60 protein-coding genes and 1 CRISPR repeat array (1 of these 61 running past the window's edge) are annotated in these 57,671 nt (G+C 44.6%); of the genes, 57 read left to right on the plus strand and 3 right to left on the minus strand.

The genetic code is table 11. From position 1 onward, the window contains the following. The 29 genes from BKD12_RS00650 to BKD12_RS00780 form a co-directional block, all read left to right on the plus strand. Positions 1-544 (plus strand): IS66 family transposase (locus tag BKD12_RS00650; RefSeq protein WP_141736918.1); only part of this gene is annotated, 544 nt, incomplete at its 5' end. A 64-nt stretch (positions 545-608) separates the two neighbouring features. After that, positions 609-1,028, plus strand: a complete 420-nt coding sequence (locus BKD12_RS00655; RefSeq protein ID WP_070087471.1) for a DUF6075 family protein — start codon at positions 609-611, stop codon at positions 1,026-1,028. Between the two features lie 533 nt (positions 1,029-1,561). Then, positions 1,562-2,857 carry a hypothetical protein gene (locus BKD12_RS00660; RefSeq protein ID WP_070087472.1) on the plus strand — a complete coding sequence of 432 codons (1,296 nt, stop codon included), beginning with the start codon at positions 1,562-1,564 and terminating at the stop codon, positions 2,855-2,857. 18 nt (positions 2,858-2,875) lie between these two features. Beyond that, positions 2,876-4,024 (plus strand): DUF5104 domain-containing protein, encoded by a 1,149-nt coding sequence (locus BKD12_RS00665; RefSeq protein ID WP_070087473.1) that lies wholly within the window; start codon positions 2,876-2,878, stop codon positions 4,022-4,024. A 33-nt stretch (positions 4,025-4,057) separates the two neighbouring features. Then, positions 4,058-4,474, plus strand: coding sequence for a hypothetical protein (locus BKD12_RS00670; protein ID WP_070087474.1), 417 nt, complete (start codon positions 4,058-4,060; stop codon positions 4,472-4,474). Between the two features lie 44 nt (positions 4,475-4,518). After that, a complete protein-coding gene (locus BKD12_RS00675) occupies positions 4,519-4,914 on the plus strand; it encodes a DUF3592 domain-containing protein (protein ID WP_070087475.1) in 396 nt (131 codons plus the stop codon). A gap of 358 nt (positions 4,915-5,272) precedes the next feature. Continuing rightward, complete coding sequence (locus tag BKD12_RS16680; RefSeq protein ID WP_141736919.1) at positions 5,273-5,569, plus strand: hypothetical protein; 297 nt, start codon at positions 5,273-5,275, stop codon at positions 5,567-5,569. A 155-nt stretch (positions 5,570-5,724) separates the two neighbouring features. Further along, positions 5,725-6,318, plus strand: coding sequence for a hypothetical protein (locus BKD12_RS16795; RefSeq protein ID WP_176730897.1), 594 nt, complete (start codon positions 5,725-5,727; stop codon positions 6,316-6,318). A gap of 242 nt (positions 6,319-6,560) precedes the next feature. Next, on the plus strand, positions 6,561-6,833 hold the full coding sequence (locus BKD12_RS00690; RefSeq protein ID WP_176730898.1) for a hypothetical protein: 273 nt from the start codon (positions 6,561-6,563) through the stop codon (positions 6,831-6,833). 21 nt (positions 6,834-6,854) lie between these two features. After that, positions 6,855-7,112, plus strand: a complete 258-nt coding sequence (locus BKD12_RS00695) for a hypothetical protein (RefSeq protein ID WP_070087479.1) — start codon at positions 6,855-6,857, stop codon at positions 7,110-7,112. Then, positions 7,112-7,789, plus strand: a complete 678-nt coding sequence (locus tag BKD12_RS00700) for a DUF443 domain-containing protein (RefSeq protein WP_070087480.1) — start codon at positions 7,112-7,114, stop codon at positions 7,787-7,789. The genes BKD12_RS00695 and BKD12_RS00700 overlap by 1 nt, the downstream gene beginning before the upstream one ends. A gap of 20 nt (positions 7,790-7,809) precedes the next feature. Further along, positions 7,810-8,625 carry a hypothetical protein gene (locus tag BKD12_RS00705; protein WP_070087481.1) on the plus strand — a complete coding sequence of 272 codons (816 nt, stop codon included), beginning with the start codon at positions 7,810-7,812 and terminating at the stop codon, positions 8,623-8,625. Then, complete coding sequence (locus BKD12_RS00710; RefSeq protein WP_070087482.1) at positions 8,622-8,951, plus strand: hypothetical protein; 330 nt, start codon at positions 8,622-8,624, stop codon at positions 8,949-8,951. Before BKD12_RS00705 ends, BKD12_RS00710 begins: the two co-directional genes overlap by 4 nt. A gap of 21 nt (positions 8,952-8,972) precedes the next feature. Continuing rightward, positions 8,973-9,506, plus strand: a complete 534-nt coding sequence (locus tag BKD12_RS00715) for a hypothetical protein (protein ID WP_070087483.1) — start codon at positions 8,973-8,975, stop codon at positions 9,504-9,506. After that, entirely contained in the window at positions 9,503-10,015 is a 513-nt protein-coding gene (locus tag BKD12_RS00720; RefSeq protein WP_070087484.1) for a hypothetical protein, read from the plus strand. The genes BKD12_RS00715 and BKD12_RS00720 overlap by 4 nt, the downstream gene beginning before the upstream one ends. 385 nt (positions 10,016-10,400) lie before the next feature. After that, complete coding sequence (locus tag BKD12_RS00725; RefSeq protein WP_083262771.1) at positions 10,401-11,192, plus strand: ATP-binding protein; 792 nt, start codon at positions 10,401-10,403, stop codon at positions 11,190-11,192. Continuing rightward, positions 11,171-11,329, plus strand: a complete 159-nt coding sequence (locus BKD12_RS16800) for a hypothetical protein (protein ID WP_176730896.1) — start codon at positions 11,171-11,173, stop codon at positions 11,327-11,329. Before BKD12_RS00725 ends, BKD12_RS16800 begins: the two co-directional genes overlap by 22 nt. A 706-nt stretch (positions 11,330-12,035) precedes the next feature. Further along, positions 12,036-12,773 (plus strand): CRISPR-associated endoribonuclease Cas6, encoded by a 738-nt coding sequence (gene cas6, locus BKD12_RS00730; RefSeq protein ID WP_070087485.1) that lies wholly within the window; start codon positions 12,036-12,038, stop codon positions 12,771-12,773. A 19-nt stretch (positions 12,774-12,792) separates the two neighbouring features. Beyond that, positions 12,793-14,166, plus strand: a complete 1,374-nt coding sequence (gene cas8a1, locus BKD12_RS00735) for a type I CRISPR-associated protein Cas8a1/Csx8 (RefSeq protein WP_070087486.1) — start codon at positions 12,793-12,795, stop codon at positions 14,164-14,166. 4 nt (positions 14,167-14,170) lie between these two features. Next, positions 14,171-15,052 carry a type I-B CRISPR-associated protein Cas7/Cst2/DevR gene (gene cas7i, locus BKD12_RS00740; RefSeq protein ID WP_070087487.1) on the plus strand — a complete coding sequence of 294 codons (882 nt, stop codon included), beginning with the start codon at positions 14,171-14,173 and terminating at the stop codon, positions 15,050-15,052. A gap of 17 nt (positions 15,053-15,069) precedes the next feature. Next, the gene (gene cas5, locus BKD12_RS00745) at positions 15,070-16,152 is read left to right on the plus strand and encodes a CRISPR-associated protein Cas5 (RefSeq protein ID WP_330385506.1); all 1,083 of its coding nucleotides are present in this window, start codon (positions 15,070-15,072) and stop codon (positions 16,150-16,152) included. A gap of 73 nt (positions 16,153-16,225) precedes the next feature. Further along, positions 16,226-18,469, plus strand: a complete 2,244-nt coding sequence (gene cas3, locus BKD12_RS00750) for a CRISPR-associated helicase Cas3' (RefSeq protein WP_242872681.1) — start codon at positions 16,226-16,228, stop codon at positions 18,467-18,469. Positions 18,470-18,493: 24 nt separating this feature from the next. Next, complete coding sequence (locus BKD12_RS00755; RefSeq protein WP_070087488.1) at positions 18,494-18,988, plus strand: CRISPR-associated protein Cas4; 495 nt, start codon at positions 18,494-18,496, stop codon at positions 18,986-18,988. Between the two features lie 45 nt (positions 18,989-19,033). After that, positions 19,034-20,026: a type I-B CRISPR-associated endonuclease Cas1b gene (cas1b, locus tag BKD12_RS00760; RefSeq protein ID WP_070087489.1), complete on the plus strand. Its 993-nt coding sequence runs from the start codon at positions 19,034-19,036 to the stop codon at positions 20,024-20,026. A 12-nt stretch (positions 20,027-20,038) separates the two neighbouring features. Further along, a complete protein-coding gene (gene cas2 / locus BKD12_RS00765; RefSeq protein WP_070087490.1) occupies positions 20,039-20,317 on the plus strand; it encodes a CRISPR-associated endonuclease Cas2 in 279 nt (92 codons plus the stop codon). A gap of 177 nt (positions 20,318-20,494) precedes the next feature. Continuing rightward, positions 20,495-24,581: a CRISPR direct-repeat array (repeat unit 30 nt; unit sequence GATAAAGTAGAAGCATAATGGAATGTAAAT). A 48-nt stretch (positions 24,582-24,629) separates the two neighbouring features. Beyond that, complete coding sequence (locus BKD12_RS17450; protein ID WP_330385507.1) at positions 24,630-24,827, plus strand: Fic family protein; 198 nt, start codon at positions 24,630-24,632, stop codon at positions 24,825-24,827. A gap of 97 nt (positions 24,828-24,924) precedes the next feature. After that, a complete protein-coding gene (locus BKD12_RS17455; RefSeq protein ID WP_330385508.1) occupies positions 24,925-25,083 on the plus strand; it encodes a hypothetical protein in 159 nt (52 codons plus the stop codon). Positions 25,084-25,141: 58 nt separating this feature from the next. Beyond that, positions 25,142-26,209 carry an alpha/beta hydrolase gene (locus tag BKD12_RS00775; RefSeq protein WP_070087491.1) on the plus strand — a complete coding sequence of 356 codons (1,068 nt, stop codon included), beginning with the start codon at positions 25,142-25,144 and terminating at the stop codon, positions 26,207-26,209. Positions 26,210-26,554: 345 nt separating this feature from the next. Next, positions 26,555-27,319, plus strand: a complete 765-nt coding sequence (locus BKD12_RS00780) for an alpha/beta fold hydrolase (protein ID WP_070087492.1) — start codon at positions 26,555-26,557, stop codon at positions 27,317-27,319. A 26-nt stretch (positions 27,320-27,345) separates the two neighbouring features. Here the strand turns inward: BKD12_RS00780 and BKD12_RS00785 are convergent, their stop codons facing one another. After that, entirely contained in the window at positions 27,346-27,882 is a 537-nt protein-coding gene (locus tag BKD12_RS00785) for a TetR/AcrR family transcriptional regulator C-terminal domain-containing protein (RefSeq protein WP_070087493.1), read from the minus strand. Between the two features lie 199 nt (positions 27,883-28,081). On the opposite strand from BKD12_RS00785, the gene BKD12_RS00790 reads away from it, so the two are divergent. The 5 genes from BKD12_RS00790 (at position 28,082) to BKD12_RS00810 (ending at position 34,166) form a co-directional block, all read left to right on the plus strand. After that, a complete protein-coding gene (locus tag BKD12_RS00790; RefSeq protein WP_070087494.1) occupies positions 28,082-28,360 on the plus strand; it encodes a hypothetical protein in 279 nt (92 codons plus the stop codon). 58 nt (positions 28,361-28,418) lie between these two features. Beyond that, positions 28,419-30,236, plus strand: coding sequence for an ATP-dependent zinc metalloprotease FtsH (gene ftsH, locus BKD12_RS00795; RefSeq protein WP_070087495.1), 1,818 nt, complete (start codon positions 28,419-28,421; stop codon positions 30,234-30,236). Between the two features lie 181 nt (positions 30,237-30,417). Continuing rightward, on the plus strand, positions 30,418-31,806 hold the full coding sequence (locus BKD12_RS00800; RefSeq protein ID WP_070087496.1) for an MATE family efflux transporter: 1,389 nt from the start codon (positions 30,418-30,420) through the stop codon (positions 31,804-31,806). A gap of 39 nt (positions 31,807-31,845) precedes the next feature. After that, on the plus strand, positions 31,846-32,658 hold the full coding sequence (locus tag BKD12_RS00805; RefSeq protein WP_176730899.1) for a biotin--[acetyl-CoA-carboxylase] ligase: 813 nt from the start codon (positions 31,846-31,848) through the stop codon (positions 32,656-32,658). Positions 32,659-32,768: 110 nt separating this feature from the next. Beyond that, positions 32,769-34,166: a S1C family serine protease gene (locus tag BKD12_RS00810; protein ID WP_070087498.1), complete on the plus strand. Its 1,398-nt coding sequence runs from the start codon at positions 32,769-32,771 to the stop codon at positions 34,164-34,166. 25 nt (positions 34,167-34,191) lie between these two features. Here BKD12_RS00810 and BKD12_RS00815 read toward each other — a convergent pair whose 3' ends face one another. Beyond that, positions 34,192-34,884 (minus strand): J domain-containing protein, encoded by a 693-nt coding sequence (locus tag BKD12_RS00815; protein WP_083262774.1) that lies wholly within the window; start codon positions 34,882-34,884, stop codon positions 34,192-34,194. A gap of 196 nt (positions 34,885-35,080) precedes the next feature. On the opposite strand from BKD12_RS00815, the gene BKD12_RS00825 reads away from it, so the two are divergent. The 7 genes from BKD12_RS00825 (at position 35,081) to BKD12_RS00855 (ending at position 41,621) form a co-directional block, all read left to right on the plus strand. Further along, positions 35,081-35,470 carry a zinc ribbon domain-containing protein gene (locus tag BKD12_RS00825; RefSeq protein ID WP_070087501.1) on the plus strand — a complete coding sequence of 130 codons (390 nt, stop codon included), beginning with the start codon at positions 35,081-35,083 and terminating at the stop codon, positions 35,468-35,470. Positions 35,471-35,496: 26 nt separating this feature from the next. Further along, entirely contained in the window at positions 35,497-36,183 is a 687-nt protein-coding gene (locus BKD12_RS00830; protein ID WP_070087502.1) for a response regulator transcription factor, read from the plus strand. Positions 36,184-36,216: 33 nt separating this feature from the next. Beyond that, positions 36,217-36,624, plus strand: coding sequence for a CidA/LrgA family protein (locus BKD12_RS00835; protein ID WP_070087560.1), 408 nt, complete (start codon positions 36,217-36,219; stop codon positions 36,622-36,624). Continuing rightward, positions 36,605-37,297: an LrgB family protein gene (locus BKD12_RS00840; protein ID WP_070087503.1), complete on the plus strand. Its 693-nt coding sequence runs from the start codon at positions 36,605-36,607 to the stop codon at positions 37,295-37,297. Before BKD12_RS00835 ends, BKD12_RS00840 begins: the two co-directional genes overlap by 20 nt. 27 nt (positions 37,298-37,324) lie before the next feature. Further along, positions 37,325-38,203 carry a sensor histidine kinase gene (locus BKD12_RS00845; protein WP_330385510.1) on the plus strand — a complete coding sequence of 293 codons (879 nt, stop codon included), beginning with the start codon at positions 37,325-37,327 and terminating at the stop codon, positions 38,201-38,203. Between the two features lie 141 nt (positions 38,204-38,344). After that, a complete protein-coding gene (locus BKD12_RS00850; protein WP_070087505.1) occupies positions 38,345-39,028 on the plus strand; it encodes an ABC transporter ATP-binding protein in 684 nt (227 codons plus the stop codon). Next, positions 39,021-41,621 carry an ABC transporter permease gene (locus BKD12_RS00855; RefSeq protein WP_070087506.1) on the plus strand — a complete coding sequence of 867 codons (2,601 nt, stop codon included), beginning with the start codon at positions 39,021-39,023 and terminating at the stop codon, positions 41,619-41,621. Before BKD12_RS00850 ends, BKD12_RS00855 begins: the two co-directional genes overlap by 8 nt. Before the next feature lie 26 nt (positions 41,622-41,647). On the opposite strand, the gene BKD12_RS00860 is transcribed toward BKD12_RS00855, so the two are convergent. Beyond that, positions 41,648-41,911 carry a helix-turn-helix domain-containing protein gene (locus tag BKD12_RS00860; protein WP_070087507.1) on the minus strand — a complete coding sequence of 88 codons (264 nt, stop codon included), beginning with the start codon at positions 41,909-41,911 and terminating at the stop codon, positions 41,648-41,650. Positions 41,912-42,032: 121 nt separating this feature from the next. On the opposite strand from BKD12_RS00860, the gene BKD12_RS00865 reads away from it, so the two are divergent. From BKD12_RS00865 to BKD12_RS00935, 16 genes are all read left to right on the plus strand, one after another. Further along, positions 42,033-42,380, plus strand: a complete 348-nt coding sequence (locus BKD12_RS00865; protein ID WP_070087508.1) for a hypothetical protein — start codon at positions 42,033-42,035, stop codon at positions 42,378-42,380. Positions 42,381-42,474: 94 nt separating this feature from the next. Continuing rightward, on the plus strand, positions 42,475-43,032 hold the full coding sequence (locus BKD12_RS00870; protein ID WP_070087509.1) for a 5-formyltetrahydrofolate cyclo-ligase: 558 nt from the start codon (positions 42,475-42,477) through the stop codon (positions 43,030-43,032). Positions 43,033-43,089: 57 nt separating this feature from the next. Beyond that, positions 43,090-44,610 (plus strand): arabinosylfuranosidase ArfA, encoded by a 1,521-nt coding sequence (gene arfA, locus BKD12_RS00875; RefSeq protein ID WP_070087510.1) that lies wholly within the window; start codon positions 43,090-43,092, stop codon positions 44,608-44,610. Between the two features lie 131 nt (positions 44,611-44,741). Then, positions 44,742-46,463, plus strand: a complete 1,722-nt coding sequence (locus BKD12_RS00880; protein WP_094078719.1) for a PEP/pyruvate-binding domain-containing protein — start codon at positions 44,742-44,744, stop codon at positions 46,461-46,463. 11 nt (positions 46,464-46,474) lie between these two features. Next, positions 46,475-47,353, plus strand: coding sequence for a PEP/pyruvate-binding domain-containing protein (locus BKD12_RS16620; protein WP_094078720.1), 879 nt, complete (start codon positions 46,475-46,477; stop codon positions 47,351-47,353). A gap of 89 nt (positions 47,354-47,442) precedes the next feature. Further along, positions 47,443-48,387, plus strand: a complete 945-nt coding sequence (locus tag BKD12_RS00885) for an L-lactate dehydrogenase (RefSeq protein WP_070087511.1) — start codon at positions 47,443-47,445, stop codon at positions 48,385-48,387. Between the two features lie 26 nt (positions 48,388-48,413). Then, complete coding sequence (locus BKD12_RS00890) at positions 48,414-49,211, plus strand: CoB--CoM heterodisulfide reductase iron-sulfur subunit B family protein (RefSeq protein WP_070087512.1); 798 nt, start codon at positions 48,414-48,416, stop codon at positions 49,209-49,211. After that, a complete protein-coding gene (locus tag BKD12_RS00895) occupies positions 49,208-49,597 on the plus strand; it encodes a 4Fe-4S dicluster domain-containing protein (protein ID WP_070087513.1) in 390 nt (129 codons plus the stop codon). Before BKD12_RS00890 ends, BKD12_RS00895 begins: the two co-directional genes overlap by 4 nt. A 6-nt stretch (positions 49,598-49,603) precedes the next feature. Next, positions 49,604-51,592 (plus strand): CoB--CoM heterodisulfide reductase iron-sulfur subunit A family protein, encoded by a 1,989-nt coding sequence (locus BKD12_RS00900; RefSeq protein ID WP_070087514.1) that lies wholly within the window; start codon positions 49,604-49,606, stop codon positions 51,590-51,592. Continuing rightward, complete coding sequence (locus tag BKD12_RS00905; RefSeq protein WP_070087515.1) at positions 51,583-52,026, plus strand: hydrogenase iron-sulfur subunit; 444 nt, start codon at positions 51,583-51,585, stop codon at positions 52,024-52,026. Before BKD12_RS00900 ends, BKD12_RS00905 begins: the two co-directional genes overlap by 10 nt. Beyond that, on the plus strand, positions 52,014-52,988 hold the full coding sequence (locus BKD12_RS00910) for a 4Fe-4S dicluster domain-containing protein (RefSeq protein ID WP_070087516.1): 975 nt from the start codon (positions 52,014-52,016) through the stop codon (positions 52,986-52,988). The genes BKD12_RS00905 and BKD12_RS00910 overlap by 13 nt, the downstream gene beginning before the upstream one ends. A 3-nt stretch (positions 52,989-52,991) precedes the next feature. Next, positions 52,992-54,029, plus strand: a complete 1,038-nt coding sequence (locus tag BKD12_RS00915; protein ID WP_070087517.1) for a 4Fe-4S dicluster domain-containing protein — start codon at positions 52,992-52,994, stop codon at positions 54,027-54,029. A 6-nt stretch (positions 54,030-54,035) separates the two neighbouring features. Then, complete coding sequence (locus BKD12_RS00920; protein ID WP_070087518.1) at positions 54,036-54,890, plus strand: FAD/NAD(P)-binding protein; 855 nt, start codon at positions 54,036-54,038, stop codon at positions 54,888-54,890. 18 nt (positions 54,891-54,908) lie between these two features. Then, positions 54,909-55,583, plus strand: a complete 675-nt coding sequence (locus BKD12_RS00925) for a 2Fe-2S iron-sulfur cluster-binding protein (RefSeq protein WP_070087519.1) — start codon at positions 54,909-54,911, stop codon at positions 55,581-55,583. A gap of 14 nt (positions 55,584-55,597) precedes the next feature. Continuing rightward, entirely contained in the window at positions 55,598-57,199 is a 1,602-nt protein-coding gene (locus BKD12_RS00930; protein ID WP_070087520.1) for an FAD-dependent oxidoreductase, read from the plus strand. Between the two features lie 15 nt (positions 57,200-57,214). Then, on the plus strand, positions 57,215-57,671 hold the 5' portion of the coding sequence (locus tag BKD12_RS00935) for an aspartate-alanine antiporter-like transporter (protein WP_083262775.1). It continues 701 nt past the right edge of the window; the window shows 457 of its 1,158 coding nt (coding positions 1-457); the start codon lies at positions 57,215-57,217; the stop codon falls past the right edge of the window.

A 57,671-nucleotide genomic window follows, 5' to 3' on the forward strand; every position in this document is an offset into this window, starting at 1 on the left:
CAAAGGAAAACAGTATGACTATAGCCAGCCGGCAGTGCAGGGAGTCCAGTACTGCAACCGGTTATTCGCCATTGAGGACTCCATTAACAAAAAGTATCCCGGTGATTATGAAAAGCGGAAGCAGCTGCGTCTCGAGAAGGAAAAACCTGTTCTGGAGGCTTTCTGGTCGTGGCTCGATCAGCAGAAGCCTGTCCGGAATACGCGGATGGATAAAGCCATTAATTATGTTCTCAACCGGCGTGATACAGCGGAGACCTATCTGGAAGACGGGCGGTGCAGCTTTACCAATAATCTCAGCGAGAATGCGATCCGACCATTTGCAGTAGGCCGGAAGAACTGGCTGTTTAGCAATTCCGTAGAGGGAGCGAATGCCAGTGCAGTGACCTACACAATGGTTGAGATGGCAAAAGCACATGGGCTGAATATTTATGGATATCTTAAATTTCTGCTGGAACACCGGCCAGATAAAGATATGACCGATGAACAGCTTGCAGAGCTGGCACCTTGGAGTGAAAAACTCCAATCTATCAAAAATCGCATGTGAATTATAGTGAATTACTCCAACTCGCAAAGGGCTGGGGTAATTTTAAATTTTACCGCGGTATTATTTGGCGCTTACGAACACAGCGTTAGGAGCAGAAAAGAGCAAGAAAAGAAACATTACTTTTAAGAACAAGGAACATGAGAAGTTTTATCACACCTATCTTCCAAAATGTCGGTATCAGGACACATACCATAAAGCACTGGTTTACTGCATGGGACTGTCAGAAGATACCAGACGAAATGTAAACCGAATCTATGACTTTGAGACGGGATTTATAAAGCCGGAGTGTCTGCAGGAAGGATGGCAGACCAGCGGGAGCGAAAAGATTGTCCGTATTGCATTTAATCTCTATACAGATGGAACACCTACGACAGATGAATATGACGATACGGAGGAACAGATTGTTGAGACACGGCTTTATTCCGTCAGTGACATCTTTTGCACGGGAGATGGGATATTGAAGAGAATGCATTCCATCAGCTAAAGACTTATTATCATGCAGACCATTGTTACTGTCATGAAGCAGTGGAAGTGATCTTTCTATTAATGCTGATAGCATTTAACATACGGGAAATGTATCTGTACCGGCGGATCCATGGATTTGAGAGAAGCAAGATTACAAGGAAAAGTGTAACGCGAATCTTTCGGGATGATCTGCAGGCAGAGAATCTATGTTGGATATTGTATATAGAAGGGGGATAGAAATTCAAAAAAGAGAATAAGGGGTTGTGGAGTCTGAAAAAGGGGAGGTTTTCAGATAGGATACTTTCTGTCCCAAAAGATGACAAGACAAGGGGAAAGAGAATTGGTAAGGGAAAATAGCGCAGGTGAATATTTATAAAAGGGGAATCTATATAAAAGCGAAATCCCTGGATAAGTTCTGAGATTCGTTGAAGTTACAGCCTTTTCTTGTTATACTTGATTCAAAAAGAGGCTGTTGAAACAGGGGGATATAAGCCGGACGGGACACGGAAGAGATAAGCCGAATACCGGCATCTTTGAGGAGGGACTTTAGTTATGAAAAGGTTTTACAGACCGGTGCTTGCAGGAATGGCAGCAGCCGTAATATCTGTCTGCAGCGCATGCGGAGCAATACCGGAAAAAAATCACGGAGGCAATAGTGGAGACCGGAAGGATGCTGCGGATGAAAAGACGGAGGAAATAACCATACCGGCTTCGCTGATTAAGTTTTCCAGTTCGGATCTGCAGGATAATATAGAAGCATTCAGCGACTACTGCACCAGCGTCAGACAGGATGGGGATGATATGATAATCGAAGTGACGACGGAGCAGAAAGAAACGCTGATACAGATGCATGAAGACAATATCAGGGAAGTAATGGATGATATGGTGGAAGCTGATCCTTCGTATTCCTGTGAATTGGACGAAGATTACAGCAGAGTGGTGTACAGGTACGACGAAAACATAGACGGCATCCTGCAGGCAAAAGTTCTGCTGTCGCTTACCACAAGCTATGCTTTGAAAGGCATTATGGAGACAGGAAATCCGGACTGGCATATCCATGCTGAAATTGTAAACTGCCATACCGGTGCAACGGTCGTAGAGGGAACATTACCGGATGAGGCGATCAATTTCGGACCGGATGAGTGGGAAAAAAGCTATGTCAGTACAGGAGAGGATGAGCAGCAGAAGGAAATTATGCGGGAAACAGGCCTTCCGGCAGACTACAGTGCTCTGACTGACACACAGAAGAGCGCAGTTACGTCAATTGAGGATATGCTGACATGGATGGAAGGAAAATATCAGCAGAAATTCTGTTATGTATCCTACGCGCCGGGAGATGCGATCGAACAGGAGCATTTGAAGGTATATCCCGAACAGGGGGATGAATCGGATATTGTGACGGTGTACCGTACATATGAAAACGGGCTGTACCGGTATGAAGACGATTACGGAGCAATTCTGATGCGCCCCGCGTATGAAGAGCAGGTACGCGCATTCGCGGAGCAGTATCTGCCTTCCGAAGGGATAAAGATTTATACGGAAATAAAGAATGGCGGCAGCAGCCCGGCAGAGGAAGAACCGGTTCTGAACGAGGTTTCCGCTGTGACGTATATTTTTATGGACGACGCCCTGTGCTCAGAAAAGTATGAGATATTTCTGGAGGCTGTGCCGGACTGGCTGACAGAGAACTGTCAGGGCGTACCGGCGGGGATTTATCTGCGTATGACAGAGTCCGAAGCATGGCAGCAGATCGACAGATCCGATTATGAGGACAAGCTCCGGGAAGATGTCTATACTAAAGAGGCAGAGTGCGCGATCTCCGGGAGCGGGAAAGTGACAGTGTATTAGTTGAAAGGAAGAAAAATTATGAGGAAAGTATTACCGCTTATCGTATGCTGTGCTCTTGTATGCAGCCTGAGCGGATGCATCGTTTTCAGGGGAGGATCATCCAATGAATATCGCTCCGATGAAGAATTAGCGGATGAAATGATAGAAAATATTATCGATTGCGCAGAAAAGGAAAATGCAAAAGCACTGACAGAATTATTTTCACAATATGTTAAGGACAGTACGTTAAATTTAACTGAACAGGCAGAAGAATTTATAGAATTTTTTCAAGGCCAATGTAAAAGCTGGAAAGGAAATGCAAGTTCCCATGAAAAAAGTGAACACGGAAAAACAATCTGGCGGGAATTGAGAGGTCAATATTCAGTTATTACAGATGAAGCACAATATGAAATAGCATATATTTATATTCCTTTTCACAGAGAAGAACCGGATAAAGAAGGGCTTACTGCAATAGAGATCACTACGGAAGAAACTTTTAACAAGGACGAATTTCTCTGGAGTCTGGATCAGAAACCGGGTATCTATGTGACAGAAACCGGGGAAGAGATGTATTCGGAACAGAGGCTGATCACTCCGGAAGAACTGATCCGGGCGGCAGGACTTACAAAAGAACAGTACCGCGGAGCTGATCTCGAACAGTTTATTGAAGATTTCGCCATCACGGAAGAAGATGTGGATACGCTCAACATACCTTTGCTTCTGGAAGAATACGAACCGGACCGTAAAGACGGCCTGGCCGATGTGAGTTATCTCCTTGAAGACGACATAGAAAACCGTACGTCTGATTTTACAGAGAATGTATATGCCATTGCTTTTATGGAAAATAAGAATACAAGTACAGAATGTGTATATTACGATATACTGGATAGTAAACGGTATCAAACGTCGGATGCGTATCTCTTTGATGATCTCTACCAGACACAGGCCGGATATTATGCGGACGGACAGCAGATCGTTGAGGCGTTAGACAAATATGGTGTTTTTGGCTGGGAATCCGGAACGGGTGAAGAGGAAATTACAGATCCCCAGTATATGGTGCTGGCTGTAGAATATGATGACGGAACGGTGTTCCGTGTAAAGGCATCCGGCTTATTGTCGCAGGTGCTGCCGGACGAGTACGATGAAGTGAGAGAAATGCTGTTGTCAGGAGAACACAGCGGAAGTTAGAGGAAAATGAGTATTGTTTCAAAGGAGGACGCAATGGACAGAGAATTTGAAGATGAATTTATGGATGCGCAGTCACAGATTATTTCATTATGTGTCGAATTTGCGGGCAATAGGGCTGATAAGGTTTATGCCTATGGCTCCATCGAAGAAAGCAGTATTTCTTTCAATGCATTTTTCAAGATTGACGGTCAGATTAAAACAACAAATAATATAGCTGCCGATACAGACTCGATATGGGATTTCCTGGATCTTGGTGAATCGGATCTGGAGAAGATAAAACAAATATGCATACACTATGGAAAACCTGTCCCCACAGAATTAAAAATGATCTATGACTGTAAAAGTGGTAAAATAGACACGAAATATAAATATGAAAGTATCTGTTCCGCAAAGACAGGGACAGATTCAAGCGAAATTTTTATGAAGTGGTTAGACGAGGTTCTTCATTAAGATAGCATTATTCCGGGAAGTTATGGTCGTGGTAAGGAGAAAGTATGATTGTATTTTGGATTTTGGGTGGAATTTTTATAATTGTTGGTTTCATAATGGGGGTAAGAAAGTTTATCAAAACATATCAATACCGGGGGAAGGCAGAAGGAGTCATACTCGATTATGAAAGTTCAACGGGGACAGGGAAACAATCGATAAGAGTTCGATATCAATATGTGGTTTCTGGCGTGGAATATGTTGCAAAATCGGAATGGCTTAATAATGGATCTTTTTATCCCGAGAAAAAATGCGAGGTGAGGTATAATACAGGCAAACCTGAAAAATCATATTTGAAAACGTTTGATCGGGTGCTTCAAAGTGTTATCGCAACAATATTCTTTTTACTCGGGGGAGTGATCATAATTTTGGGGATCATACTATCGGGTATCATGTCAATGTAACTTATGTAAAGGATAATAGCGTTGATGCTTCCGACTATTATTGCGAAGTTATTCAGAAAGAAAAATGTACGCAGGAGACTGAAGGAAAAGTAATAAAGAAAAGATGGAATGGAGATGTATGGTTCCTGACAGTAGAGTATTCTGTTGATGGTGAAAAGTATAAATTAACAGAGCAATTGAAATACCAGGTAATAAAAACGCACAAACTTGGGAAAATTCCTGTGGGAATGAGTTCTAAAGTTTCCTTGGGTAATGTAAGTGAAGGGGATCATGTTCAAATATAATCCGATAAAGCCGAAGAAGGCTTATATGCCCGATAATTCAGGTTTGCTTCTGATGTAGAGGAAATACGCTAGAAGTGCAGGGAAAAATAGATGAAAGAATGCATAGCAGATCGCAAATCAGGAAAATGATTATTTCAGCTGTTCTTGCCCGTGCGGCTGCAGTTTCAGGAGGGCGTGAAGTACTTATGAGCAGGGTTGCTGAGAGATGTTTCTTTTTGGATCAGAGCTTTGTTCTGGAATATGTACCGAATGTTCATGAAACTACGGTATACGAGTCTGTCCGTTTTGATATGAAGTATGAGGGATTCGGAAAAAGATATGGATTTTTATATAGTATCGGATATGCCGCTTTATGTATATGGATATTATAGAGAATTCTCAGAAGTAAAGAATAGGCTTCATCAGGTAGTACAGAACTGGGAGACGGGAGAATAATAAGATAAGCAGATATAGAGTCAGTCATTGACGATACAGAGTTGTATAGGAAGGGAGAAGTATGCGGAGAGTATTTAATATAGACAAAAAATTGAAAAATAAATATGTGAAAGAGTGGGCAAAATCCCAGGATGGCTATAAAATAAGACGATTTACAGCTATATTTCTAAAAAGTTTAGGGGGGATTATTTTTCTAGTTCTCTCTCTTCTGTTTGGCTGTTTGACATATGGAACAGATGTTTTTGCAGAGGGATTACTTTCAGGAATCGGTTCGGGTTTTGGGTTTGGCTGCATTCCTTTTTTTATAGGACAATCCATGGGGATCAAGGCAGTGCTGAAATGTGGAAAACCATTTTCTATTGAAGAGAAGGAGTCTATACTGATCGCTGATGAAGGGATAGAATTCCGGTATCATGATGTAGAAACTCCGTTTGAGACGTCTGTGAGTGTTTATCAGATACTTCGGGAGGACGTGCGGGTAATAGCTATTGATGATGCGGTTCATGTGGCGACAATTATAGGCAAGGGAAACATGACGGTGTACCACGATATAACGACGAAGAAGATAGATTGGACAAGAAGTCAGAGAAGATTTTATGAGGATTCTCAGATGAAGATACTTCTGGCATATGAAAATAATGATGAACTTATTCAGAGGTTAAAGAATTATGCGTCGTTAAAATAGTGGAATTATGAAGGTGAAGGAGATAAATTTCTTCGACTTTAATGAAATTAATAAGGAATAAAAATGGAAAATACATATCTTATAAACAGTAAACTATATGTAAAACCGAAACCTGCAAGTTTTATTTTCAGGATTCTGTTGAATATTTTCTTGCCGTTTTTATTGTGCTGACTTATAATCAGAGACCTTCTGCAAGAGCACACTATGAGATAGTACAGGCGGAGATAGGTATAGAGCCGGATGTGGTAACTATTATATATCGGCAGATCAGCAGCCTGAATGGGGGCAATGCAGTGTATAAAATACCTACAGGACAGTTGAATTCTATAGACTTCAGCGATCAGCTCTGCTGTATTCACTTTATCGGATCGGTGACGGTAACATATACAGGAAGTAACTTAAGATCAGAAAATAAGTCTGGCTGCTATTTTTATGTGGAAAAAGGGTATGAAAAAGAAATTTTGTCTGAACTGACCAGGACATGTGGAAAAGATATTATTTATCGTAATAGATAAAGGTATGATGGGGAAGAGCATATGGAAGAGATAAAACGGCATTGTGAAAAAGTCATACAGATACTCCGTTCCGATTATAATACGCAGTTACAGTATTCGGGAATAATCAAAAAAATATATGACGTTATGTTACAGATCATATCCTGCGATAATATCAATGAACTTCCTGATATTCACTGGAACAGCATAGCGCGGTGTTTTGCTGACGAAACGACGGATTATCAAAGTCCTATACTCTTTGAGATAGATAAAATTGCGAAGCTGTCAGAGGGAAAATAATGCCGGAGAGAATGGATTGGAAGAATGCTTTATGCGCGACAAATAATTTCCGCTATAAGTTGATAAGGTATAAAGAAAATGTGTACGCTGTTGACTGGCTGCCGCACTGGTATTCGGTCTTTGCAGGTATTTTTATATGCTTTTTCAAAAAGAAAGCATATATTCTGACTGAACAGCAGGCCGCAGTATTACAAAGAAGAGGCGGAATAAATTCGCTTTCTATATTTTGGAGTCCGGTTTTAACAATATTGTTCTGCACTGGGGCAAGATGGATATCACAGCAGGTAAATATAGAAGGAAGAGTGAAAGGCCCGTTTTTTATTCTTACTTTGCTGCTCGTAGTTTTTGCTGTTTATAATATATGGAGAGCTGGAAAAGAATTAAAGTTAAAAAAATATCTGGGTGCCCGTAATGAAACTTGCACGATAAAAATTCTCTGCAAAAAACCAGATCAGGAACGTAAAGTATATTTTTTGTGTGCTGTTGCTGAATTGATCTTTCAAGGGGGATTGTACGGAATTGCTCTATGGTTTTGCTTTCATCCAGGTGTGATCTTAAATACAAAGATAATAATTCTTGTCGCATGTGCCACTTTTATATATTTTCTTTCGGCGGGATTTTTACCTGACCGCCTGTTTGTAAGTATAGAAGTCATGAAAGAGGAAGAGAAGATATAGTCTGACTTAAAGGGAAAGTAATGAAGCAGTTGAGAAAAACAGAATGGCGGAGAGGATACCCCATTAAGAAAAACCTGGCCCTGTGTGCATGGGGTCTGATGGCGCTCGCAGGCTTCGCCGGAATATTGTCGCACCCGGAGAATATTCCATCGCTGGCGGCGAGTGTTCTTGCATTGGCGGGCGCAGTCCTGACGCTGCCGCCCCTGCTCAGATATTACAGAACAACATACCATAGTCTGCCCGCTCTGAACAGGCGGCTTACAAAAGAAGAGCAGGAGGAACTGCTCGAAAACGAAAATTTTGAGACGATCACTGAGTTGAAGACAGAATCACTGCGGTGGACAGATATTGCTGAAAGTGCGCACTGGCTCCGGATCAATGGAAGATATATTCCAAAAGAACTTGTGATCTTAGGAGGGGCTGAAGTAACCGGCAATATAATGAACCGGGACACGACACCGGTGATTTTCCTTTATGCGACCGGTGATATGGTGAAAATTGACCTTGGAGTTCAGGTTAGTGTTCCGAAAATCCGGGAACTTAACGCATATCTCTGGTCCTGTTATCATATTTTCCCAGGACAGGAAGACGGGAAAAAGACAGAAGAACTCAGCGGTATATTCAGGGAGGTTTACACAGAGTATCTGAAAGAAAAAGAACCGGAGAAGGAGAGCGGGGGTCTTGCGGATCTTATAGAAGATGCAGGAGAATTGCGGCAGAAATGTATCGAGAGAATGCCGTCATATTTGAAAAAAGTTGACGAAAAAGTATGGTGGACTGAGAAGACAAGAAAGAAGATGGAACAGTGGGAAGCAGACCGGGAGAATACATTATGAGTGAAATAAAGTTTAAAGTCTCTAAAGATGGAAATGAAAAGAAATATATTCCTCTGATCAGAAAAATGCTGAGTCGCTCCCTTTCCGAAATAAGAGAATGCTTAAGTAATAATGGCTATATCGATATATGCAGTCTGGAAAACATAGAGGGGCTGCAGCATATGAACGAGCTCATTGAGGAGCTGCAGAAAAAAGGGGCGAAAATTGTACTGTATGAGGATGACAGAGTTGTAGAAACTGAATTCCTGAAAAATATCATTGAAGCACACTTTGATGCAGAAAGGTATCTGCAGGAAACGGACGATAAAGTTATTGAGAAAGATTGAATGATTTGAGGAGGGAGATTTATGAGGATTACAGACATTTTTGATGTAGTAAGAGATGGAACTTATTCGGAGTTTTTGAAGTTTTATACAGGAGATCCGAATCTGTTCAATAAGTATACAGGATTAAGTTTGTTTCAATTAGTGTTTGTCAATGACCATAATACAGATGAAAAAATAAAGATGATTCGATTTTTAATATCTGAGGGGGCGGATGTTAACTTTAAAAGTCCAAAAGATCAAAGAAATGCACTGCATATATTTTACTTTTCGGTTATGAGGCCCGATCCACAGTACATATTAAAAGTAACTCAGCTGCTGGTTGAGGCTGGGGTGAACATAAACGCCAAAGACAAATATGGGGCAATTCCACTTAATTATGCGATTACTGTTGTAAAGCTGCCGACAGAGACGGCTATGCCGGTATATCAATATTTAATAGATCACGGTTCAAATATCTATGAAAAAGACAATTTTGGGAAAGCATGCATTGATTATGCAAAGGAATTTTCATGGAGAAATGATCTTGTAAGTCTAATGGAAGGAACCGAATCATGAGCAAAGTGAGAAGAAAAATAACAAAATATGAGATCATTCTCTGTGTTCTTGTACTGGCGGTCATAGTTGCCGGTCTGCTTCTGCCTAAGACAGGAGAGCTGGTGTTACTGGATGAATTCTGCAATATATCCGTCATATGGATCGTGTGCATCTATGTGGTCGTGCGGGTCATACATAACTGGAAAACAGGGGAAAAAAGTAACAAAACAGCAGGAGTGATCATCGCGGTTTTCTGTGCGGCAGTCTGCATGTGGTTTACGAAGGATTTTGCCGCTGATCTGGCGTCGGGTACGAAGACGGTCACGCTGACAGATATAGAAGTAAGTGAAACACAAGCGCATACCAGCATTTTTTCGCATCATTATTATCTGATGGGGACGGATTCTCAGGGATTAAGGACCCGTGTGGAAATATCAGCAGATGACTATACGATGATGAGCCAGACAGGAAATGGAACTGCGGTTCTTGTGTATTATGAGCATACCGGACGGGCTGTGTCGGCACGCTGAGAGGAAGTTATTGCTACGACAGCATAAGGGAAGTGGTACGCAGGGTTAATCGAAACACCGGGATAGGGATCTTGAACAAAACGACCATATATACAAAGTCCAGACATGTCTCGGTGGAAACCCTTATGACGGGCTATGAAAAGATGGAGTCCTATATAACGGAAAATGTTGCTCCGGAAAAAATCATTATGAAGGAAAGATAATCATTAGCGCCATACCTGCTGCACAGGGCTGTTTTCAGGTCCGCACAAAAAGGCCCTTTATCACAACAAAACCGAACAAACTGCCTGCAAGGGACAGCCGGGAAAAACGGCTGTCTTTTTTCTATGCCCACGAACGGAAAAAGAGCCGATACTGCGGCAGGACATGGGACAGATAAGCACATATGATAAGGTACAATAAGTTTCGCAAAATTGAAAAGAGGACAAAAGAAGACATTAATGATAAAAGCCATGAGATAGTGGGAACCAGTTTTAATTGCAATCAAGATATAAATCATGAGCCACTAAAGCACTATCTTGCAAGGCAGTTTAGTCCGGATATTAATTTTACATTTGAAGAGCTGTTAATAGAAGGGAAGAGGATTGTTCTTTTAACTATTCCGGCGGCAAAATCTGTACCTGCATCTTATGCAAGAGAAAGGTATATTCGTATAGGCTCAAGCAAAGAAAATTTAAGAAAATATCCGGAAAAAGAAGCCTTTCTATTTGAAATACTCAGACATGGTTTCCCAACAATAGAGAATACTCCGTCAGACTATCAAGAACTTACATTTGAAAAACTGCTTATTTATTATGGAGCGAAAGGGTTAAAACTAAATCAGGATACCTTTAAAAAGAACCTGTCTTTCTATACAGAAGACGGTAAATATAATATTTTGGCACAGCTATTATCTGACAATTCACATATACCAATCCGGGTAGCAATTTTCTCCGGCCCGACAAAAGCAGATAATATGTATTCTGTGCGTGAATTTGGCAATCAGTGTCTATTGTATTCACTAGATGAGGTATTGCGTTATGGTGATGTGCTGAATATTATTCAGGCAGATGAAAGGGAACGTGCTGTTGAGAGAAAAGAGGTTCCATTATTTGAGAATGATGCTTTTCGAGAGGCAGTGATTAATGCTTTCGTTCATAGAAGGAGCAGGGAGCGTTGGATAAAAACAGTCTGTTAAAAACTACGATTCGCACAATGGGGTATGCAAGAAGCAGTACGGCATTACTTGCTGCGGCGGAACGAGGACTGAAGTATGGATGGAAGACTGGAGAGATTGTGCAGGATGCGAAGCAGAGGTTTGTGTTGAGAGACTAATAAAATTTTGCTAAAGAATAGTATGGAGATAAAATAACTGAAGAAAACAAGGGAGCCGGGAGTCGGGGCTTGTCGGGAGACAGGTTCCGGTTCCCGGAGTTTTCATTTTGTGGGTAAGTGGGAACTAATCTAGCATGATGGCACTGTGCAGTACAGTCTGCGGGGTAGAATTGGCACAGAGGGAATTCCGATTACATTTGACAGAACGTCCATCTTACCCTATAATATATTTAACAAGACAGCCGGAAGGTGACTACACCTCACCCACCCCGGCGAAAATATTAGTTATCTGAAATAGCCGTTTACTTTCTCAGGGTAGGACGGCTATTTTCTATGGTCATCTTTAAAGCAATTCAGTACAGCAATAATCAGTAAAGCAACTGATATGATGATCTGAAATTCTTCATATGTACTCATAGATACCACCCCCTTCCGCAAGACCCGGAATGGGTGGGAGCACGTCCCCCGACTGCCTTGGTAAATATATTATTTGTAATCCAATATGGTACTACTGATAGAATTAAAATAATGATTATTTTTACATTCCAGTTTGGAACTATGTTTGCATTATACTAGTCGGACTAAAGAAAAGCAATGACAATCATCTAAAAATATATAAATAACCCTATAATAATTATATTAATGAAATAATTGTATACAAATAGTAAATATGGTAATATATGAACAAAGAAAGGAGTGCGGTAAGATGCGATTAGAATTAAGTTTCTCGCTTAAGTATCCCAAATTGCCTGTTGACAATAAGTGTATCTGGATTTCTTTCTTAAAGAATTGTCTGTCCAAAAGTGGAGATGGAAGATTCTATAATCAATATTTTGAAGGTACACCTAATAAAGATTATACATTCAGTATAGTTCTTCCTGGTCCTAAATTTCAAGAGAATATTATTATTTTTGAAAAAAATAGTCTGAAAATGATGTTCTCGGCAGATGACAGAAAGAAAACAGGGTTGATTTTCTTTCAGGCATTCCTCCAGGCAAAAGGGAAAGTTTTCCCCTTACCGGATGGAAATGCAATGAAATTGGAGAAAATCATACAAATTCCAGAGAAGCTGATCACATCAGACAGAGTTTTGTTCCGAACTACTGTGGGCGGTGGGTTTGTAATCCGAAGCCACAATAAAGAGACGAATAAGGACCGTTTTTATTCATTTAGAGATGAAGGCTTTTCTGAACAGATGAAAGAAGTTCTTAAATATCAGGCTGTGAATGCCGGATTTAAGGAAGAAGATGGGGAGAAGATAGAGTTTGAACCAATTCGCTGCAGGAAAGTTTTAGTAAAACAATATGGGATTCTGGTTGACTGTACTTGCGGAGTTTTTGAATTGCATGGAAATTCGGAACTTTTACAATATTTTTATCAGGCGGGATTCGGATCGAAACATTCTATGGGATACGGGATGCTAGATGTTCTGTCAGAAGCATGATTGAGGGGAGGAGGAAGAGGTGACGCTGAATAAGGCTAATGAAAAGTTTGACACATGTCTGGAGGCATTGGATTGGCGTTATTCTGCCGCAATTGTGGGATTGTACAAATATTTTACTTACTATAAACATGAACTGGAATATGAACTTTCCGACAATTATCTGGAATTTAATGCGGCGGATATAACGGAAGATCGGTATTTGAAATTTGCAGAAAGTTATTTTGAAGATCAGTTTCAACACAGAGAACTGGAAAAGTATATGAATCTTGATAACTGGTCGGAAGATGAGATAAAACGGATTAATGAACTTCTGCGAGGAAACTCCGTTATGAAAAAAGTATTCGGAAAGATAAAATTTGACGGAGAAAATACAGAAGAAATCAGAGAACTGATACAGGAAAACCGCAGTGTATTGATTCGGGAGACATTCCGGAATAAATCAAATTTATATAAGAACTTTGCGAATCCTGGTCAGTTGTTTAAAGAGAGAGGAATATGCTGTCGGCTGTGGGGTTATTACGTGGATGGCGGAAGGAAGACAAAAGCATTAGCTTATAATTTTGATGTGAATACCTTTGTTTCACAAGATGATCCGCTTTTTGACTTCATACCATTTGCATTCTGGGGAGACAGGGAAGTCTTTTTTGTCAATGACAATTTTTCTCTCAAACAATTGGTCAATACAAATGAGACGCTGAGAAATCAAGTTCAGATGCAGGTTATGGAAGAGCAGAAAAACAAAAATGCAAGAAAGGTATTATTTAAAACAATTCAGGAAACGGCAGACTTTCTGAATTACAGCGTGGAGGTCATAACAAAGCAGCGAGACGCAGAATTTTTTGAGACTATGTATGTGCGGAAAGAAAGCGTCAAAATCTTGAGGAAGTTGAATGTTAATGAGCCGTTTTGCTTTTCTGTCAAAATAAATGATAATTATTATCTTAATGTGCAGAAAAAGGTGACGGAATGTATTCTGAATCTGGTACGGACAGATGAGCTTATCGAGTTTTTCTTAAAACGGGATATGAGGCGTGATATCCAGAGTGATTCAGAATATTTGGTTTCGCTGTTGATCAGAGTAAACAATTTAATCTGTGGAGGTGGAGAAAGCATGAATCAAGCGATGCGAGGGGCATACGCCTGCGCAAAAGAGGTTGTTAAAACAATTCCGGAAAACAAATATAAGGCATATCGTCAAAAATTGACAAGTGCGGTCGTGTTTAAAGATTATGACAGATGTTGCCAGATATTATTGCAATTATCGAATTACAGTGGTGTAACATTTGATTTTGTATATAACCTTTTTGAAGATTTTGAAAAAAATAAAGATGTGGTATATACATTTATCAATGCTTTAACGGATAAAAAAGTGAAAGACAAGCAGGAGGGATAAAATAATGAAAAAGAATGCACTCACATTAACGGTAGTTGCCAACATGACATCCAATTATTCAGAAGGCCTGGGGAATATCGCCAGCGTACAGAAAGTATTCAAAAACAGAAAGGTCTATACGATCAGGAGCCGGGAAAGTTTAAAGAATGCGGTTATGGTCCAGGCGGGCATGTATGATGACCTTCAGACGGAAGTGGATGGCGCCACGCAGAAGCTGGTAACACCAGAATTAAATGCTGCTACCTGCCGTGCGCTGGAAGGCGGATATATGAGTACAAAAGGAACCACATATGTGAGAAAGAGTTCTGTGTATTTTACAGACGCGATCGCTTGTGAAAGCTTTGTAAATGAGACGCGTTTCCATAATAACCTCTATCTGGCGGGCAATTATGCAAAGGCGCAGGGAAAGAATATCCAGAACGATGCGGATGGCGTGGGATTAATGCCATATCAGTATGAGTATGATAAATCCTTAAAAGTATACAGCATGACAGTAGATTTGGACATGGTGGGGAAGGATGAAAACTTTGACGCTGAAGCTTCGCCGGAAGAGAAGGCGGCGAGAATAGAAGCTCTTCTGCGCGCAGTAGAGACACTGAGTCTTGTAGTCAAGGGAAATCTGGATAATGCAGAGCCGGTGTTTGTTGTTGGCGGATTGAGTGAAAGAAAGACACATTATTTTGAAAATGTAGTGCATGTAGAGGAAGACAGGCTTTTGATGTCAGAAGATCTGAAAGAAAAGATCGCGCAGGGTTATCACGCAGGCCTGCTTAAGAGCAAAGTATTTCTGAATGAGAATGAGATCGAAGAAGAACTTCATCCAATGTCAGTTCCCGGATTCTTTAACACACTGGTCGAAGATGTAAAAGCATATTATGGCGTTTAATAAAAGGAAAGCAGGTGATGCAGATGAAAGCGCTGCGTTTGGTGATTCATCAGTCCAGTGCCAATTATAAGCGCGAGGAAACTGTAGATAATAAAATGACCTATCCGCTTCCGCCGTTTTCAACTGTGATCGGCGCATTGCATAATGCATGCGGATACCGTGAATATAAAGAGATGGACATCAGTATCCAGGGGCGATATGGTTCTATGCACAGAGAGCCATATACAGACTACTGCTTTTTGAATTCCACGCAGGATGACAGGGGAATCCTGGTGAAGATGAGAAATGCAGACATGCTTTCCAATGCCTATGACAGAGTGGCAAGTGCGAAAAAGCCACAAGGAAACAGCTTCCGGAATGGAATAACCATCCAGGTACACGATCAGAAACTGCTGGATGAATACAGAGCGTTAAAAGATTTAAATGATGAAATCTCTGAGTTTAAGAAAAACAGATTTAATCCTGTGATGACGCTTCTGAAAAGAAGAAAAAAGGTTCTTTCTGAAAAAAAGAAAGTGTTGGAAAAAGGAAGTGAACAGTTTTGTAAAGTAGAAAGAAGAGAGAAAGAAATCAAAGCTGCAGAGAAACTGATGAAAGAGAGAATGGAGCAATTTCAAAATGAAAGGTATACGATTCCAATCTCGAAATTCAGGACTTTGACAAAATCTATGAAGTTTTATGAGGTTTTGGATGATATTGAACTTATCATTCATGTTCGGGCTTCGGATGAGATTTTGAATGATATTCTTGAACACAGGTTTGATATTACAAGCATTGGGAGAAGTGAGGACTTTATTTCTCTTGAAGAGGCAAAGATTGTCGAACTCCAGGAAGATTTGGATGAAGAAATCGAAAGCGATTACTCTGCCTATGTAGACAGAAAGTTGGTGGTTGACGAAAAAATATTTCTGGACCAAAAGCAAGGTGAATCGGGCGGAACCCTCTATTTCCTGAACAAGAACTATAAAGTCACAGATGGGAAACGTATTTTTGAGAAGAAAAGAGCATTGTATGTATCAGGATATTCAGCAGAGGGATTTGGCGATGGCCTGTATCTGGATACAGACGGGGATAAAAATTACATTGTCAATTTTTTCTGAGACTAAAGGCAGCAGGGGACAACTGCTGCCTTTACTGCAACAGACCAGTATGCAAGCGAAGGAGCAAGAGGATATGAAAGATGGGACATTTTGGGCTAAGCCGGATGAAACAATCGAAGAGCATGTGAAAAAGCTTTTAACAGAACTGGAACGGATGAAAGCATATGGATATTTACAAGATGATGAGTTATATAGACTGGTAGAGATTGCCTGCATTCATCATGATGATGGAAAGATGAATCCAGAGATGCAAAACAGACTTGAAAAGGCGAAAGGTGGGCATCGCGTAATGTTTAACCCGGAAAAAGAGATCCCTCATAATGTTCTTTCAGGATTCTTTTTAAATCCAGATGAATTCAACGAATTTGAAGATCCAAAGCTGGCATACTACCGGGGTTTGTTTGCAATTCTTTACCATCATGATTATGGAGATCCCGTTGAAATTATGGATGAGAACAAAGATCTGATCCATTCTCTTCTTGAAGGATTCTGTATAAACGATATTAATAAGCGGAGCACGAGAAACAGGATCCAAAAGATGGCGACAGATCCGGTTGCGATTAAAATTAAAGGCTTTTTGCATCTATGCGATTACAGTGCAAGCGGCGGATACATTTCAGAATATCCGAATGATTTTCTAGATATTTCAATGGAAAATGTCAGGACGATGTGGCGTCAGCATGATCCGGATGCGGATTGGAATGAACTGCAGATGTTCTGTGGTGAGAGGCAAAATGAAAACGTGATCGCAATAGCTCAGACCGGAATGGGAAAGACAGAGGCCGGCTTTCGATGGATTGGAAATCATAAAGGCTATTTTATCCTTCCGGTGCGAACGGCAATCAATGCAATGTATGACAGAGTGAAAGAAACAATGCTGCTCAACCAAGATCTTGATACGCGGCTGGCTGTTCTCCATTCGGAATCGTTGGAGTATTATTCAAAACAATCGGAAGGGAATATCGATTTGCTTGAATATGAAAGCCGGGGAAAGCATTTGTCCATGCCGCTTAGTATATCTACCCTTGATCAGCTGTTTGGTTTTGTTTTTAAGTATCAGACTTATGAACTGAAACTGACGACTCTTTCATTTTCCAGAATTGTTATTGATGAAATCCAGATGTATGATCCGGAATTGCTGCGGTATCTGATTGCTGGATTGAAGCAAATCATCAGTATGGGTGGAAAAGTTGCGATTATGACTGCAACTCTGCCGCCGTTTATTAAAGATCTGCTGTTGGAAAACATTCCATTTGAAAAGGAAAATATTGCTACGTTTGTGAATGACTCTATCCGTCATCATCTGGAGATTCGGGATCGGAAAATTAATGCAGAAGAAATTGAAGGATTTTACCGCAAGAACTGTGAGTCAGGAGAATCCGGGAAAATCCTGGTTGTATGCAACACGATACGAAAAGCTCAGGAGCTGTATGAAGAACTGAAGGAGAATCTGGGTGAGCAGGATGTGCATATCCTTCATAGCCGGTTTATACGCAAGGAGAGAGCGATACTTGAAAAAGAAATCCTGGATTTTGGAAAGACTTATGATGAAAAGAGGAAAATTGACCACAGATTAGGTATCTGGATTTCAACCTCTCTTGTAGAAGCTAGTTTGGATATTGATTTTGATTATCTTTTTACAGAACTTTATGAACTTAGCTCTCTGTTTCAAAGATTGGGTAGATGTAACCGGAAAGGAGTAAAATCAATCGAGGTGCCGAACTGTTTTGTATATACAAAAATTGACGCAGAGCATTTGACCGGGACACCACATGGATTTATTGACAGAACCTTATTTGAACTGTCAAAATCAGCGCTGAACGAGGTGAGTGGGATACTCAGTGAAGTACGGAAGATAGAATTGATCGATAAGTATTTTACAACTGAGAATGTCCGGATGAGTGAGTATATAAAGAAATATGATGGAGTCGCATGGATCGAAGGGATACATCCGTATCAATTTGAAAAAAATGAAGTTGATCTGAGAAATATTATATCTGAAACAGTAATTCCAAGCCCGATATACGAGAAGAACAGACAGGAGATTGAGATTGCGGCAGAAAAAGCATCAGATATGAAAGGAACTTATATGGAAAGATTGAAAGAGAAAGAAAAAATCATGCAGTATACATTAAGTGTCCCCTATTGGTACTGGTCAAAGTATCAGTCGGCGGTTCGGCAGGGGAAGACGTGTTCATTTGCTTCTGTTAAGCTTGGAAGAAGAGAACAGGTTCCAGTAATGGAATGCGAGTATGATGAGGCAGGGTTTCATCAAATAAATTTTCAAGATTCAACAGGGATAGGCGTCATTCTTTAATGTGTGTTTCGGGAGGGAAATATTGTGGACAGAGAGATAACGGGTGTTATGGTATATTATAACGAAGTATGCCAACGGAAACTGTGGTGTTTCTATCATGGAATACAATTGGAGCAGGAGAGCGAGAATGTAAAGATCGGAAAGGTTCTTGATGAAGAAACATATAAAAGAGATGAGAAACATATTAATATTGACAATGCCATTAATATTGATTTCATCCGTTCAAGCGGGATATTGCATGAGATCAAAAAGAGCCGCAAGATAGAAGAGGCGGGGATTCTTCAGGTAAAATACTATTTATTCTATTTAAAACAGAAAGGCGTACCAGGAATCAAGGCGCGGATAGATTATCCTTTGTTGAAAAAATCTCTGGAAGTTGAACTGACAGATGAGGACGAAAAAGAGATCAGGATGAAATTAAAGGAAATCAGGAAAATTGTAAACGCAGGTACACCGCCGGAATTGAAGAAAAAGAATATTTGTAAGTCGTGTGCGTATTCTGATCTTTGTTTTATTTAATAACTGTTGTTAATGAGATGAAATGGAAGAGGGAGGACACTGGCAATGAAAAGAAGTTACTATATATACAATAACGGCTCTTTGCGGCGAAAAGATAACACACTTACTTTTACAGATGAAAACGATGACAGGAGGGATTTACCGATTGAACAGATCCATGATATTTATGTCATGTCTGAAATGACATTCAATACCAGTCTGGTCAATCTTCTTTCGCAGTATGGTATTCCAGTGCATTTTTTTAACTATTACAGTTTCTATACCGGAAGTTTTTATCCGAGAGAACATTTAGTTTCCGGTAATCTTCTCGTCAGTCAGGTGGAGCATTATACAGATTATGAAAAAAGAATGAGACTGGCCAAAGCATTTATAGAAGGAGCTTCATACAATATTTACAGGAACCTGCGCTATTATAATGGAAGAGGAAAAGACGTGCAGTCGTATATGGATACAATAGAAGATATGCGGAAGCAAATTCCTAAAGCACAAAATATCCAGGAGTTGATGGGATATGAGGGGAATATAAGGAAGACTTATTACAGCGCATGGCCGGTTATCATTGATCAGGAAATTGAATTTGAAAAGAGGGTTAAAAATCCGCCGGATAATATGATTAATACGCTGATATCCTTTGTGAATACACTGATATATACAAAAGTGTTAGGTGAGATTTACCAGACGCAACTGAACCCTACTGTCAGTTATCTTCATGAACCAGGAGACAGAAGGTTTTCGTTAAGTCTTGATCTGGCGGAAATATTTAAGCCGATATTGGGAGATCGTCTGATTTTTTCTCTTTTGAACAGGAAACAGATTACAGAAAAAAGCTTTACTAAGGGGTTGAATTATCTCCATTTGTCTCAAAATGCTTCAAAAACGATTGTGGCGGAACTGGATGCCAGAATGCAGAAGACAATAAAACATAAAGACTTAAATAAGACCGTTTCGTATCAATATCTGATGAGACTGGAATGCTATAAAATGGTCAAGCATCTTTTGGGAGAAAAAGAATATGAGCCCTTTAAAATATGGTGGTAGGCAGGGATTGTTATGTATGTAATATTAGTATATGATATAAAGAGTGATCAGGGCGGCGCGAAAGTACTGTCTAAGACATTTAAAACTTGTAAGAAGTATTTGATGCATATACAAAATTCGGTTTTTGAAGGAGAGATTTCCGAATCACAACTCTTAAAACTTAAAATGGAACTTAATAAAGTGATCCGGGAGGACAGAGATTCATTAATTGTTTTTAAATGCAGGAATGAAAGGTGGATTCCTAAGGAATTCTGGGGAGTGGATGACGATAAGACGAGCAACTTTTTGTAATTGTCGACTGAAAATAGTGTAAAATTTCCGGTAGGTAGACAAAGCGCGGGCTGCCAAGGAGAATTTGTGTTTTGAGGTTTTGAACAGGATGATTTTGGAGTAGAAATATGAAGAGAAAAGAAGGTGGACAAAATGCAGGTTTGAAGTGCAGGAAATGAGGGGAGAAAAAAGAAACGAGATAAAGTAGAAGCATAATGGAATGTAAATGACGCATTCAGAACCGACATCATAGTTCCTGAATACCGATAAAGTAGAAGCATAATGGAATGTAAATTGCCTTAGTATCTCTTGTTTTACCTTATGCAACTCCGATAAAGTAGAAGCATAATGGAATGTAAATCAGATCCGCATGGAGAAAGCTGTATAACAACAACAGATAAAGTAGAAGCATAATGGAATGTAAATGAAAGCAGTGCAGCGGTTGAACGCATTTACGTTTGGGATAAAGTAGAAGCATAATGGAATGTAAATTAACCAGCATACTTTCCGATACAGAAGCCTTCTGCCGATAAAGTAGAAGCATAATGGAATGTAAATAGGCTTTTGAAAGTTTCATTTAGTTCTGTGATAGCGATAAAGTAGAAGCATAATGGAATGTAAATTAAAGTCACCCACTTTCTAAACGAACGGCAAGCTTTGATAAAGTAGAAGCATAATGGAATGTAAATAATAGTAAATATAATCAAAATTTTTCTTGAAAGTAGATAAAGTAGAAGCATAATGGAATGTAAATGCGTATGCAAATGGTTATAAGCGAGCTGTCTTGAAGATAAAGTAGAAGCATAATGGAATGTAAATACATCTTGAAATAGCTTGAACTATCTTTTGTTGTCGATAAAGTAGAAGCATAATGGAATGTAAATCCTTTTTTGCAATCTCTTCCATCTCTTCTGCGGCCGATAAAGTAGAAGCATAATGGAATGTAAATGAAGGTTCGCCTGTGCTGCTCTCACGGCTTCCTGCGATAAAGTAGAAGCATAATGGAATGTAAATATGGATTCCTCATAATACTGTAATTCATGTATTCGGATAAAGTAGAAGCATAATGGAATGTAAATTGAAATATAAAGAAAGTATACTCAAAGTACACTAAGATAAAGTAGAAGCATAATGGAATGTAAATGAAAATAATCACCAGCATGTATTATCACATCTTGGATAAAGTAGAAGCATAATGGAATGTAAATTCAATACCGAGTATGAAGGAACAACTTGAAGCACTGATAAAGTAGAAGCATAATGGAATGTAAATATGCCCTTACTCTTTCTGCTTCCTGATAGCCATTGGATAAAGTAGAAGCATAATGGAATGTAAATACATTTGCTTTGGTGTGTTACCAAACGCTTTTGCCGATAAAGTAGAAGCATAATGGAATGTAAATCTAGCTTTCCTGGCGTTTTCTGTATGATGTCTTGCGATAAAGTAGAAGCATAATGGAATGTAAATATAATACAAACCCGGTATCTTTCATGGTGCGCTCCGGATAAAGTAGAAGCATAATGGAATGTAAATTATATCCATCAACAGTGACACCCAGCTTCTGTTGCGATAAAGTAGAAGCATAATGGAATGTAAATTTATAATCTGTTTTATTTTCTCTTATGATTTTTTCGATAAAGTAGAAGCATAATGGAATGTAAATTATTAATGGCACTTAACTTTGCCTCTGCAATGATTCGATAAAGTAGAAGCATAATGGAATGTAAATCTGTTACCGGTTCCTGCAGGATCAGCCGGTGATCGATAAAGTAGAAGCATAATGGAATGTAAATTTTGAAGTATTTCATCATTTAACAAAACTGCAGCAGATAAAGTAGAAGCATAATGGAATGTAAATGAGTCATGATAATAAAAAAGGACGATTTGCACGAGATAAAGTAGAAGCATAATGGAATGTAAATACTGCAACCCGGACGGCGGTCACGCTGTCGCCCCTGGATAAAGTAGAAGCATAATGGAATGTAAATGAGTTCTGTATACAGATTGTCGAGAAGACGCTCTGGATAAAGTAGAAGCATAATGGAATGTAAATTATACCGCCAACTAATAAGACATAAATCGTCGGCGATAAAGTAGAAGCATAATGGAATGTAAATAGATTATTCCCACGGTATATCGAGTTATGAGATCCGATAAAGTAGAAGCATAATGGAATGTAAATGCGGATCGGGAATCTTATGAATTTTATAGATCCCGATAAAGTAGAAGCATAATGGAATGTAAATACATTTAGAAGACCGCTCCCGAATGTCCTCTGCGCTGATAAAGTAGAAGCATAATGGAATGTAAATGGGCTTCTCCTCGGCGTATTCCGCATCCGTAGATAGATAAAGTAGAAGCATAATGGAATGTAAATATGGCTTGGGTACGACAATGGAAGTGGAGCTGCAGAGATAAAGTAGAAGCATAATGGAATGTAAATTTTGAAGGTTCGATTCTGTAAACCCTGCCTGCAAAAGATAAAGTAGAAGCATAATGGAATGTAAATTAGCAATAAACTAACCAAATTCGGGGAAGCGGCTTCGATAAAGTAGAAGCATAATGGAATGTAAATAGTGATACAAGCCGGTACGTTCGACGACCTGTACATGATAAAGTAGAAGCATAATGGAATGTAAATTTTCCGTCCCGGCATACATGGTCTACCTGCTCACGATAAAGTAGAAGCATAATGGAATGTAAATAAAGCGCTACGCCAGCAACTACGGCCGCAATAATTCCGATAAAGTAGAAGCATAATGGAATGTAAATTGTTCTCGCACATGAGATCTACAATGCTGTCCTTCCGATAAAGTAGAAGCATAATGGAATGTAAATATATTCTTCAATTGTTTTCGGGCTTAAGGACACATCTGATAAAGTAGAAGCATAATGGAATGTAAATGAAGATATAAGGCAGGAAAAGTTGAATTGTTATTCCCGATAAAGTAGAAGCATAATGGAATGTAAATATAGACTCTCTTGCTGAAGCAATAAACGAAACTGCTGATAAAGTAGAAGCATAATGGAATGTAAATTTAAATTTTGCATGGATTGTTCTGTAAGACACGTTGATAAAGTAGAAGCATAATGGAATGTAAATGCTGTCGCTGTGACGATTCCCCACAGTCTGCATAACCGATAAAGTAGAAGCATAATGGAATGTAAATTCTGAAATATTCCGTCTGTTTTTCCTTCTCGGAAACTGATAAAGTAGAAGCATAATGGAATGTAAATTCCACTTTTCTCATACTTGTTTTTGCTGTATAATTGATAAAGTAGAAGCATAATGGAATGTAAATATATTTCAACGGCTCTACAAATTCAGCGGTTCCAGATAAAGTAGAAGCATAATGGAATGTAAATGGCCATTTTGGAAGTCTGCTTAAAGCCGCTGTCCGATAAAGTAGAAGCATAATGGAATGTAAATCAGTATTACTACAAAAAATCAGAGGGGTTCCGGCATGATAAAGTAGAAGCATAATGGAATGTAAATTTGGAATCAACCGGTACTACACGGCGATGCAAGCCAGATAAAGTAGAAGCATAATGGAATGTAAATGATCACTATATAACTACTCGTTACAGGAAACCATTGATAAAGTAGAAGCATAATGGAATGTAAATCAGGTACAGATCACCGTATCCACCGATGATATCTCGATAAAGTAGAAGCATAATGGAATGTAAATTTGTCTGTCAGTGTCATATTAGTGTCTGCCCGAAGTTGATAAAGTAAAAGCATAATGGAATGTAAATATGTTGTTTCAAATAGAAATTGATATAACATAGTATAGATAAAGTAGAAGCATAATGGAATGTAAATAGGATCCCGACTGGATTCCCCTTACCTGACACCAAGATAAAGTAGAAGCATAATGGAATGTAAATTGTATCTTGGCTTAACACTCCCGTTTTCTGCGCTTTGATAAAGTAGAAGCATAATGGAATGTAAATTGTGCTCACTCTCCTTTCTGCAGAAGCTTACCTATCCGATAAAGTAGAAGCATAATGGAATGTAAATGCAGATGAATTAATATATCGCTGTCTGATCCACCAGATAAAGTAGAAGCATAATGGAATGTAAAGGAATAAAGACGATAATACCAATAACACCAAACGCGATAAAGTAGAAGCATAATAGAATGTAAAGAAAGGTGGATAGTATTCAAATGGGTAAGAAGCACGCGATAAAGTAGAAGCATAATGGAATGTAAAGACGAATGAAACTACTCCCTGCGCATTGATTCGGACGATAAAGAAGAAGTATAATGGAATGTAAAGTAACACACAGCAAAGGACAGCCGATGCTATTGTTAGATAAGTAGAACAGTGATCTATGGCAGTGCCACGGAACTGCGGGAAACTCTGGATTATGATTTCTCCGAAGAGAAAAGGTTCTCCTATAGGAATCTTTCAATGGACGAGATCATTCATCACCTTGCGGTATTTATTTCGAGATTATGGCAGATTCATATATTCGAAGAGGGCAATACCAGAACAACAGCGGTGTTTTTTATCAAATTTTAAGAAATCTTCTGCTGGGGGAAGATCATCCGCTTCATAACCGGACATTGAGAAAACGTTCTAACCGAAAACGGCAAGTCACATTCGCAAGCTTCGTGAGGTGTTTCCTGGTCAGGCGATTTTCGGACGTGCAGATGTGATGGAAGTAATTGATATCAAGCCGTCCAGAGCATCGGAACTTCTGAAGGAGATGACAGAGCGCAGAGTCATTGAGCCGGTATCCGGACACGGCAAAGGGAAGTACAGATTCAGGGAATGAAAGGATTGCGTCAGAATAATAGCCATATAAAACCAGAATTTCCAGGAGCGTGAAATTTGTGAAACAAACAAAAATAGTCCAAGTGCAGACACATGACAACTACAGTCTTGATGTTAAAATAGATTATCCAGTAAACAGTGAAAGTGTTATTATTTTTTGTCATGGCAGCGGTGCTAATACCTACGATAATCACAGAGAGATTGCAGGAAAAGAATTCAATTATTTTGATTTGTTTGTTGATGAATTCGGCAAACGGAATATTGCTTTTTGCCGTTGGAACACGAGAGGCTGCAGAATATCAGATGTTCCTCCGGATTTTGTGTCTGTAAATATTGAGGAATATGCAAATTATTGTCCTTCAACATCTATTCAAGATATTATAACGGTAAAAGATTATATAAAGGAGTTACCGCAATTTAAAAATTCTAAAATATTGCTTATGGGAATTAGTGAAGGGGCGACCCTTATCCCTTATGCAATGACACAGTGTGATGACGTGGATGGCTTGCTGCTTTTAAGTTTTTCTTATGAAAATATGAGAGATACCCTGGATTGGCAGCTAAGTGGTGGCAGTTCTATGGTTAATATGTGTAAGTATTTTGATTGCAGGGAAAAGGGGTTCATAGAAAAAGCAGATTTTGTCCTTGATAAATTAGATGTCCGTTCTTCTTTGTTCCCAGATGTTGAATTTGAAGATTGGGACATAGATAAAGATGGAAAACTCACACAAAATGATTTTGCATTACAATTAGCAGATTATAAAAAGCAAGTGTTTCAAGCTATAGAGGATAACGATGATGAATGGTTGAGGAATAATTATTCTGTTCAAATAACAGCAAAATGGTGTAAAGAACATTTTGCATTGCCTGATATTGCAGTAATCATGCGTTCGCTGAATGTCCCCATATATATTTTTCAAGGTGAAGATGACGCAAATATCCCTATTGCTGACATTGATAAAATTCGTGGTGATTTTAGAAAATGGAGAAAATCAAACCTGCATATTTTCGTTTTTCCAAAACACGACCATGATTTGAATTATTTACAATACATCCTTACTGGCAATATACCTCATGGATTACAAAGTGTTTTTGATATAGCACATTCATTTTGCAAAACTGTTTGATACGTAGATCGTGGGCGGCGTTCCGGCAAAGACGATCCGCAGAAGATTTCATGAAGATACGATAGAAAAGCTGCTCAGACTGAAGTGGTGGGACTGGCCAGAGGAGAGGATAAGAAAAAGCATTTGCGCAATCCAGTCGGGCTGCATTGAACAGCTGGGAAGGAAATGAAAAGCCGGAGCCGGAGACTTAGGAAAGTTTATCTATGCTTTAGTATCTGGATGGGATATAATAAAAATAAAGGAAGGAGGCGGCCTTATGGGTATCTTTATTACATGGTAATGGCAAGGTGTATCTTTGTTATTACGCCTTGCTGATCAGTTTAGAAATGATTAGGAGGCTAAAAGATGTCATATTTTCATTATCAGTCAAAAAAGATTTATTATAAGGAAATAGGAAGCGGGAAACCGCTTGTCATGTTACACGGTGATACGGCTTCCTCCAGGATGTTTGAACTGCTGCTGTCGTTATATCAGGAAAATTTCCGGGTGATCCTGATGGATTTTCTGGGGAACGGACAGTCAGACAGAGTAGAATGTTTTCCGGAGAATCTGTGGACCACACAGGCTGATCAGGTTCTGGCGCTGATGGAACATTTGAATCTGAAGAAAGTCAATCTTTTAGGGACAAGCGGCGGAGCCTGGGTGGCTGTGAATACCGCATTAAAACGTCCTGATCTTGTGGAGCATGTCATCGCGGACAGCTTTGACGGCAGAACGTTACGTGATGGCTTTGTGGAAAATCTGCGAAAGGAGCGGGAACACGCAAAGCAGGATCAGGAGGCAAGGCAGTTTTATGAATGGTGCCAGGGAGAAGACTGGGAAAAGGTGGTAGACCTCAATACACAGGCGCTGATAACATGTGCCGTCAATAAAACGCCGTTGTTCTGTAAGCCATTAGAATCTTTGGATACGCCCATTCTTTTTATGGGGAGTCTGGAAGATGATATGTGCCGCCAGGATATGCTGGAGGAATGCAAAGAAATGGACAGGCTTGTGGGAAATGGAAAGATATACATGTTTGAGACGGGCGGGCACCCGGCTGTTCTTTCAAATGCCGAGTCCGCCGCCAGAGTAATTACTGATTTTCTGAATGGCCAGAGCTTGAATTAGACGGGGAATGAGAGATGCTCCTGTTTTTATAGGATGTCTTTCATCAACCGGGTCTGGCAGGAAGCCAGCGTCTCTTTTGGCAGTTTGCAGCCGCTTTTGATCCAGTGGAACGTCATGCCAACAAGACCGCTTACGTAAAACGCAGTCACAGAATCGACCGGCCCGGGGAGAAGTTCGCCCCGGGCGGTCTTTTCTTCCAGGAATTTTGTGATGTTGCGGCTGATATATTGATACACCAGATTCATCAGTTCTTCATTGATTTCTGTTTCAAAAAGGTTGTAAAATACCCGTTCTTTTTTCTCACATTCTGTTAGAAAAACGATAAAGAAATCCTTTGTTTCATGTGTTTTCATTAATGCTTCCAGTTCCATCGAAATGCGGTCCAGACAGTAGGAAAGCAGCTCATATTTGTCCTGGAAGTGTAAATAAAAGGTACTTCGGACGATCATAGAATTTTCGCACAGCTCACTGACGCTGATTTTAGGGAAAGGCTTTCTTTCCAGCAGGTCAAAAAGGGTGTTGGCAAGGATTTCCTTCGTTTCGGAGGATTTGTTTTTCGTCATCTTAGAATTCTCCTTTGTCATCTAAGTAAGCGTTTCATAAAAAACATCTTAAAGGATATCGTAATAATTCACAATATAAAAAAACTGAATACAAAAGAAAATAATTATAAAAATGGACACATCCGCGGAATTTGTCTCGTTAGCGGGGATGATATCCCGCTATACTTAAGCTATCGATAGAAGTTCAAGGAGGGAATGTATGGCCGATAAGATTTCTGATAAAAAGGAGCAGGAAATTGAACGTCTCACCCGCCAGCTGGATCATAAGGAGCATGAACTCGAGGAAAAATACTGCGATGTGGGGAAATCTATTATGGATAAGCTTGAAAAAGAGAACCAGGAGATCGGACACATGGTAGATGAAGTGATCCAGTTGAAACGGAAGCTTATCAAGGCGAAAGGACAGATCCGTTGCCCTGCCTGTTATCAATATAATGAGACGGACAGTATTTACTGCAGCAGATGTGGAAAAAATTAGAAAAGAAGAAAAACGATGAGCAGCAATGACAAGGCTGTGAAGAAATGGAGGAAACAGCATGCATGAAGTAAAGAAACCAAGAAAACCATTGATTTATTACTATGTGATCGTTCTTATGGTCCTGGTATTATTTAATTTCCTGTTTATGCCCTGGGTGGCAGAGCGCCAGATCAAGGAAGTTGGATATGAGAAATTTATGCAGATGACAGAAGAGGAAGACATTGGAAGAGTAGAGATCGATCAGGAGGAAAATCAGATCACCTTTACCGATAAGGATGAAACGGCAATTTATAAGACCGGAATGGTGGATGACCCGGATCTGACAGAGCGGCTGTACGACGCTGGAGCAGAATTTTCAGGACAGATCATTGAGCAGACCTCTCCCTGGGTTGTGTTTCTTCTCAACTGGATACTGCCGATCCTGATTTTTGTAGGAATCGGACAATATATGTCCAAGAAAATGATGGATCGTGCGGGCGGCAAGAATTCTATGATGTTCGGCATGGGAAAAAGCAATGCCAAGGTTTATGTGAAATCTTCAAAAGGAATCCGATTTTCGGATGTGGCCGGAGAGGATGAGGCAAAGGAAAATCTGGCGGAGATCGTGGACTATCTTCATGATCCCAAGAAATATGAAGACATCGGCGCATCCATGCCCAAAGGAATCCTGCTTGTAGGACCTCCCGGAACAGGTAAGACCATGCTTGCGAAAGCAGTTGCCGGTGAAGCAAATGTACCGTTCTTCTCCATGTCCGGATCCGAATTTGTGGAAATGTTTGTCGGCATGGGCGCATCGAAGGTGCGGGATCTGTTTAAACAGGCGAAAGAAAAAGCTCCCTGTATCGTTTTTATCGATGAGATTGATGCGATCGGTAAAAAGAGAGACGGAAATGTGGGAGGAAATGACGAGCGTGAGCAGACCCTGAACCAGCTACTGACGGAGATGGATGGTTTTGAAGATAACAACGGAGTGATCATTCTGGCAGCGACAAACCGTCCGGAATCCCTGGACCCGGCGCTTACAAGACCTGGACGTTTTGACAGGAGAGTTCCGGTTGAACTTCCGGACCTGAAGGGAAGAGAAGCAATCCTGAAAGTTCATGCGAAAAAGATTAAAGTAGCGGACAACGTGGATTATAACAAGATCGCACGGATGGCGTCAGGAGCATCCGGAGCAGAGCTTGCCAATATCGTAAACGAAGCGGCGCTGCGGGCCGTTAGAGAAAACCGGACGTATGTGACTCAGGCAGACCTGGAAGAAAGTATTGAAGTTGTCATAGCCGGATATCAGAAGAAAAATGCGATCATGACCGACAAGGAGAAGCTGATCGTGTCCTATCATGAGGTCGGACATGCGCTGGTAGCGGCAAAACAGACGAATTCTGCGCCAGTACAGAAGATCACGATCGTTCCAAGGACATCCGGGGCTCTTGGATATACCATGCAGGTGGATGGGGGAAATCATTACCTGATGAGCAAGGAAGAGCTGGAAAACAAGATTGCTACATATACCGGTGGCCGTGCGGCGGAGGAAATCGTATTTGGTTCCGTGACCACAGGAGCTTCCAATGATATCGAGCAGGCAACGAAGCTTGCCAGAGCAATGATCACGCGGTATGGCATGAGTAAAGATTTTGATATGGTTGCAATGGAGGTCCAGACCAACCAGTATCTGGGTGGAGATTCCTCGCTGACCTGTTCGTCAGAGACACAGAAGCTGATCGATGAAAAGGTAGTGGAGCTTGTGCGCAGACAGCATGAAAAGGCAGCACAGATTTTGCTGGAGAATCGGGAAAAACTGGATGAACTCTCACAGTACCTGTATCAGAGAGAGACCATTACGGGCGACGAATTTATGAGGATTCTGAATTCCTGATCATAAAAATGGATAGAGTAGGTAGATCAAGATGACGATATATGATATTTTATTATGTTTTTTACATACAGTTTCTTAGGCTGGTGTACGTCCCCATTTGCCCATTTGCCATCTTGACGCAGAACGGAGAAAGCAGTAAGATATTCACGGCGAAAATCTGATTGTTTAGGTATCTGTCGAGATGGAGGGATCTGTTTTGAAAAAGAATAAATATGAGATTGACATGTGCAACGGGACGATCATGGATAAATTAATTTCCTTTTCGCTCCCGTTGATGCTTTCCAGTATCCTGCAGCTGATGTTTAATGCTGTGGATATCATTGTGGTGGGGCGGTTCAGTGGCAGCCAGGCGCTGGCGGCAGTGGGATCGACGACAGCGTTGATTAATATTTTTACCAATCTTTTTATTGGCATTTCTTTGGGGGCAAACGTCCTGGCGGCCAGATATTATGCGGCAGGAAGGGATAAAGAGATGTCAGAGGCGGTACATACGGCTATTACGCTTGCTTTGATCAGTGGGATCTTGATGGCATTTGTAGGATTTGGAGCTGCAAGAGGCGCTCTGGGGATTATGGATACGCCGGGGGATGTGATCGGTCAGGCAACACTCTATATGAGGATTTATTTTCTTGGGATGCCCTTTTTTATGCTTTATAATTATGGTGCTGCAATCCTTAGAGCCGTAGGAGATACAAAGAGACCATTGGTATTTCTGGCTGTGGCCGGGATGGCCAATGTGGCGCTGGATCTTCTGCTGGTCATTGTGATTCCTCTTGGCGTAGCCGGGGTGGCTGTGGGCACAGTGACTTCTCAGATGATTTCCTGTATTCTGGTGCTGCGGTGTCTCCATAAGTCAGAGGGAAGTTATCAGATCCGTTTTTCAAGGCTGACTATCAAAGGAGTATACCTGAAACGGATCTTTCAGGTGGGAATCCCTGCCGGGATCCAGAGTACGGTGATCAATTTTTCCAATGCCCTGCTGCAGTCCTCCGTTAATTCCTTCGGATCTACGGCTATGGCAGGCTACACGGCCGCAAATAATATCTTAAGCTTCCTGTATGTGTCGGTCAACGCTGTGACCCAGGCCTGTATGAGCTTTACCAGCCAGAACTACAGTGTGGGAAAACAGAAGCGGATGGACCGGGTACTTTTGGACTGCATGGTCCTGTCGGCGGGCGTGGCCGGCGTTCTGGGAGTCGGCGCATATGTATTCGGCTCACAGATTCTTAAAATCTATACTTCCGAGCCGGATGTGATCCAGTGCGGTCTGGAGATCCTGGCCATTACAACGGTTCCGTACTTCCTGTGCGGTATCATGGATTTGCTTCCCGGAGCACTCCGGGGAATGGGCCGTTCTGCGGTGCCGATGGTGTTATCGGTTATTGGAACCGTGGGGATCAGGATTTTGTGGGTGTATGTGTTTTTCCCGCAGCACAGGTCCTTGTATTTCCTGTTTATTTCATATCCGGGATCCTGGATCGTCACTATTGCAATGCAGGCGGTATGTTTTATATTTGTAAGAAAGCAGTGTATCCGTCAGCTGAAAACAGCGGGGATGCTGACAGCATAGATAGTTTATCTGAATTCTACTTTATATGGAGGTGATCCGGTGGCAGATCAAAAAGATATCTTGGCAGAAGAAACCATACAGAAATATTTAAAGGAAAACTGCAGAGACTTACAGCTTCATGTATTTCCGGTAGTAGACTCTACGAATATCTTGCTCCGTCGGAAAGCAAAAGAAGGCGTACCGGAAGGATGTGTAGTGATTGCCGGAGAGCAGACCAAAGGAAAAGGGAGACTGGGCAGATCATTTTATTCACCCTCCGATACAGGAGTCTATTTAAGTCTTTTGCTGCGTCCGGAGAATATTTTGCCGGAGCAGGCAGTGCACATTACTACCATTGCAGCGGTGGCCGCCTGCGAAGCTATAGAAAGAGTCTCCGGAAGAAAAGCCGGGATTAAATGGGTTAACGATATATATATGGATGGGAAAAAGGTGAGCGGGATTCTTACAGAGGCATCTCCGTGCCGTGAACAGGAAGGATTTGACTATGTGATCCTGGGGATCGGATTTAATGTATGTCCGCCAAAAGGAGGATTCCCGGAGGATATCGGGGCTGTAGCAGGGAGCATATTCCCGGAGCAAAGGGAGAGAGAAAAGAACTTTCTGGCGGCAGAATTTCTGAACCGCTTCATGCATTATTATCGGACAGATGCAAAAAAGCATTATGTGGAACGCTACAGGGAAAGATGTTTTGTGATCGGGAAAGATATCTATGTACTGACTCCCGGAGAGAAGAAAAGGGCGCATGTAGAGGATGTGGACCAGTCATGTCATCTGGTAGTGCAGTACGAAGACGGAACGATAGAACGCCTGGCTTGGGGCGAGATCAGTATCCGTCCGGTGAGCAGCTGGTAAATGCAAATTCATAAAAGTGTAATAAATTTTTCACAGATTCAACACAGAGAGCATCTATAATCAACCTCGAAAAAAAGAAAAGTTACCCTAAGAAAAGAGGTTGAAAGATTATGAAGGATGAAATGTATGAACAGGAAAATCAGAGTGAAGATGAGGTAATACAGGAACAGACAGACTTGCAGAAACAGGAAGAGACAGCTGAAATGTCAGAAGCTGAAGCGACAGAAGCTGAAACAGATGCGAAGGAAGTGAAGGCAGAGTCCGGAGAGGGGTCTGAGACAAAGACCGGGACAGAAAAAAAGAAAAAAGAGATGACTCTACAGAAGAAATGGGGAATGGTCGTAGCCATGGCTCTGGTATTCGGACTGATCGCAGGCGGGACCATGTATGGCGTAAACGCTGCGGCTAATCGCCTTTACAGCCAGAACCATATATCTCAGACGGATACAACCGAGGCTTCTACATCAGAAAGCAGCAGCGGAGTGGCACAAGTAGCAGATAACGCAATGCCTTCAGTGGTTACCATTTCGACGATGTCTGTGGAAGAAATGAGGAGCTTTTTCGGCGGTACACAGCAGTATGAAGTGGAAGGCGCCGGTACAGGTGTGATCATAGGAGAGAATGATACAGAGCTTCTGATTGCTACCAATAATCATGTGGTAGAAGGAGCAAGCAGCCTTTCTGTAGGATTTATTGACGAGAGTACAGTTTCTGCGGAGATCAAAGGTACTGACGCGGAAAATGATCTGGCTGTTATCTCAGTAAAGCTTTCTGATATTTCTACAGATACGATGAATCAGATTAAGATTGCTTCAATCGGCGATTCTGACAAACTGCAGCTTGGCGAACAGGTAGTTGCCATCGGAAATGCACTGGGATATGGACAGTCTGTAACATCTGGATATGTCAGCGCTTTGAACCGTGATTTGAGTCTGACTGATGAAAGCGGAAATACGATTAACTCTACCGGGCTGATCCAGACAGATGCCGCAATCAATCCTGGAAACAGCGGCGGTGCACTGTTAAATATGAACGGGGAGCTGATCGGTATCAATGAAGCAAAATCCGGAACAACTTCCTCTGGCACGACGGTAGACAATATTGGGTTTGCGATTCCGATCAATAAGGCTCAGGAAAGCCTGCAGAATCTGATGAATCAGGAAACGAGAGAAAAGGTTAGCGAGGATCAGGCTTCCTACATAGGTATCCAGGGCGCCAGCGTTTCTTCCGATGAACAGGAAAAATTCAGTATCCCGGCCGGCGTAGTTGTGGCATCTGTAGTAGAAGATGGCCCGGCAGCTCAGGCTGGTATCCAGGAAGGTGATATTATCACAGAACTGGACGGACGTTCTGTAAGCAGCATCGAAGGCCTCCAGGATACGCTTCAGTACTATGCGGCCGGTGAAACCGTTGATATTGTCGTCCAGCGCGCGGACAATGGCTCCTATCAGGAGCAGACCCTGAGTATCACACTCGGATCAGCTCAGGATGCGGAAACAAACAACTAAATACCTTGAAAGAAAATTCATTTCATTAGGAGGGAGCGTTTTTATACTGCTCCAGAAGACGGCTGATCTGCAGGTTTAGATTTTCCGGCGGCAGCGGGGAAGCGTCTTCTTTTAATCTCAGCCACAGATGGAGAGACTGATAACCAGCTCTGCTTCTGTGGCTGATTATATGTTTGGAGCCATCTGACGCCTTTGGATCTGCGGCCTGGATAAGGGTGCGCTTTGAAGGACTCTTAAGTCTTCCTAGGGCGGTGTCAGCTTCATCCAGCAGTTCTTTGCTGCATTGAAGGATACTGCGCAGGAACAGGGGAAATTCTTCCTCCGTCTGCCAGAAATATTTTCCCCTGGCAATGCAAAAATCTCCGATGACCTGTCCTTCCCGATCTTCTTCATAATAATAAATATTCCGTTCCCGATAAGCGTTTTCATTAACAGGGGCGTCCCAGACTGAATCTACGGCGGCCCCGGAGGCCTTCTTTTTGCCGCCCGGCTGATGGCCTCCGGAAAGACAGGTGGCCCCGGAATCCTTAAGTGAGGCTTCTTTTAGCAGGGCATAGGCAATATTAATCTCCTGCACGTTATAATGATAGCGGGAGCGGGCTGAGATATGAACATCCGGGTGGAGGGCGGACATAAGCTTGCGGTATTTCTTTTTGATATCCCTGAAATCTGTGCCTGGACTAATACCCAGGATTTGGCAGGCCTGCTGATAGTTCATGGTATTTTGTTTCACCTCTGGTATAAAATGTTGCTGAAAATAGTATATCCGATTTTGGGAGGAAAGAAAATATAAGTATAAAATGTCAGTTATTTCTTGCGAAATGTATACAAGTGCTATAAGATAGGGTCTATGGGTAAAGGAACGATCCTATGAAAAGGGATGGAACGGACCAGAAAAAATTGAGGTGGCAGATATGTTTTTTATCATAGGTATTTCAGATGGCCGAAAAGACCTGAATTTCAACCAGATGGTGATCTGCAGCAGCTGCGGGCAGTATGGCAGATACACTGTGTACATGACTTATACGGCATTATCTCTGTTTTTTATTCCTGTCTTTAAATGGAACAGGCAGTACTTTGTGCAGACAAGCTGCTGCGGGAAGATATATCGTCTGAACCCGGAAACTGGCAGAAGGATAGCATGGGGAGAACAGCTGGAGATCCAGCCGGGAGATTTAGAGCCGTTGTCTGGAGGATGGCAGAGCGGACAGTATTACCATCGTGTAAAGAGATGCATGAGCTGTGGATTTTCCACAGATGAGGACTATGAATTTTGTCCGAAATGCGGCCGCAGGCTGTCATAGATCAGAGTAGAAAGAGGCGTAAAAGGATGTATCAGATATTGATCGTAGAGGATGACAGGGGACTGAACCAGGGGATCGCTCTTGCGCTCCGGCAGGAAGGAGTTTCCTTTTTGCAGGCATATAATGCAGCGGAAGGCAGGGATTTCTGGGAGAAGGGGCATGTGGACATGGCGCTTCTGGATGTAAACCTTCCTGACGGGAACGGATATGAGCTTCTGGAAAAGATCCGAAAGACCTCACAGATTCCGGTGCTTCTGATCACGGCAAATGATCTGGAAAGTGATGAGATCACCGGATTTTCTCTTGGGGCAGACGATTATATTACCAAGCCTTTCAGCCTGATGGCGCTGCGGGCGAGAGTGGAACGGATGCGGATGCGTACCGGAGAAGGACAAAGAGAAACAAAGGATACCTATACAGATCACAGGTATCGGTTTTTGTTTGATCAGATGCAGTTTTTTGTAGACGGACAGGAGATCATCCTGAGCAGAACAGAACAAAAACTTCTGCGGACGTTTGTGTGGAATCCGGGAATCACACTTTCCAGGGAACGCCTGATGGAGATCCTGTGGACAGACGGGGCAAAATTTGTAGAAGAAAATGCACTGAGTGTAGCAGTGAACCGCCTGCGCCACAAGCTTTCCGGGAAAGGGGATTACCGCCCGATCGAGACCGTATATGGTATCGGATATGTATGGGAGAAAAAAGCTTAACAGAAATTGACAGAAAAACAGGGGGAAAAGATAGTGAAATATATCAGACAATTTGCAGTGATCCTGGGGATCTCCTTCTTAGGCGAGATCCTGCATTATTTGATTCCGTTTCCGATACCGGGAAGCGTATATGGACTGATCCTTATGTTCCTGCTTCTGGTACGCGGGATCTTAAAGATAGAAGACGTCCGGGAGACAGGTCAGTTTTTGATAGAGATCATGCCGCTGATGTTTATTCCTGCAGCGGCAGGCCTGGCAGCCTCATGGGGACAGGTAAAGACGATGTTGGTTCCGGCATGCGTGATCACGGTGATATCCACGGTGGTCGTCATGGCGACTGCCGGAAAAGTGACGGAAGCCTGTATCCGAAGGCAGGAAGAAGGGGTGATCAGACAAAAGGAAGAAGGAGTAGTAAATCAGTATGGAAAATCTGATTCTTAATTCAGCGGCGTCCGGAGTATTTATCAGTCTGGCGGCGTACGGTATTGGAACGCTGGTGAAAAGAAAATGGAAGAGTGCGCTGGCCAATCCGCTTCTGATCGCCATTATTCTGGTGATCTTGTTTTTGAAGCTATCGGGCGTGGAATACGAAACCTACAACGTTAGTGCAAAGTATCTGACCTATCTGCTGGCTCCTGCCACGGTAAGTCTGGCCATTCCTATGTATGAGAGGATGCAGCTTCTGAAGGAGAATTATGCGGCGATCCTTACCGGGATCCTGTCAGGGGTCCTGGCAAGTCTGGTCTGTGTGCTTGCGATGGCACTGGTGTTCCATCTGTCACAGGCAGAATATGTGACTCTGCTTCCCAAATCAGTAACGACCGCGATCGGGATGGATATCGCGAAAGAGTTGGGAGGTCATTCGGAGATTGCGGCGGCAGTGATCATCATTACCGGTGTGCTTGGGAATATGGCGGCAGAGCCGATCTGCCGCATATTTGCAATCCGCCATCCGGTGGCAAAGGGAATCGCACTGGGAACCTCGGCTCATGCGATCGGAACAGCCAAAGCTATGGAGATGGGCGAGACAGAAGGAGCAATGAGCAGCCTGGCTATCGTAGTGGCCGGGGTGTGTACGGTAGTGGGAGCCACGGTGTTCGCGGGACTTTTGTGACAGGAAAACCGGCAGGGAGGAATGACAATGATACAGATTGGGGCAAAAGGGACTTTGAAGCGTCTGGATGAGATGCTGGAGAGTGCTATGAACGGAACCTTTGACGAGACGTCTTATGATGAGACAGAGCTGTCGCGTCTGGAGTCCCGTTGGAAACAGTATTTTACTGCCCAGGGACAGCTGGTGGGACAGGTGAAAAAAGAAAGAGAGAATATACGGACACTGGTGTCGGATATTTCTCATCAGACCAAGACGCCCCTTGCTAACATTTTGCTCTATGCAGAGCTTCTGGACGAGAAAGCAGAAAATGAAGAAGAAAAGATGCTGGCAGGGCAGATTGTAAGGCAGACGGAAAAGCTTCAGTTTCTTTTGCAGTCTCTGGTAAAAATGTCCCGGCTTGAGACTGGGATCCTGGAGCTGTCACCTGCAGATGGAGAGATTGCGCCTATGATCCGGGAGACAGCGGCCTCACTGCAAAAAAAAGCAGAGGCAAAGAACATCTGCCTGGACTGCGAACTGGAAGAGAGGGTCAGATGCAGGTTTGACAGAAAGTGGACCTCGGAGGCACTGGGAAATATTATCGACAATGCGGTGAAATATTCGCCGGAAGAGAGCAGGATTACAATCCGGATCCGAAAATATGAGTTTTATGCGTGTATCGAGGTAGAGGACCAGGGGCCGGGCATTGAGGAAGAAGAGAGGGCTCAGATTTTTGGACGGTTTTACCGGGGGAAACAGATGCGGCAGGAGGAAGGCGTCGGCATAGGCCTCTATCTGGCAAGAGAGATCCTGGAGAAGGAAGAAGGGTACATCAAGGTATCTTCCGCAGATGGAACGGGAAGCAGATTTTCCATATATCTTCCAATAAGCCAGGAGTCTGCCGGATACCCCGGGTCAGAAATGTAAAATGGAAATGTGTCAAAATTGATAGATTTCAGAAAGAATACAGAAAGATTATCCGTGTATAGTGGTCTTATAGAAAAATAGTTCTATAAGGCCATTCTTTTACTGGATGGCTATACAGGGGACACGAAAAGGAGGCTTATCATGATTGTACTGAAAACCAGAAAGTTAAAAAAATATTACGGCAGCGGAGATACGCTGGTACGTGCCCTGGATGGAGTAGATCTGTCTGTGGAAAGGGGTGAGTTTGTGGCTGTGGTCGGCACTTCCGGCAGCGGTAAATCCACGCTTCTCCATATGCTTGGAGGATTGGACCGGCCTACCTCGGGAACGGTGTGGGTGGATCAGAAGGATATCAGTAAGTTAAAGGACGAAGAGCTGACTATTTTCCGGCGGCGTAAGATCGGATTTGTATTCCAGAGCTACAATCTGGTGCCGGTGCTGAATGTGTATGAAAATATCGTGCTTCCGGTGGAGCTGGACGGAAACAGGGTTGATAAATCTTATGTAGAAGATATCATCGAGATCCTGGGGCTTAAGGCAAAGAAGTTCAGCCTGCCTTCCCAGCTCTCCGGAGGACAGCAACAGAGAGTGGCCATTGCAAGAGCGCTGGCTGCAAAACCGGCGATACTCCTGGCCGATGAGCCCACGGGCAATCTGGATTCTGTAACCAGCCAGGATGTGCTAAGCCTCCTGAAGGTGACAAGCAGCCGGTTCGGGCAGACGGTGGTAATGATCACACATAATGAGGAAATTGCACAGATGGCAGACCGGATCATCCGTATTGAGGATGGAAAGATCAGAAATGGCGGTGAGGCGTATGCGTAAAGTCAAAAATCAAAAGGTCATCCGGAATCTGTCAGACAAGAGCTTCCGTGCCAGCCACACAAGGAATACGATCGCAGTGCTGGCCATTGCCCTGACTTCTATGCTGTTTACCACTCTTTTTACCATCGGCCTTGGGTCTGTGGAAAATTTTCAGCAGCAGACCATGCGGCAGTCGGGAGGAGACAGCCATGGTGTGATCAAGGATATTACTATGGAAGAGTATGAAGCGCTGAAGGATCATCCTCTGATAAAAGAAAGCGCTGCCTGTGAGGTCCTGGCGGATAATGTGGCCAATCCGGAGTTTTTGAAGCGTCATGTAGAGCTCTGGTATGTACCGGAATATCATTATCCCCACCGCTACCTGGAAATCGAAGAGGGGAGGGCGCCGGAGAAAGCAGATGAAGTGCTGGTGGATGAAGTGACAATAGAACTTTTGGGGCTCCCAAAAGAGACGGGTCAGGAAATCACACTTTCGCTACAGGTTGGGATGGCAGACCCGGCGGCAGAAGACAGGACCTTTACCGTGACCGGGATCCTGAAAGCAGATCCGGCGATGAATACGGGATTTGTCGTCACCTCAGAGGATTATCTGACAAAATATGCAGAAGAGATAAAGGCGGCGGAACGGGAAGAGTATGCGATGACAGGCCGGATCGATATGGATGTGAATTTTTCCAATTCCTTCAATATCCAGAAAAAGCTGGAGCAGGTCATCACAGAAAGCGGATATTCCGTGACGGAGGGTGACAAAAATTATTTGTCCAGTAATGTAAACTGGGCGTATGTATCCGACGGGGCCCAGAGTGATCCGATGACCATGGGGGCGGTGGCGGGAGGACTTTTCATTATTCTGCTCACCGGATATCTGATCATTTACAATGTGTTTCAGATCTCGGTGGTAAAGGATATCCGGTATTACGGTCTGCTAAAGACGATCGGGACCACCGGACGCCAGATCCGGAAAATCGTACGCCGTCAGGCCTGGAAGCTGGCCGTGGCCGGGATCCCGCTGGGCCTTGTGACGGGATTCTTTGTGGGAAAAGGGATCGTTCCGCTGGTGGTGGAAAGAAGCGCTTACCAGGGGTCTGACGTGCAGGTATCCTTAAATCCCTGGATTTTTGCAGGGGCCATTTTGTTCAGTCTGGCTACGGTGTGGATCTCCACCCGCAAGCCGGCCAGGATCGCAGGCAGGGTGTCTCCTATTGAAGCAGTACGCTATACGGAAGATCAGAACGAAAAAAAGAAAGAAAAGAAAGGCACAGACGGCGGAAAGCTTTGGCGAATGGCGCTGTCCAACCTGGCCCGCAGCAAAGGACGCACCGTGATCGTGATCCTGTCACTTTCCTTGTCAGTGATCCTGCTGAACAGCATTTTTACGGTAACCTCATCATTTAGTATGGACCAGTTCCTGAAAAAGTTTGTGGTGTCAGATTTTCTGATCGCCAATGCCGAATATTTCAACAGTGAGTATTACGGAGTAAAAGAGGGAATAGAGGAGATCAGCCTGAGTGAGTCTTTTATCAGAGCCTGCGAGGAAGAGGACGGCTTTGAGAGAGGCGGGCGTCTCTATATGAGCAATGAAGTCGGTCTGGAAGCAGAAACCTACCAGCCTACGGAAAATGTCATGACAGATGAGAACGGGGAGTTTTACAATATGTTTGGATCCGAGAAGGTTCCCTATCAGCGGAATGAAGATGGAAACTACCGCACAACTTTTTACGGACTGGAGGATTATCCTCTTGAGAAGGCAGAGCCCTTTGAGGGCGAGACGGATCTTTCGGTGATCAAAGAAAAGCTTGCTACCGGGAAATATCTTCTGGGAGCTGTGGCTACGGATGATAATGACCAGGTGATAGAGGACGAGATCTACTATCATGCCGGGGATCATGTGACGCTGGTAATGAAGGACGGAGAAAAGAGGAAATTTGAGATTCTGTCTCTGATCAAGGAGAATTATTACGGGCTGACAAACCGCATGGGTTCGCAATTTGCCTTTTATACGACGGCGGATGTATTTCTTTCCATGGAATCGCCGGATTATCTGATGAGTTATGAATTTGATGTAGAAGACGGCAGGGAGGCGCAGTTTGAAGAATTTCTGGAAAACTATACCACAACACAGGAGCCTTTGATGCACTATGAGTCAAAACAAAAATGGCTGGATGAGTTTAACGGACTGACCGGACTTTTTACCCTGGTGGGAGGAGTACTGACAATGGTCGTTGGCGTCATCGGTATCCTTAATTTTGTCAATGCTACGCTGACGGGGATCGTAACCAGGAAACGGGAATTTGCAATTATGGAAGCGATTGGCATGACGAAGCGCCAGCTGACCCGTATGCTGATGCTGGAAGGACTGTACTATGCAGGGTTTACGATTTTGTGTTCCTTAGCGGGAGGCTGTCTCCTGTCTGTGACACTGGTACGGATTCTTGCGGACGGCATGTGGTTTATGGAGTACCAGTTTATCCTGTGGCCGATGCTGATCGTATTTCCGATACTGCTGCTTCTGGGAGTGCTGGTCCCGTATCTTGCCTATCTGCCGCAGCGAAGAGAAAGTGTTGTCAGCGTGATCAGCCGGGAGTCGGCATAAGGCAGCAGAAAAGAAGAGCCATAGTTTTATGGCTCTTCTTCTTCTCCTTCGCCGTCAATGAGATATTCGTATGAAACGTGGAAAATTTCGGCCAGAGCTTTCAGTTCTACATCTGTAACATAACGCTTATTGGTTTCAATCCGGGTGATGACATTTTTATCCATATCGTAGCCATTCAACTGAAGCTGGTAAGCTAAGAACCGTTGTGACATATTGTGCTGCTGGCGGAGCTTTGCGAGCCGGCGGCTGATCAGATTCTTCCTGCCGCCTGGTGTTTTGGGCTTTGGCATATCTTTCATCCTCCTGCAGATAGTGTGGACATGACTGTCTCAATTTTTGCACTTTTTCTGTTGATTTTACACGGGATAAGGTCTACAATCGGTTGTAAAAGTGAGACAAAGGGAGAAGCGTATGCATCAAAAGGATATCGAACGCTTTGCGTTCCTGTTTTTGTGCGGAAAACGTGACAGGGCAATCCTGGCGGGAAAAGAAAAAATGACGTTTTCAGATTTGAACAGGCTTATATATCTTCTTGATTATCTGGGGCTGGACGCTTATAGTCTGGAAATCTGGAGTGAATATGGAGGGCAGTTTAAAGATCAGCTGGAACAGCTGAAAGAAATCTATGATGAAACAGCCGGCATCGTGTCCTGGGATCCTGCGGAAGAAGATGAACGGCAGGAGCAATGGATCCGGGAGTTTTTGCGGCAGGTGCCGGATAGAAACAGCCGGAAACTGCTGGAAAAATTACTCGGTTGATATACAAGTATCATTTCCTATTGTACAATGCGGATTTTTGTGCTAAATAATAAGTGTGTTGTTATGAAGTGACAAAAGCAGGAGGCAAAACAGGATGAAGCAGAACCTGCGGAAAAAACTGTTAGAAAAAAGAAAATTTCTTTCCGACGCCTATTTTCAGATGGCAGATGAAAGGATCTGTATGCTGGCAGCGGAACTTCCGGAATTCCAACAGGCAGAAGTGGTCTTTTGTTATGTGGGGATGGAAGGAGAAGTCAGCACCCGCTCTTTACTGGAAAAAGTACTGGCGGAAGGGAAACGGCTGGGTGTGCCGCGCTGTGAGAAAAAGGGCGTGATGCGGGTCTATGAGATCCGTTCTCTACAGGATCTTGTGCCCGGAGCTTTTGGAATTCCGGAGCCGGTACCGGAAGCCAGGCTGATCCGTCCGGAAGAGATAGACCTGGCGGTCATTCCCTGTCTTTCCTGCGATGGAAAGGGAAGACGTCTGGGGAAAGGCGGCGGGTATTATGACCGGTATCTGGAGGGGACGACGTTCTTAAGGGCAGCGCTTTGCTGGCAGCAGATGATGGAAAAAGAGATTCCTGTGGACATACATGACCAGCGGATGGATGTAGTGATCACGGAGAACGATGCGATCCGTACCAGGGATTAGAGGGGTACAGGAGCATACAGGAAAAAGATAAGCACAAAGCAGGAAAGGCGGAATGACATGGCGAAACAGGCAAGGATAGTGGTTGACAGAGACTTTAAGATTGCAGAGGTGGATCCAAGGATTTATGGGTCGTTTGTGGAACAGCTGGGAAGAGCGGTGTACGACGGATTGTACCAGCCGGGGAATCCGCTGTCTGATGAGGAAGGCTTCCGGAAAGATGTAATAGAGATGGTCAGAGAGCTGAATGTGCCGGTAATCCGTTATCCGGGCGGCAATTTTGTATCCGGCTATCGCTGGGAAGACGGAATAGGGCCGTTAGCTGACCGTCCGAAGCGGCTGGATCTGGCATGGAAGAGCATTGAGACAAATGAAGTGGGGATCCATGAATTTGCCAGCTGGACAAAGAAAGCGGGGGCGGACCTGATGATGGCCGTCAATCTGGGAACCAGGGGCATTGAGGAGGCCTGCGCCCTGCTGGAATACTGCAATCACCCGGGAGGAACGGCCCTCAGTGACCTGAGAAGCCGTCATGGAAGGAAAGAGCCGTTTGATATTAAGATGTGGTGCCTGGGAAATGAAATGGACGGCGACTGGCAGATCGGACATAAAACGATGGAAGAATACGGGCGGCTTGCCGCAGAAACGGCAAGGGCAATGAAGATGATCGATCCGTCCATAGAGCTGGTTTCCTGTGGCAGTTCATACCGGGGGATGCCGACATTTCCGGAATGGGATGCGGTGACACTGGAGCATACCTATGATCATGCAGATTACATTTCCCTTCATCAGTATTATGACAATGAAGCGGATGATCCGGCGGATTATCTGGCAAAGGCTGATGACATGGACGAGTATATCCGGACTGTTGTAGCGGTATGCGACTATGTAAAAGCCAAAAAGCGGGGAAGAAAAACGATCAATCTGAGCTTTGACGAGTGGAATGTATGGTTCCATTCCAAGGAGCAGGATGATAAGCTGAACAAAGAGCGTCCCTGGCAGCAGGCGCCGCCGCTTCTGGAGGATATCTATACCTTTGAAGACGCGGTGTTAGTAGGCGAGATGCTGATCACGCTTTTAAACCATGCAGACAGGGTTAAAGTGGCCTGTCTTGCACAGTTAGTTAATGTAATTGCTCCGGTGATGACAGAGAAGAACGGCGGCAAAGCATGGAAGCAGACGATTTTTTATCCGTTCTTCCATGCCTCGGCTTATGGAAGGGGAACTGCGCTCCGGGCAGAGGTCTGCTGTGAAAAGCATGATACGTCGGAGCATGAGGATGTTACGGATATTGTGAGCGCTGCTGTTTACAAAGAGGAGTCCAAAGAGCTGACACTTTTTGTGGTGAACCGCAACATCGAGGAGGATGTGGAGCTTACGGCAGATCTGCGGGGGATGGGAAAATGTCGGCTCCTGGAGCACATTGTCCTGGAATGTGGGGACAGAAAGTGTACAAACGGGCCGGGACAGGAAAGAGTCAGACCCTGTAACGTATCCCGGTCATCAGCGGACCAGGGGATCCTGCAAAGCCTCCTGCGCAGGATGTCATGGAATGTGATACGGCTGAAGCTGGAATCCTGAATCAAGGCTATACAATAAAAAGAATGTCTGGTATAATCATCTAAGAGATCATAGTAGAATATTTGAACTGGCAAAGACGCTGTAAGAGCAATGAGCTTTTACGCGTCTTTCTTTTTTTAGGAGGTCTTTTCATGGGAGCATTTGAAAAAGTAAAGAGCGGATTTCCGGATATGGATGGATTATTGGATCATATCCGGACAGGCGACAATGTAGTGTGGCGGGTAAGAAGTATAGAGGAGTTCCGCTATTTTGCAAAGCCTTTTGCAAGGCAGGCGGTAAAAGAGGGAAGGAATCTGATCTATATGCGTTTCGCATCCCACGAACCGATCTTAGAGCCGGAGCCAGGGATTAAGATCTGTGAATTTGACCCGGACAAAGGATTTGAAGCATTTACGGTAGACATTTATAACTGCATCACCCGGGAGGGCAGGGAAGCCTTTTATGTGTTTGACAGTTTGTCATCGCTTCAGTCAGTGTGGTATACAGACCTGATGATGGGAAACTTTTTCCGCGTTACCTGTCCCTATCTTTTTAAGCTGGATACAGTGGCCTATTTTCCACTGCTGCGGGGAAAGCACTCCTTTCATACCGTTTCCAGGATCCGTGATACTACGCAGCTTCTTCTGGATGTCCATTCGGGAGAGGAGCTTTACCTGCATCCTTTGAAGGTCTGGAACCGCTATACACCCAGAATGTTTCTGCCTCATTGCATGGATCCCGGGAGCGGGAAATTCAGGGCGGTGGAGGATGGAGTGTCCATGAGCCGTTATTACCAGCTTCTGGAAGAGGAAGAGATACAGGAGCAGGATCAGAGCCTGGACAGCTATGACAGGTTTTTCTCGATGGCCCGGATGGAGTACCGGCAGGGACGGTTTTCCGAGAGGACCCAGCAGCAGATTGTCGAGAGTACTATGACAAAGGATCCCAGGCTGCAGGAAATGATCAAAGAATATTTTGACCCCAGGGATTATTTTCTCCTGCGGGACCGGATGGCAGGAAGCGGCTCCATCGGAGGAAAGGCCTGTGGAATGCTGCTGGCGAGAAAGATCGTGCAGGCCAGGCTTCCATGGGGAAGAAAGTATCTGGAACCCCATGATTCCTATTACATCGGATCCGATGTATTCTATACGTATATTGTCTCGAATAACTGCTGGGAAATCCGGATCGCACAGAGGACGGAGGAAGGATATTTTGCAAAGGCAGAGGATTTGAGAAAGGCATTGCTTTCCGGGGAATTTCCGGCTGATATCCGGGAAAAATTCCGGTCTGTACTGGAATATTTCGGACAGAGTCCGATCATCGTCCGCTCCTCCAGTTTCCTGGAGGACGGATTTGGAAATGCGTTTGCCGGCAAGTATGAATCCGTGTTTTGTGTCAACCAGGGTACACCGAAGGAACGCATGAGGGAATTTACGCAGGCGGTCCGCAGAGTCTATGCAAGTACCATGGATCCGTCAGCGCTTCAATACCGAAGACAGAGAGGACTGGAGGGGAAGGATGAACAGATGGCCGTGCTGGTGCAGCGGGTATCCGGCTCCTATCAGGGAGACTATTTCTTTCCGGCGGCAGCAGGTGTGGGCTATAGCTATAGTGCATACCGGTGGCGGAAAGATATGGATCCGTCGGCTGGGCTTTTAAGGATTGTTGCAGGGCTTGGGACCCGGGCGGTAGACCACACGGAGAGAGACTATCCCCGCCTGGCGGGTCTTGACCGCCCGGAAATGTCCATGCATGTGACAGCTGCGGATAAGCATCGGTTCTGCCAGCGTAATATAGACGTACTGGATATCCGGGGAAACTGTCTGAAAACAGTCCCGACAGAGGAGCTGTTGGATCAGATCCCCTGTGGCTGAAAAAGGAGGTCATGGAACGGGATTATGAGGCGGAGGATGCCCTGAAGCGGATGAACAGGCCGAAGCAGGTCTGGTTCGTGACCTGCCAGCATCTGCTGGAAAATCAGGAATTTACCAGATTTATGCAGGCAGTACTGAAAATATTAGAGGAGGTATATGGGAATCCTGTAGATATTGAGTATACGGTGAATCTGAATGAAACAGGCCGGTTTGTGGTGAATCTTTTACAGTGCAGACCTCTTTATACGGGGAGCAGGAACGGAAAAATAGATTTGCCGGACCTTACGGAAAAGGAGATACTGTTTGAACTTCAGGACTCTTCGGTAGGGAATTCTGTCATGCGGCCGGTAGATCTGGTGATCCGGGTCGATGCCAGGGCATATTACGAATACCCGTATCATTTAAAGTCTCAGGTGGCAGAAGCAATAGGCGAGATAAGCCGCCGATTCTCCGAAAGCGGGAAGAACCTGCTCCTTCTGGCGCCGGGAAGGATAGGAACCTCTTCGCCGGAACTGGGGGTGCCGGTAACATTTTCTGATATTTCCGGTTTTTCCGGTATCTGTGAAGTGTCGGACAAAACAGTGGGCTATATGCCGGAGCTAAGCTATGGAAGCCATATGTTCCAGGATCTGGTAGAGGCGGATATTTATTATGCGGCGGTCTGGAATGACAGCAGGACGAAGGTCTTTCATCCGGAGCTGCTGGATGAGGAAGAGGACCTGTTTCCCTTGCTCTGTCCGGAGAGAAAAGAACTGTCCGGCATGATCCAGGTTACGATGCCGGAGCACTTGTATTACTGGAATGATGTAATGTCAGGGCGGAGCCTGTGCGGGAGGTACAGAAAAGAAAATGACAAAAAAGATCAAGTTAAATTTTTGACAAAAAAATAAAAACACATCTTGTCAAAATATTAACAATATGATATTATGATAAAAAATTATCAAAGTCAAAATATATTCAACGAAAGGAAAGGAAAATTATGAGCAGTAAGATCACCATTATTGGAGCAGGAAGTGTTGGGGCAACGATAGCTTATAAGCTGTCTGGTGAGGACATTGCATCAGAGATTGTCCTGATCGACATCAATAAGGAAAAGGTAGAAGGAGAGGTCATGGACATTAAGCAGGGCACCTGCTTCAGGAACCCGATCTCCATTATCGCAGGAGATTATAAGGATGCCGCAGGCTCTGATATCGTTATCATTACTTCCGGTATTGCACGTAAGCCAGGACAGACCCGGATCGAACTTACCCAGACAAATGTAAATATCATCAAAGAAATTACTCCGGAGATCGTAAAAGCAGCGCCAGATGCTATTTACATCATCGTCAGCAATCCAGTGGACGTTCTGACCTATGTATTTACCAAGATTTCCGGACTTCCTGAAAATCAGATCATCGGTTCCGGTACGGTTCTTGATACGGCAAGACTCCGCTCCGGCCTGTCAGAACATTTCCATGTGGCTCAGAAAAATATCCATGCCTATGTATTTGGGGAGCACGGAGATTCTTCCTTTGTTCCGTGGTCCAGTGCGGATATTGCCAGCATGAGTCTGGATGATTATTATACAGCAATGTCTGATAAAGTGGGAATCGAAAAGCTTAATAAGGATGCCATGGTAGAATATGTCCACAAATCCGGCGGACAGGTGATCGCAAAGAAAGGCGCTACCTTCTATGCTGTTGCGGTAGCTGTCTGCGAGCTTTGCAATATGGTGCTTGCTGCTTCAGATTCGATAGCTACCGTGTCCAGCATGATGCATGGAGAGTACGGGATCGACGATGTCTGCTTAAGCACCCTGACACTGATCGGACCTAACGGTGTGAAGGGAAGAGTACCGGCACGCCTTACAGAAGAAGAGACAGAAAAGCTTAAGGCCAGTGCAAAAGTACTGAAAGATGTGATCGCACAGATCGAGATATAGAAAAGGGCAGACAAGGAGGGAATATTATGAAATACAGTTATTATCCCGGCTGTACTTTAAAAAATAAGGCCGAAGACCTGGACGCATATGCCAGGGTTTCGGCCAAAGCTCTGGGATTTGAACTGGAAGAGATAGAAGAGTGGCAGTGCTGTGGAGGAGTCTATCCGCTGGGAACGGACGAGATTGCCACAAAGCTGGCATCCGTCCGTGCGTTGAACGATGCGAAGGAAAAAGGACGTGAGCTGGTAACGCTATGCTCTGCCTGTCATCATGTGTTGAAAAGAGTGAATGATGACATGAAGAACGTGGAAAATATCCGGACCAAGGCCAATAACTATATGGATCTTAAGGAGCCGTATGCAGGAGAGACAACGGTCCTTCATTTTCTGGAAGTGTTAAGAGACCGGATCGGATGGGACACTTTGAAAGAGAAGGTAACCAATCCGCTGAAGGGAAAGAAGATCGGAGCTTATTATGGATGTCTGCTCTTAAGACCCGGGAAGATCATGGCATTTGATGATCCGGAAAATCCAAAGATCATGGAAGACTTTATCCGTGCCATTGGAGCGGAGCCGGTGATCTACCCTTACCGGAATGAATGCTGCGGCGGGTACATATCTTTGAAGGAAAAAGAACTGTCCAGAGGCATGTGTGAAAAGATCGAAGACAGTGCAGAAGGATTTGGGGCAGATATGCTGATCACAGCCTGTCCTTTATGTATGTATAATCTGAATAAAAACAGCCGGACAGACCTGCCGGTCTACTATTTTACAGAGCTTCTGGCAGAGGCTCTGGGCGTGAAAGATGAGGTGAAGAAGCAGTGACGAATCAGAAAAAGCAGGCGGAACTGATACAGGAAATAAGTGGGGTAAACCCTTTAAAATGCATGAAATGCGGGAAATGCTCCGCATCCTGCCCGTCTTACAACGAAATGGATATCAAACCTCATCAGTTCGTATCCTATGTGATCAATGAAGATATTGAGTCGCTGGTAAAATCCAAGTCCTTATGGAAATGTCTTTCCTGCTTTGCATGCGTACAGCGCTGCCCAAGGGATGTGAAGCCGGGCAAGCTGATCGATGCGGCAAGACAGATCGTAGAAAGGCAAAAGGGCGGAGATTACCTGACGGCAGACGAGATCCCGGAGCTTCTGGATCCGGAGATCCCGCAGCAGCTTTTAGTCAGTGCGTTCAGAAGATACAGGAGGTGATGGAAGGTGCAGAGGATAGGAGTGTTTGTCTGTCATTGCGGCACGAATATCGCGGCAACGGTAGACGTTAAAAAAGTAGTGGAAATGGCCCTCCATGAGCCGGGAGTGGTTCATGCGGAGGATTATCAATATATGTGCTCGGAAGCCGGACAGGAGAAGATCCGGGCGGCAATCCAGGAAAAGAACCTAAGCGGCATCGTAGTCTGCTCCTGCTCGCCCCGGATGCACGAGACCACCTTCCGCGGCGCGGCAGAGCGGGCCGGATTGAATCCATATATGGTGGAGATCGCAAACATCCGTGAGCACTGCTCCTGGATCCATAAGGATATGGAGGAAGCGACTGAAAAGGCTGTGATCCTGATGCGGGCGGCGGTGGCTAAGGTGAATTTAAATACGCCGCTGAAGCCGGGAGAGAGCCGGGTAACCAAGCGGGCCCTGGTGATCGGCGGAGGCATCGCCGGGATCCAGACAGCGTTGGACATCGCGGACGCAGGGTACCCGGTGGACATCGTGGAGAAGACGCCCAGTATCGGAGGAAGGATGTCCCAGCTTGACAAGACCTTCCCTACCCTGGACTGCTCGGCCTGTATCCTGACTCCAAAGATGGTGGAGGCAAATGCCCATCCCAATATCAACATCTATACATACAGCGAAGTGGAAAAGGTATCTGGCTTTGTGGGGGATTTTACCGTAGACATCCGTAAGAAAGCAAGAAGCGTGGATATGTCCAAATGTACCGGATGCGGCGTATGTCAGGAGAAATGCCCCAGCAAGAAGACCCCCAGTGAGTTTAACAGAGGGCTGAATAACCGGAGCGCTATCTACACCCCGTTTGCCCAGGCGATCCCCAATGTGCCGGTAATCGACCGGGAAGCCTGCATTAAGTTTAAGACCGGGAAATGTGGGATTTGCTCGAAAGTCTGTCAGGCCGGCGCGATCGACTATGAGCAGGAAGATGAGATTATTACCGAGAAGTACGGAGCCATCGTGGTGGCTACCGGTTTTGATATGATCAAGCTGGATGCCTATGATGAATATGCATACAGCCAGAGCAAGGACGTAATCACCTCCCTGGAGCTGGAGCGTATCATGAATGCGGCCGGACCTACCGGAGGACACCTGGAGCGTCTGTCCGACGGCAAGGCTCCAAAGGAGATCGTGTTTATCCAGTGCGTGGGAAGCCGCTGTGCAGACAACAGAGGGAAGAGCTACTGCTCCAAGATCTGCTGCATGTATACGGCAAAGCATGCCATGCTGATCCGGGACAAATATCCGGATGTAAACGTAACCGTCTTTTATATCGATGTGCGGACGCCGGGCAAGAACTTCGACGAGTTTTACAGAAGAGCCGTGGAAGAGTACGGAGTCAACTACATCAAAGGCCAGGTAGGAAAGGTGATCCCCAAGCCGGATGGAAAGCTTCTGGTGCAGGGAGCGGACCTTCTGGATAATAAGCAGATCTTAAAGGAAGCGGATATGGTAGTCCTGGCGGCGGCCATCGAGCCAAATCCGGATGTGCGTAAGATCGCAACGATGCTGACTGCCAGCATCGACACCAATAACTTCCTTACCGAAGCCCATGCAAAGCTTCGTCCGGTGGAATCCCCGACGGCGGGCGTGTTCCTTTCCGGTGTGTGTCAGGGACCAAAGGATATTCCGGAGACGGTATCTCAGGCAGGAGCGGCGGCCGTGAAGGCGATCGGGCTTCTGGCTAAGGATAAGCTTCTTACCAACCCATGTACGGCACATTCCGACGAGCTTTTGTGCAACGGATGCTCCCAGTGTGCGAATGTTTGTCCGTATGGAGCGATTACATACGAAGAGAAAGAAGTGAACGACCACGGAATCCGGGAAGTAAGGCGTATTGCGGTAGTCAATGACGCACTGTGCCAGGGCTGCGGAGCATGTACCGTTACATGTCCGTCCGGCGCTATGGACCTGCAGGGATTCTCAAACAGACAGATTCTAGCGGAGGTGGATGCGATATGTCGATAGAAGCAAAAGAAGAATTCAGACCAAAGATCGTGGCGTTCTGCTGCAACTGGTGCAGCTACGCAGGTGCGGACCTGGCAGGCAGCAGCCGCCTTTCCTATTCGGCGGACATAAAGATCATCCGCGTGCCCTGTTCCTGCCGTGTGAATCCTATGTTTATCCTGCGGGCATTTGAGCGGGGAGCGGACGGCGTGATCATCTGCGGATGCCATCCGGGAGACTGCCACTATACATCCGGCAACTATTATGCCAGAAGAAGGATGACGCTTTTATTCTCCATGCTGGATTATATCGGTGTGGAAAGCGGACGGACCCGTGTGGAGTGGGTATCTGCGGCAGAGGGTGTAAAATTTTCCCAGACCATGCATGAGTTTGTGGAAAAGATCCAGTCCCTCGGGAAAAACGTAAGATTGGAGGATTTAAGATGCAGGAAATAGTAAACCGTGCAAAAGAGCTGCTGGCGGACGGAACCGTTAAGAGAGTGCTTGGATGGAAAGCCGGAGACCTGCCTTACAATCCGGAACCGGCTTACTTTGAAAAAGAAGAGGATTTCGAAGATTTCGTGTATAACGGATTCTGCGGAGCGAATTTAAGCAAATATATGATCGAGGCCTCCAAGCTGGAGGGGAAGACGCTGGTTTTCTTAAAGCCTTGTGATACATACAGCTTTCAGCAGCTTTTGAAAGAGCACCGGGTAGACAGAGATAAAGCTTATATCATTGGCGTGGGCTGTAAAGGAAAGCTGGATATTGAAAAGATCAGAGGCCTGGGCATTAAGGGGATCGAGAGTATCGAGGGAGCCGAGATCGAAGACGAGGCAGAGACTCTGAAGATCCAGACCTTTTATGGAGAGAAGACCTGTGCCTACAAGGACGCTATGCTGGAGCGGTGCCATGTCTGTAAGGGAAAGGATCATATGATCTATGATGAACAGATCGGAGAGTCTAAGGAGACGAAGGATGCAGACCGGTTCGCAGAGGTAGAAAAGATCGAGGCTATGAGCCCGGAAGAGAAATTTGCCTTTTTCCAGAAGGAGTTAAGCAAATGTATCCGCTGTAATGCCTGCCGGAATGTATGTCCGGCCTGCAGCTGCCGTAAATGTGTGTTTGACAGTAATAAGTTTGACAGCTCGCAGAAAGCCAATGTGGATTCCTTTGAAGAAAAGATGTTCCATATTATACGGGCCTTCCATGTGGCAGGCAGATGTACGGACTGCGGCGAGTGCAGCAGGGTATGCCCACAGGGAATCCCGCTCCATCTTTTTAACCGGAAGTTCATCAAGGATATTAATGAACTGTACGGCGAATATCAGGCGGGAGCCGATCTTGAGGAGAGAGGCCCCTTAACCAGTTACCAGTTTGATGATGCAGAGCCTGGGATCGTGGCAGAAAGGAGATAATGGATGTACAAGATAGCGAGAGAGAATCTGACAGCATTATTTCAGAAAATTGCTGCAGATCAGGAATTATATCTTCCGGTACGGACTGCGGATCAGGTGAATTTTGGTGTGTGGACCGAAGATGCGGACGTGGATCTTGACACGTTAAAAAGTGTGAAATCGCCTAAGGATGTCTTCTTCCCTCAGAGCGAGACACTGTACACCTGCATCCGGGACGGGAAGAAGCTTAAGGTTGAGCCGGAGGCATTAAAGGAGCAGGACTTTGTCGTATTTGGAATGAAGGCCTGTGACTTAAAAGGCGTGGAGGTGCTGGACCGGGTATTTCTTTCGGATCCTGTGGACAGCTTCTATGCGGCAAGAAGAGATCACGGCACCATCGTAAGCATGGCCTGTCATGAGCCGGAGGAAACCTGCTTTTGTAAGGTGTTTGGCGTAGATGCGGCTGACCCGCAGGCGGATGTGGCCACCTGGATGATCGGGGACGATCTGTACTGGAAGCCTGAGACAGAAAAAGGGCAGAAGCTGACGGAGAACCTGGCAGACCTGCTTGAGAAGGCGGAGGACGCCGGAAGCGAAGCGGCTGTAGGAGAAGAGCAGGAGAAGATCCGGACTATTATAGAAAAACTCCCTTACTCCAATCTTTCTCTGGAAGGATGGAACGGGGACGTGCTGATGGAAAAATTCGAGTCGCCGGTGTGGGAGAAGCTTTATAAACCCTGCCTGGCCTGCGGTACCTGTACGTTTGTATGCCCCACCTGTCAGTGCTATGACATTAAGGACTACGATACCGGACACGGGGTACAAAGATACCGCTGCTGGGATTCCTGCATGTATTCGGATTTCACCATGATGGCTCACGGAAACAACCGGACCTCGCAGAAGGAGCGGTTCCGTCAGCGCTTCATGCATAAGCTGGTTTATTTCCCGGCTAATAATGACGGGATGTATTCCTGTGTGGGATGCGGAAGATGCGTAGAGAAATGTCCGGCGGCCTTGAATATCGTGAAAGTCGTGAAAGCATTTCAGGAAGAGGAGGTGTAAGGGTTCATGAGTGAATGTACCTGTCATAAAAACTACAAATTAGATACTCTGATCCCGCAGGTGGGCGTTATCACCGATATCCGGGAGGAGACACCGGATGTAAAGACCTTCCGGGTCAATGCACCGGAGGGAGGAAAGCTTTTTGAGCATATGCCCGGACAGTGTGCAATGCTGTGTGCTCCGGGAATCAGCGAAGGCATGTTTTCCATCACCTCATCTCCGACCAACAAAGAATATCAGGAATTCAGCATTAAAAAATGCGGTATGCTGACGGATTATCTTCACAGCCTGGAGGTGGGCGACGAGATTACCGTGCGGGGACCTTACGGGAATCATTTTCCGGTAGAGGATGAGCTCCTGGGAAAGAATCTTCTGTTTATTGCCGGAGGAATCGGACTTGCGCCGCTTCGCTCCGTGATCAATTATGTGCTGGATAACCGGGAAAACTACGGTACCGTTGATATTGTATATGGTTCCAGATCCGCAGACGATCTGGTGCAGTTAAAAGAAATCCAGGAAGTCTGGATGAAAAAGGAAGGGGTCAATGTTTATCTGACCATCGACCGGGAACAGGAAGGCTGGGACGGCCACGTAGGATTCGTTCCCAATTATGTGAAGGAACTGGGATTTGACGTTAATAAAACTGCCCTGGTCTGCGGACCGCCGATCATGATCAAGTTTACTCTGGCCGGATTAGAGGAGCTGGGATTTTCCAGGGAACAGGTCTACACAACGTTGGAGCTTCGCATGAAGTGCGGCGTAGGAAAATGCGGCAGATGCAATATCGGATCAAAATATGTATGCAAGGACGGCCCTGTATTCCGCTGCGATGAAGTGGATGAAATGCCGGATGAGTATTAAGAAAGGAAACGAATTCTCATGGAAAAGATGGTAAATGTATATTTTTTCGGTAAGAAATACAGCGTGCCTGCGGACCTGACGATCATGACCGCCATGGAATATGCAGGCTATACCCTGAAGCGCGGCTGCGGATGCCGGCACGGATTCTGCGGCGCCTGCGCCACGATCTACAGGATCAAGGGAAAGAACGAACTGAAGACAGGGCTCGCCTGTCAGACCCAGGTGGAAGAGGGCATGTATGTGGCAAGTATCCCCTATTTCCCCACAGATAAGAGGACTTATGACATTGACGAGATCCGTCCGGAGCAGAGGATCATGATGGAGCTTTATCCGGAGATCTACAGCTGCATCGGCTGTAATGCCTGCACCAAGGCCTGCACCCAGGACCTGAACGTTATGCAGTATATCGCTTATGCTCAGCGAGGGGATTTTGAGAAATGTGCGGAAGAATCCTTCGACTGTATCGGATGCGGCTGCTGTTCAGTCCGCTGTCCCGCAGGCATCTCTCACCCGATGGTAGGCGTACTGGCAAGACGTCTGACAGGAAAGTATATCGCACCAAAGGCCGAGCACCTGGAAAACCGCGTCGAAGAGATCCATCACGGAGAGTATGACGAACTGATCGAGCAGATCATGGAAAAGCCGATCGAAGAGATGCAGGAGCTTTATAATACAAGAGAGATTGAGAAATAGGAGGAGGGATGACCATGTTTACACCGGAAATGATGGAGTCCGTGAAAAGAGTCGAGGCTACCAGGGCGGAACGTATGAAGACGGAGCCAAGGCGGATGACGGCAGAAGAAAAAGACAAGCTGCTGAAAGAATTTCACCCGGACTACAGAGAAGAAGCGTTTAAAGAGATCAAGATCGGACCGAATAAAGGACAGAAAGCGCCGGAAGAGCTGGTACACCTTCTTCATTCCAACAGCCGTCTGTTAGGCGAAAAGATCGACCTTTCCAAGGTGGACTATGACGTGGATGTGCTGGTCATCGGCGGCGGCGGAGCCGGAGCATCCGCGGCGATCGAGGCCCATGAGGCGGGAGCAAATGTGATGATCGCAACCAAACTCCGGATCGGAGACGCCAATACCATGATGGCAGAGGGCGGAATCCAGGCGGCGGATAAGGAGAATGATTCTCCTGTACAGCATTACCTGGACGCATTCGGCGGCGGACATTTTGCGGCAAGGCCGGAACTTCTAAGAAGACTTGTCATGGAGGCCCCGGATGCGATACAATGGTTAAATGACTTGGGAGTCATGTTTGATAAGGATGAAAACGGACGGATGGTCACCACCCACGGCGGCGGAACATCCAGAAAGCGGATGCATGCCTGCAAGGATTATTCCGGAGCAGAGATCATGCGTACCCTTCGGGACGAGGTGCTGAACCGGAAGATCCCGGTGGCAGAGTTTACGGCTGCGGTAGAGCTTCTTAAAGATGAGAAAGGGCAGGTGGCAGGAGCCGTTCTTCAGAATGTGGAGACTGACGATTACCTGGTGGCCAGGGCAAAGACGGTGGTGATCGCTACCGGAGGAGCCGGAAGGATGCATTACCAGGGATTCCCTACCTCCAACCATTATGGGGCGACTGCCGATGGACTGATCCTTGGATACCGGGCAGGAGCGCCGCTTCTTTACCAGGATACGATCCAGTATCATCCGACGGGCGTTGCATTTCCTTCTCAGATCTTTGGAGCGCTGGTGACAGAGAAGGTACGTTCTCTGGGAGCACAGCTTGTTAATATTGAAGGCGAGGCATTTATGCATCCTCTGGAGACCAGAGATGTTGCGGCAGCCGGAATCATCCGTGAGTGTACGGCAAGAGAAAAAGGCGTGACTACACCGCTTGGCAGCGGCGTATGGCTGGATACGCCGATGATCGAGCTTTTAGGCGGGGAAGGAACCATTGAGAAACGGATCCCGGCCATGCTCAGGATGTATTTAAGATATGACATTGACATGCGTAAGGTTCCGATCCTGGTTTATCCGACCCTGCATTATCAGAATGGAGGCCTGGAGATTAACGGAGACGGATTTACAAAAGTCATGGATAATCTTCTGGTAGCAGGAGAGGCCGTGGGCGGTATCCACGGAAGAAACCGCCTGATGGGCAACTCGCTTCTGGATATCATCGTATTTGGACGCAATGCCGGAAAAGCGGCAGCTGCAAAGGCAAAGGATGTATCTCTTGGAACAATGAACCTGGATCATCTTGCCGCTTATGCCGAGGAACTGAAAGAGGCAGGCCTGGATACACACGACGTATCCCCGCTGCTGCTTCCGAAATATGCAAGACACGAGCGGTAAAGGAAGAAATGAAGAATGGAAATCATTACATGGTTCCGGGAAAGTGTGATGGGAAATACTCTGATGGTTGTATTTCTGGTAGCGTTTATCGGTTATCTTGTGGGAAGCATTAAGATCCGCGGGGTAGAGCTTGGAACAGCGGGAGTGCTGCTGGTGGCGCTGGTTTTTGGCCACTTTGGATTTGAGGTGCCTGATCTGGTGCGGGAGCTGGGACTGATCTGTTTTGTGACATCCGTAGGTTTCATTGCAGGACCGAAATTTTTCCGGAACTTTAAGCTGAACGCAAAATCTTATATTTTGCTGGGGCTGATCATCATCGTAGCAGGGGCGCTGACAACGGCAGCTATTATTGAGATCGCAGGAGTGCCTTCAGATATCAGTGTGGGCATGATGTCAGGGGCGCTGACCAGTACACCGGGGCTGGCGGCGGCTATCGATGCTACGGGATCGGCCAATGCATCTGTAGGATATG

The sequence above is a fragment of the Merdimonas faecis genome, from assembly GCF_001754075.1.
Taxonomy (GTDB): domain Bacteria; phylum Bacillota; class Clostridia; order Lachnospirales; family Lachnospiraceae; genus Merdimonas; species Merdimonas faecis.

Coding starts and splice junctions, on each gene's coding strand:
- BKD12_RS00675 (WP_070087475.1), top strand. CDS start 4,519: ATGATTGTATTTTGGATTTTGGGTGGAATTTTTATAATTGTTGGTTTC.
- BKD12_RS00695 (WP_070087479.1), top strand. CDS start 6,855: ATGGAAGAGATAAAACGGCATTGTGAAAAAGTCATACAGATACTCCGT.
- BKD12_RS00815 (WP_083262774.1), bottom strand. CDS start 34,884: ATGAACTATCAGCAGGCCTGCCAAATCCTGGGTATTAGTCCAGGCACA.
- BKD12_RS00710 (WP_070087482.1), top strand. CDS start 8,622: ATGAGTGAAATAAAGTTTAAAGTCTCTAAAGATGGAAATGAAAAGAAA.
- BKD12_RS00850 (WP_070087505.1), top strand. CDS start 38,345: ATGATTGTACTGAAAACCAGAAAGTTAAAAAAATATTACGGCAGCGGA.
- BKD12_RS00700 (WP_070087480.1), top strand. CDS start 7,112: ATGCCGGAGAGAATGGATTGGAAGAATGCTTTATGCGCGACAAATAAT.
- BKD12_RS00715 (WP_070087483.1), top strand. CDS start 8,973: ATGAGGATTACAGACATTTTTGATGTAGTAAGAGATGGAACTTATTCG.
- arfA (WP_070087510.1), top strand. CDS start 43,090: ATGGCGAAACAGGCAAGGATAGTGGTTGACAGAGACTTTAAGATTGCA.
- BKD12_RS00790 (WP_070087494.1), top strand. CDS start 28,082: ATGGCCGATAAGATTTCTGATAAAAAGGAGCAGGAAATTGAACGTCTC.
- BKD12_RS00880 (WP_094078719.1), top strand. CDS start 44,742: ATGGGAGCATTTGAAAAAGTAAAGAGCGGATTTCCGGATATGGATGGA.
- BKD12_RS00920 (WP_070087518.1), top strand. CDS start 54,036: ATGAGTGAATGTACCTGTCATAAAAACTACAAATTAGATACTCTGATC.
- BKD12_RS00725 (WP_083262771.1), top strand. CDS start 10,401: ATGATAAGGTACAATAAGTTTCGCAAAATTGAAAAGAGGACAAAAGAA.
- BKD12_RS00810 (WP_070087498.1), top strand. CDS start 32,769: ATGAAGGATGAAATGTATGAACAGGAAAATCAGAGTGAAGATGAGGTA.
- cas7i (WP_070087487.1), top strand. CDS start 14,171: ATGAAAAAGAATGCACTCACATTAACGGTAGTTGCCAACATGACATCC.
- BKD12_RS00870 (WP_070087509.1), top strand. CDS start 42,475: ATGAAGCAGAACCTGCGGAAAAAACTGTTAGAAAAAAGAAAATTTCTT.
- BKD12_RS00855 (WP_070087506.1), top strand. CDS start 39,021: ATGCGTAAAGTCAAAAATCAAAAGGTCATCCGGAATCTGTCAGACAAG.
- BKD12_RS00860 (WP_070087507.1), bottom strand. CDS start 41,911: ATGCCAAAGCCCAAAACACCAGGCGGCAGGAAGAATCTGATCAGCCGC.
- BKD12_RS00910 (WP_070087516.1), top strand. CDS start 52,014: ATGCAGGAAATAGTAAACCGTGCAAAAGAGCTGCTGGCGGACGGAACC.
- cas5 (WP_330385506.1), top strand. CDS start 15,070: ATGCAGATGAAAGCGCTGCGTTTGGTGATTCATCAGTCCAGTGCCAAT.
- BKD12_RS00845 (WP_330385510.1), top strand. CDS start 37,325: ATGATACAGATTGGGGCAAAAGGGACTTTGAAGCGTCTGGATGAGATG.
- BKD12_RS00865 (WP_070087508.1), top strand. CDS start 42,033: ATGCATCAAAAGGATATCGAACGCTTTGCGTTCCTGTTTTTGTGCGGA.
- ftsH (WP_070087495.1), top strand. CDS start 28,419: ATGCATGAAGTAAAGAAACCAAGAAAACCATTGATTTATTACTATGTG.
- BKD12_RS00785 (WP_070087493.1), bottom strand. CDS start 27,882: ATGACGAAAAACAAATCCTCCGAAACGAAGGAAATCCTTGCCAACACC.
- BKD12_RS00925 (WP_070087519.1), top strand. CDS start 54,909: ATGGAAAAGATGGTAAATGTATATTTTTTCGGTAAGAAATACAGCGTG.
- BKD12_RS00905 (WP_070087515.1), top strand. CDS start 51,583: ATGTCGATAGAAGCAAAAGAAGAATTCAGACCAAAGATCGTGGCGTTC.
- cas3 (WP_242872681.1), top strand. CDS start 16,226: ATGAAAGATGGGACATTTTGGGCTAAGCCGGATGAAACAATCGAAGAG.
- BKD12_RS00800 (WP_070087496.1), top strand. CDS start 30,418: ATGGAGGGATCTGTTTTGAAAAAGAATAAATATGAGATTGACATGTGC.
- BKD12_RS00670 (WP_070087474.1), top strand. CDS start 4,058: ATGGACAGAGAATTTGAAGATGAATTTATGGATGCGCAGTCACAGATT.
- BKD12_RS00840 (WP_070087503.1), top strand. CDS start 36,605: ATGGAAAATCTGATTCTTAATTCAGCGGCGTCCGGAGTATTTATCAGT.
- BKD12_RS00660 (WP_070087472.1), top strand. CDS start 1,562: ATGAAAAGGTTTTACAGACCGGTGCTTGCAGGAATGGCAGCAGCCGTA.
- cas2 (WP_070087490.1), top strand. CDS start 20,039: ATGTATGTAATATTAGTATATGATATAAAGAGTGATCAGGGCGGCGCG.
- BKD12_RS00665 (WP_070087473.1), top strand. CDS start 2,876: ATGAGGAAAGTATTACCGCTTATCGTATGCTGTGCTCTTGTATGCAGC.
- BKD12_RS00830 (WP_070087502.1), top strand. CDS start 35,497: ATGTATCAGATATTGATCGTAGAGGATGACAGGGGACTGAACCAGGGG.
- cas1b (WP_070087489.1), top strand. CDS start 19,034: ATGAAAAGAAGTTACTATATATACAATAACGGCTCTTTGCGGCGAAAA.
- BKD12_RS00780 (WP_070087492.1), top strand. CDS start 26,555: ATGTCATATTTTCATTATCAGTCAAAAAAGATTTATTATAAGGAAATA.
- BKD12_RS00825 (WP_070087501.1), top strand. CDS start 35,081: ATGTTTTTTATCATAGGTATTTCAGATGGCCGAAAAGACCTGAATTTC.
- BKD12_RS00885 (WP_070087511.1), top strand. CDS start 47,443: ATGAGCAGTAAGATCACCATTATTGGAGCAGGAAGTGTTGGGGCAACG.
- cas6 (WP_070087485.1), top strand. CDS start 12,036: ATGCGATTAGAATTAAGTTTCTCGCTTAAGTATCCCAAATTGCCTGTT.
- BKD12_RS00930 (WP_070087520.1), top strand. CDS start 55,598: ATGTTTACACCGGAAATGATGGAGTCCGTGAAAAGAGTCGAGGCTACC.
- BKD12_RS00720 (WP_070087484.1), top strand. CDS start 9,503: ATGAGCAAAGTGAGAAGAAAAATAACAAAATATGAGATCATTCTCTGT.
- BKD12_RS00915 (WP_070087517.1), top strand. CDS start 52,992: ATGTACAAGATAGCGAGAGAGAATCTGACAGCATTATTTCAGAAAATT.
- BKD12_RS00890 (WP_070087512.1), top strand. CDS start 48,414: ATGAAATACAGTTATTATCCCGGCTGTACTTTAAAAAATAAGGCCGAA.
- BKD12_RS16620 (WP_094078720.1), top strand. CDS start 46,475: ATGGAACGGGATTATGAGGCGGAGGATGCCCTGAAGCGGATGAACAGG.
- BKD12_RS00705 (WP_070087481.1), top strand. CDS start 7,810: ATGAAGCAGTTGAGAAAAACAGAATGGCGGAGAGGATACCCCATTAAG.